The organism is Mycobacterium sp. RTGN6 (assembly GCF_033804605.1).
GTDB lineage: Bacteria > Actinomycetota > Actinomycetes > Mycobacteriales > Mycobacteriaceae > Mycobacterium.
On record NZ_JAPZKZ010000007.1, the window covers coordinates 54,353 to 110,312 of the forward strand.

58 protein-coding genes (2 of these 58 cut by a window edge) are annotated in these 55,960 nt (G+C 67.2%); 22 read left to right on the top strand and 36 right to left on the bottom strand.

The window, feature by feature from the left end; all coding sequences use genetic code 11:
- Positions 1-802, bottom strand: the 5' portion of a protein-coding gene (locus tag SLQ33_RS18065; protein ID WP_413467666.1) for an acyl-CoA dehydrogenase family protein. It extends 350 nt beyond the left edge of the window; only the first 802 of its 1,152 coding nucleotides appear in the window; it begins with the start codon at positions 800-802; its stop codon lies off the left edge, out of view.
- 158 nt (positions 803-960) lie between these two features.
- Between SLQ33_RS18065 and SLQ33_RS18070 the strand changes: the two genes are divergently transcribed.
- Both SLQ33_RS18070 and SLQ33_RS18075 read left to right on the top strand, forming a co-directional pair.
- Positions 961-3,282 carry a molybdopterin guanine dinucleotide-containing S/N-oxide reductase gene (locus SLQ33_RS18070; protein ID WP_319455239.1) on the top strand — a complete coding sequence of 774 codons (2,322 nt, stop codon included), beginning with the start codon at positions 961-963 and terminating at the stop codon, positions 3,280-3,282.
- 25 nt (positions 3,283-3,307) lie between these two features.
- Complete coding sequence (locus SLQ33_RS18075) at positions 3,308-4,897, top strand: hypothetical protein (protein WP_319455240.1); 1,590 nt, start codon at positions 3,308-3,310, stop codon at positions 4,895-4,897.
- Between the two features lies 1 nt (position 4,898).
- Here SLQ33_RS18075 and SLQ33_RS18080 read toward each other — a convergent pair whose 3' ends face one another.
- Positions 4,899-5,780: an alpha/beta fold hydrolase gene (locus SLQ33_RS18080; protein WP_319455241.1), complete on the bottom strand. Its 882-nt coding sequence runs from the start codon at positions 5,778-5,780 to the stop codon at positions 4,899-4,901.
- Between the two features lie 325 nt (positions 5,781-6,105).
- On the opposite strand from SLQ33_RS18080, the gene SLQ33_RS18085 reads away from it, so the two are divergent.
- Entirely contained in the window at positions 6,106-8,484 is a 2,379-nt protein-coding gene (locus SLQ33_RS18085) for a putative bifunctional diguanylate cyclase/phosphodiesterase (RefSeq protein WP_319455242.1), read from the top strand.
- Here SLQ33_RS18085 and hflX read toward each other — a convergent pair.
- The 5 genes from hflX to SLQ33_RS18110 are packed head-to-tail and all read right to left on the bottom strand — an operon-like array spanning position 8,426 to position 13,297.
- Complete coding sequence (gene hflX / locus SLQ33_RS18090; RefSeq protein ID WP_319455243.1) at positions 8,426-9,823, bottom strand: GTPase HflX; 1,398 nt, start codon at positions 9,821-9,823, stop codon at positions 8,426-8,428. The genes SLQ33_RS18085 and hflX overlap by 59 nt on opposite strands.
- Positions 9,824-9,874: 51 nt before the next feature.
- Entirely contained in the window at positions 9,875-10,741 is an 867-nt protein-coding gene (gene dapF / locus SLQ33_RS18095) for a diaminopimelate epimerase (RefSeq protein WP_319455244.1), read from the bottom strand.
- A gap of 4 nt (positions 10,742-10,745) precedes the next feature.
- A complete protein-coding gene (miaA, locus tag SLQ33_RS18100; RefSeq protein ID WP_319455544.1) occupies positions 10,746-11,660 on the bottom strand; it encodes a tRNA (adenosine(37)-N6)-dimethylallyltransferase MiaA in 915 nt (304 codons plus the stop codon).
- 5 nt (positions 11,661-11,665) lie between these two features.
- Complete coding sequence (locus SLQ33_RS18105; RefSeq protein ID WP_319455245.1) at positions 11,666-12,409, bottom strand: hypothetical protein; 744 nt, start codon at positions 12,407-12,409, stop codon at positions 11,666-11,668.
- A 9-nt stretch (positions 12,410-12,418) separates the two neighbouring features.
- A complete protein-coding gene (locus SLQ33_RS18110) occupies positions 12,419-13,297 on the bottom strand; it encodes a DMT family transporter (protein WP_319455246.1) in 879 nt (292 codons plus the stop codon).
- Between the two features lie 179 nt (positions 13,298-13,476).
- Here SLQ33_RS18110 and SLQ33_RS18115 point away from each other — a divergent pair, with 179 nt between their 5' ends.
- A complete protein-coding gene (locus tag SLQ33_RS18115; RefSeq protein ID WP_319455247.1) occupies positions 13,477-14,805 on the top strand; it encodes a DUF349 domain-containing protein in 1,329 nt (442 codons plus the stop codon).
- On the opposite strand, the gene SLQ33_RS18120 is transcribed toward SLQ33_RS18115, so the two are convergent.
- The gene (locus tag SLQ33_RS18120; RefSeq protein WP_319455248.1) at positions 14,802-15,410 is read right to left on the bottom strand and encodes a hypothetical protein; all 609 of its coding nucleotides are present in this window, start codon (positions 15,408-15,410) and stop codon (positions 14,802-14,804) included. The two genes, SLQ33_RS18115 and SLQ33_RS18120, sit on opposite strands and share 4 nt — an antisense overlap.
- The gene (gene miaB / locus SLQ33_RS18125) at positions 15,398-16,945 is read right to left on the bottom strand and encodes a tRNA (N6-isopentenyl adenosine(37)-C2)-methylthiotransferase MiaB (RefSeq protein ID WP_319455545.1); all 1,548 of its coding nucleotides are present in this window, start codon (positions 16,943-16,945) and stop codon (positions 15,398-15,400) included. Before miaB ends, SLQ33_RS18120 begins: the two co-directional genes overlap by 13 nt.
- Positions 16,946-17,105: 160 nt before the next feature.
- On the opposite strand from miaB, the gene SLQ33_RS18130 reads away from it, so the two are divergent.
- The 5 genes from SLQ33_RS18130 (at position 17,106) to SLQ33_RS18150 (ending at position 21,341) form a co-directional block, all read left to right on the top strand.
- Positions 17,106-17,834 carry an amino acid ABC transporter ATP-binding protein gene (locus SLQ33_RS18130; RefSeq protein ID WP_319455546.1) on the top strand — a complete coding sequence of 243 codons (729 nt, stop codon included), beginning with the start codon at positions 17,106-17,108 and terminating at the stop codon, positions 17,832-17,834.
- A 43-nt stretch (positions 17,835-17,877) separates the two neighbouring features.
- Complete coding sequence (locus SLQ33_RS18135; RefSeq protein ID WP_319455547.1) at positions 17,878-18,699, top strand: glutamate ABC transporter substrate-binding protein; 822 nt, start codon at positions 17,878-17,880, stop codon at positions 18,697-18,699.
- Positions 18,700-18,728: 29 nt separating this feature from the next.
- Entirely contained in the window at positions 18,729-19,403 is a 675-nt protein-coding gene (locus tag SLQ33_RS18140; RefSeq protein ID WP_319455249.1) for an amino acid ABC transporter permease, read from the top strand.
- Positions 19,400-20,281, top strand: a complete 882-nt coding sequence (locus SLQ33_RS18145) for an amino acid ABC transporter permease (protein ID WP_319455250.1) — start codon at positions 19,400-19,402, stop codon at positions 20,279-20,281. The genes SLQ33_RS18140 and SLQ33_RS18145 overlap by 4 nt, the downstream gene beginning before the upstream one ends.
- A gap of 217 nt (positions 20,282-20,498) precedes the next feature.
- Positions 20,499-21,341: a hypothetical protein gene (locus tag SLQ33_RS18150; protein ID WP_319455251.1), complete on the top strand. Its 843-nt coding sequence runs from the start codon at positions 20,499-20,501 to the stop codon at positions 21,339-21,341.
- Between the two features lie 15 nt (positions 21,342-21,356).
- Here SLQ33_RS18150 and recX read toward each other — a convergent pair whose 3' ends face one another.
- The 4 genes from recX to SLQ33_RS18170 form a co-directional block, all read right to left on the bottom strand.
- A complete protein-coding gene (recX, locus tag SLQ33_RS18155; RefSeq protein ID WP_319455252.1) occupies positions 21,357-21,902 on the bottom strand; it encodes a recombination regulator RecX in 546 nt (181 codons plus the stop codon).
- Positions 21,868-24,012 (bottom strand): intein-containing recombinase RecA, encoded by a 2,145-nt coding sequence (gene recA, locus SLQ33_RS18160; protein ID WP_319455253.1) that lies wholly within the window; start codon positions 24,010-24,012, stop codon positions 21,868-21,870. The genes recX and recA overlap by 35 nt, the downstream gene beginning before the upstream one ends.
- A gap of 179 nt (positions 24,013-24,191) precedes the next feature.
- Positions 24,192-24,386 (bottom strand): DUF3046 domain-containing protein, encoded by a 195-nt coding sequence (locus SLQ33_RS18165; protein WP_319455254.1) that lies wholly within the window; start codon positions 24,384-24,386, stop codon positions 24,192-24,194.
- Between the two features lie 9 nt (positions 24,387-24,395).
- Positions 24,396-25,568 carry a glycosyltransferase gene (locus SLQ33_RS18170; RefSeq protein WP_319455255.1) on the bottom strand — a complete coding sequence of 391 codons (1,173 nt, stop codon included), beginning with the start codon at positions 25,566-25,568 and terminating at the stop codon, positions 24,396-24,398.
- A 62-nt stretch (positions 25,569-25,630) separates the two neighbouring features.
- Between SLQ33_RS18170 and SLQ33_RS18175 the strand changes: the two genes are divergently transcribed.
- Both SLQ33_RS18175 and SLQ33_RS18180 read left to right on the top strand, forming a co-directional pair.
- Positions 25,631-26,068, top strand: coding sequence for a limonene-1,2-epoxide hydrolase family protein (locus SLQ33_RS18175; RefSeq protein ID WP_319455256.1), 438 nt, complete (start codon positions 25,631-25,633; stop codon positions 26,066-26,068).
- A complete protein-coding gene (locus SLQ33_RS18180; protein ID WP_319455257.1) occupies positions 26,068-26,478 on the top strand; it encodes a DUF5313 domain-containing protein in 411 nt (136 codons plus the stop codon). Before SLQ33_RS18175 ends, SLQ33_RS18180 begins: the two co-directional genes overlap by 1 nt.
- A 4-nt stretch (positions 26,479-26,482) precedes the next feature.
- Here SLQ33_RS18180 and pspM read toward each other — a convergent pair whose 3' ends face one another.
- The 4 genes from pspM to pgsA all read right to left on the bottom strand — a co-directional run bounded on the left by pspM (position 26,483) and on the right by pgsA (position 29,272).
- Complete coding sequence (pspM, locus tag SLQ33_RS18185) at positions 26,483-27,295, bottom strand: phage shock envelope stress response protein PspM (RefSeq protein WP_413467658.1); 813 nt, start codon at positions 27,293-27,295, stop codon at positions 26,483-26,485.
- An 18-nt stretch (positions 27,296-27,313) separates the two neighbouring features.
- Positions 27,314-28,123 carry a phage shock protein PspA gene (gene pspA / locus SLQ33_RS18190; protein ID WP_319455259.1) on the bottom strand — a complete coding sequence of 270 codons (810 nt, stop codon included), beginning with the start codon at positions 28,121-28,123 and terminating at the stop codon, positions 27,314-27,316.
- Positions 28,124-28,256: 133 nt separating this feature from the next.
- Positions 28,257-28,589 carry a transcriptional regulator ClgR gene (gene clgR, locus SLQ33_RS18195; protein WP_319455260.1) on the bottom strand — a complete coding sequence of 111 codons (333 nt, stop codon included), beginning with the start codon at positions 28,587-28,589 and terminating at the stop codon, positions 28,257-28,259.
- 86 nt (positions 28,590-28,675) lie between these two features.
- A complete protein-coding gene (pgsA, locus tag SLQ33_RS18200; RefSeq protein WP_319455261.1) occupies positions 28,676-29,272 on the bottom strand; it encodes a CDP-diacylglycerol--glycerol-3-phosphate 3-phosphatidyltransferase in 597 nt (198 codons plus the stop codon).
- Between the two features lie 42 nt (positions 29,273-29,314).
- Between pgsA and SLQ33_RS18205 the strand changes: the two genes are divergently transcribed.
- A complete protein-coding gene (locus SLQ33_RS18205; protein ID WP_319455262.1) occupies positions 29,315-29,830 on the top strand; it encodes an amino-acid N-acetyltransferase in 516 nt (171 codons plus the stop codon).
- A 132-nt stretch (positions 29,831-29,962) separates the two neighbouring features.
- Here the strand turns inward: SLQ33_RS18205 and SLQ33_RS18210 are convergent, their stop codons facing one another.
- Complete coding sequence (locus tag SLQ33_RS18210; RefSeq protein ID WP_319455263.1) at positions 29,963-32,470, bottom strand: DNA translocase FtsK; 2,508 nt, start codon at positions 32,468-32,470, stop codon at positions 29,963-29,965.
- A 147-nt stretch (positions 32,471-32,617) separates the two neighbouring features.
- Here SLQ33_RS18210 and SLQ33_RS18215 point away from each other — a divergent pair, with 147 nt between their 5' ends.
- From SLQ33_RS18215 to SLQ33_RS18225, 3 genes are read left to right on the top strand one after another with little or no spacing between them, the layout of a single operon-like run.
- Positions 32,618-32,932 (top strand): putative quinol monooxygenase, encoded by a 315-nt coding sequence (locus tag SLQ33_RS18215; protein WP_319455264.1) that lies wholly within the window; start codon positions 32,618-32,620, stop codon positions 32,930-32,932.
- Position 32,933: 1 nt separating this feature from the next.
- On the top strand, positions 32,934-33,752 hold the full coding sequence (locus tag SLQ33_RS18220; RefSeq protein ID WP_319455265.1) for a mycofactocin-coupled SDR family oxidoreductase: 819 nt from the start codon (positions 32,934-32,936) through the stop codon (positions 33,750-33,752).
- 1 nt (position 33,753) lies between these two features.
- A complete protein-coding gene (locus SLQ33_RS18225) occupies positions 33,754-34,626 on the top strand; it encodes an SAM-dependent methyltransferase (protein ID WP_319455266.1) in 873 nt (290 codons plus the stop codon).
- 1 nt (position 34,627) lies between these two features.
- Here SLQ33_RS18225 and SLQ33_RS18230 read toward each other — a convergent pair whose 3' ends face one another.
- The 3 genes from SLQ33_RS18230 to SLQ33_RS18240 are packed head-to-tail and all read right to left on the bottom strand — an operon-like array spanning position 34,628 to position 38,043.
- On the bottom strand, positions 34,628-36,307 hold the full coding sequence (locus tag SLQ33_RS18230; RefSeq protein WP_319455267.1) for a ribonuclease J: 1,680 nt from the start codon (positions 36,305-36,307) through the stop codon (positions 34,628-34,630).
- Positions 36,304-37,206, bottom strand: a complete 903-nt coding sequence (gene dapA / locus SLQ33_RS18235) for a 4-hydroxy-tetrahydrodipicolinate synthase (protein ID WP_319455268.1) — start codon at positions 37,204-37,206, stop codon at positions 36,304-36,306. Before dapA ends, SLQ33_RS18230 begins: the two co-directional genes overlap by 4 nt.
- Positions 37,207-37,263: 57 nt before the next feature.
- On the bottom strand, positions 37,264-38,043 hold the full coding sequence (locus SLQ33_RS18240) for a FadR/GntR family transcriptional regulator (RefSeq protein ID WP_319455269.1): 780 nt from the start codon (positions 38,041-38,043) through the stop codon (positions 37,264-37,266).
- Positions 38,044-38,128: 85 nt separating this feature from the next.
- On the opposite strand from SLQ33_RS18240, the gene SLQ33_RS18245 reads away from it, so the two are divergent.
- Genes SLQ33_RS18245 through SLQ33_RS18255 form a run of 3 tightly spaced genes read left to right on the top strand, consistent with a single transcriptional unit; the run spans position 38,129 to position 41,066 of the window.
- Positions 38,129-39,034, top strand: coding sequence for a proline iminopeptidase-family hydrolase (locus tag SLQ33_RS18245; RefSeq protein WP_319455270.1), 906 nt, complete (start codon positions 38,129-38,131; stop codon positions 39,032-39,034).
- 37 nt (positions 39,035-39,071) lie between these two features.
- A complete protein-coding gene (locus SLQ33_RS18250) occupies positions 39,072-40,463 on the top strand; it encodes an APC family permease (protein ID WP_319455271.1) in 1,392 nt (463 codons plus the stop codon).
- A 15-nt stretch (positions 40,464-40,478) separates the two neighbouring features.
- Positions 40,479-41,066, top strand: a complete 588-nt coding sequence (locus tag SLQ33_RS18255) for a nucleoside deaminase (protein WP_319455272.1) — start codon at positions 40,479-40,481, stop codon at positions 41,064-41,066.
- An 8-nt stretch (positions 41,067-41,074) separates the two neighbouring features.
- Here the strand turns inward: SLQ33_RS18255 and SLQ33_RS18260 are convergent, their stop codons facing one another.
- Genes SLQ33_RS18260 through SLQ33_RS18270 form a run of 3 tightly spaced genes read right to left on the bottom strand, consistent with a single transcriptional unit; the run spans position 41,075 to position 43,562 of the window.
- Positions 41,075-42,286: a winged helix-turn-helix domain-containing protein gene (locus SLQ33_RS18260; RefSeq protein ID WP_319455273.1), complete on the bottom strand. Its 1,212-nt coding sequence runs from the start codon at positions 42,284-42,286 to the stop codon at positions 41,075-41,077.
- On the bottom strand, positions 42,283-42,765 hold the full coding sequence (locus SLQ33_RS18265; protein ID WP_319455274.1) for a dihydrofolate reductase: 483 nt from the start codon (positions 42,763-42,765) through the stop codon (positions 42,283-42,285). Before SLQ33_RS18265 ends, SLQ33_RS18260 begins: the two co-directional genes overlap by 4 nt.
- Positions 42,762-43,562: a thymidylate synthase gene (locus tag SLQ33_RS18270; protein WP_319455275.1), complete on the bottom strand. Its 801-nt coding sequence runs from the start codon at positions 43,560-43,562 to the stop codon at positions 42,762-42,764. Before SLQ33_RS18270 ends, SLQ33_RS18265 begins: the two co-directional genes overlap by 4 nt.
- 64 nt (positions 43,563-43,626) lie before the next feature.
- Between SLQ33_RS18270 and SLQ33_RS18275 the strand changes: the two genes are divergently transcribed.
- Positions 43,627-44,364, top strand: coding sequence for a dienelactone hydrolase family protein (locus SLQ33_RS18275; protein ID WP_319455276.1), 738 nt, complete (start codon positions 43,627-43,629; stop codon positions 44,362-44,364).
- Here the strand turns inward: SLQ33_RS18275 and SLQ33_RS18280 are convergent.
- The 4 genes from SLQ33_RS18280 to dapB are packed head-to-tail and all read right to left on the bottom strand — an operon-like array spanning position 44,358 to position 46,479.
- Positions 44,358-44,816 (bottom strand): hypothetical protein, encoded by a 459-nt coding sequence (locus SLQ33_RS18280; protein ID WP_319455277.1) that lies wholly within the window; start codon positions 44,814-44,816, stop codon positions 44,358-44,360. The two genes, SLQ33_RS18275 and SLQ33_RS18280, sit on opposite strands and share 7 nt — an antisense overlap.
- A 12-nt stretch (positions 44,817-44,828) precedes the next feature.
- Positions 44,829-45,284, bottom strand: a complete 456-nt coding sequence (locus SLQ33_RS18285) for a flavodoxin (protein ID WP_319455278.1) — start codon at positions 45,282-45,284, stop codon at positions 44,829-44,831.
- On the bottom strand, positions 45,281-45,748 hold the full coding sequence (locus tag SLQ33_RS18290; RefSeq protein WP_319455279.1) for a hypothetical protein: 468 nt from the start codon (positions 45,746-45,748) through the stop codon (positions 45,281-45,283). The genes SLQ33_RS18285 and SLQ33_RS18290 overlap by 4 nt, the downstream gene beginning before the upstream one ends.
- On the bottom strand, positions 45,745-46,479 hold the full coding sequence (gene dapB, locus SLQ33_RS18295) for a 4-hydroxy-tetrahydrodipicolinate reductase (protein WP_319455280.1): 735 nt from the start codon (positions 46,477-46,479) through the stop codon (positions 45,745-45,747). Before dapB ends, SLQ33_RS18290 begins: the two co-directional genes overlap by 4 nt.
- Before the next feature lie 66 nt (positions 46,480-46,545).
- On the opposite strand from dapB, the gene SLQ33_RS18300 reads away from it, so the two are divergent.
- Together SLQ33_RS18300 and SLQ33_RS18305 are read left to right on the top strand one after the other, a co-directional pair.
- Complete coding sequence (locus SLQ33_RS18300; protein WP_319455281.1) at positions 46,546-46,866, top strand: hypothetical protein; 321 nt, start codon at positions 46,546-46,548, stop codon at positions 46,864-46,866.
- A 9-nt stretch (positions 46,867-46,875) separates the two neighbouring features.
- Complete coding sequence (locus SLQ33_RS18305) at positions 46,876-47,784, top strand: NAD(P)-dependent oxidoreductase (RefSeq protein WP_319455282.1); 909 nt, start codon at positions 46,876-46,878, stop codon at positions 47,782-47,784.
- 8 nt (positions 47,785-47,792) lie between these two features.
- On the opposite strand, the gene SLQ33_RS18310 is transcribed toward SLQ33_RS18305, so the two are convergent.
- The 4 genes from SLQ33_RS18310 to SLQ33_RS18325 all read right to left on the bottom strand — a co-directional run bounded on the left by SLQ33_RS18310 (position 47,793) and on the right by SLQ33_RS18325 (position 50,374).
- Positions 47,793-48,101, bottom strand: coding sequence for a hypothetical protein (locus SLQ33_RS18310; RefSeq protein WP_319455283.1), 309 nt, complete (start codon positions 48,099-48,101; stop codon positions 47,793-47,795).
- A gap of 128 nt (positions 48,102-48,229) precedes the next feature.
- Positions 48,230-48,922: a UPF0158 family protein gene (locus tag SLQ33_RS18315; RefSeq protein WP_319455284.1), complete on the bottom strand. Its 693-nt coding sequence runs from the start codon at positions 48,920-48,922 to the stop codon at positions 48,230-48,232.
- Between the two features lie 85 nt (positions 48,923-49,007).
- Positions 49,008-49,862: a hypothetical protein gene (locus SLQ33_RS18320; protein ID WP_319455285.1), complete on the bottom strand. Its 855-nt coding sequence runs from the start codon at positions 49,860-49,862 to the stop codon at positions 49,008-49,010.
- Positions 49,859-50,374: an Lrp/AsnC family transcriptional regulator gene (locus tag SLQ33_RS18325; RefSeq protein WP_319455286.1), complete on the bottom strand. Its 516-nt coding sequence runs from the start codon at positions 50,372-50,374 to the stop codon at positions 49,859-49,861. The genes SLQ33_RS18320 and SLQ33_RS18325 overlap by 4 nt, the downstream gene beginning before the upstream one ends.
- Before the next feature lie 94 nt (positions 50,375-50,468).
- On the opposite strand from SLQ33_RS18325, the gene ald reads away from it, so the two are divergent.
- A complete protein-coding gene (gene ald, locus SLQ33_RS18330; protein WP_319455287.1) occupies positions 50,469-51,584 on the top strand; it encodes an alanine dehydrogenase in 1,116 nt (371 codons plus the stop codon).
- Positions 51,585-51,590: 6 nt separating this feature from the next.
- Here ald and SLQ33_RS18335 read toward each other — a convergent pair whose 3' ends face one another.
- The 4 genes in view from SLQ33_RS18335 to SLQ33_RS18350 are tightly spaced (each overlapping or abutting the next) and all read right to left on the bottom strand, a layout consistent with a single transcriptional unit that may run on beyond the window.
- Positions 51,591-51,980, bottom strand: a complete 390-nt coding sequence (locus SLQ33_RS18335) for a YchJ family protein (RefSeq protein ID WP_319455288.1) — start codon at positions 51,978-51,980, stop codon at positions 51,591-51,593.
- Entirely contained in the window at positions 51,977-52,888 is a 912-nt protein-coding gene (gene bla / locus SLQ33_RS18340; RefSeq protein WP_319455289.1) for a class A beta-lactamase, read from the bottom strand. The genes SLQ33_RS18335 and bla overlap by 4 nt, the downstream gene beginning before the upstream one ends.
- A complete protein-coding gene (locus SLQ33_RS18345) occupies positions 52,885-54,186 on the bottom strand; it encodes a pitrilysin family protein (protein ID WP_319455290.1) in 1,302 nt (433 codons plus the stop codon). Before SLQ33_RS18345 ends, bla begins: the two co-directional genes overlap by 4 nt.
- Positions 54,164-55,960, bottom strand: partial view of a polyribonucleotide nucleotidyltransferase gene (locus SLQ33_RS18350; RefSeq protein ID WP_319455291.1) — the 3' portion only. 498 nt of this gene lie beyond the right edge of the window; 1,797 of the gene's 2,295 nt are visible here — the last part of the coding sequence; its start codon lies off the right edge, out of view — the gene reads right to left on this strand; its stop codon occupies positions 54,164-54,166. Before SLQ33_RS18350 ends, SLQ33_RS18345 begins: the two co-directional genes overlap by 23 nt.

Here is a 55,960-nt window from a genome sequence, read left to right on the forward strand (position 1 = left end):
ACTGCAGCGTCTGCTCCAGCACGGCTTCCATCCCCGCGGCGGCCATGACGGCGATGCTGATGCGTTCCTGCGGCAGGTTCTGCATCAGGTAGACGAAGCCCTGACCCTCCTCGCCGAGCACGTTCTCGGCGGGCACCAACACGTCGGTGAACGACAGCTCCGCGGTGTCCTGCGCCTCGAGACCGATCTTGTCCAGGTGGCGTCCGCGCTCGAAGCCCTCCATGCCGCGCTCGACGACCAACAGCGAGAAGCCGAGTGCGCCCTTGTCCGGGTCGGTACACGCAACGACGATCACGAGGTCGCTGTGAATGCCGTTGGTGATGAACGTCTTCGAGCCGTTGAGCACCCAGCTGCCGTCCTCCTGCTTGACGGCGCGGGTTTTGATGCCCTGCAGGTCGCTTCCGGTGCCGGGCTCCGTCATGGCGATCGCCGTGATCAGTTCCCCGGAGCAGAAGCCCGGGAGCCAGCGCTGCTTCTGCTCCTCGGTCGCCAGCCGCAGCAGGTACGGCGCGATGATGTCGTTCTGCAACGGGAACCCAAGCCCGCTGAAGCGGCGCGCGGTGGTCTCCTCGGTGATGACGACGTTGTAACGGAAGTCGTCGTTGCCTCCACCGCCGTACTCCTCGGGCACCGCCATGCCGAGGAAGCCCTGCTTGCCCGCCTCGAGCCAGACGCCGCGATCGACGATCTTGTCCTTCTCCCACTGCTCGTGGAACGGCGCGACGTGGCGCTCGAGAAAGGCGCGATACGAGTCGCGGAAAAGTTCGTGTTCGGGTTCGAACAAGGTGCGCTCGTACTTGATGACCTGGCTGGAAGAGCCCACGGATGACCTCCGGATCGGCGATACGGGATGTGCCTCCGACCCTATACCACCCAACCGGATGGTTGATACCCGCGGTACCGGTACCGCGGCGAACGCTGGGGACCACGGGTTGCGGGCCGCCTCCCTAGACTTGGGGCATGCCGCCGACTCCGACGAGCCTCACCCATTGGGGCGCGTTCACCGCCGACGTCCAGGACGGCGACATCGCCTCGGTACGACCGTTCGACGGCGACGCCGACCCGTCACCGCTACTCGGCAACCTGGTGGGCTCCATTCGCCACGAGTCCCGCGTCGCGACGCCGGCCATCCGCCGCGGCTGGCTCGATGACGGCGCAGGCCCGAGCACTCGACGGGGTTCCGACGAGTTCGTCGCCGTGTCATGGGACGAACTGACCGAGCGGCTGGCCGACGAACTCCGCCGCGTCGTCGACACCCATGGCAACGAGGCCATCTACGGCGGCTCCTATGGCTGGGCCAGCGCGGGCCGCTTCCACCACGCTCAGAGCCAGGTGCACCGATTTCTCAAACTGCTTGGCGGCTACACATTTTCGCGTCACTCGTACAGCCTCGGCGCCACCGGCGCCATCATGCCGCGCGTCGTCGGGACCCACGACGACCTCTTCAGGCGATCGACCAACTGGCAGGTGATCGTCGACAACACCGACCTGATGGTCTGCTTCGGTGGAGTGGCGCTGAAGAACTCAGCGGTCAATGCCGGTGGCACCACCGAACATCCGTCCCGTGGCTCCATGGATCGACTGCGCGAACGCGGCGGGAAGGTCGTGTCGTTCAGCCCGCTGCGCGACGACGTCGACGGCGAGTGCGAGTGGTTCGCGCCGGTGCCCGGCACCGACGTCGCCATCATGCTGGCCTTGGCGTACGTGCTCGCCACCGAGGGGCTGGCCGACCGCGACTTCCTGGACCGCTACTGCGTCGGATATTCGCGATTCGAGCGCTATCTACTGGGAACCGATGACGGGGTGGCGAAGTCGCCGGAGTGGGCCGCGAAGCTCAGCGACCTGCGTGCCGACGACCTCACCACACTGGCACGGCGGATGGCGGCGGGCCGAACGATGGTGACGGTCAGTTGGTCGCTGCAACGGATCCGCCATGGCGAACAAGCGCCGTGGATGGGTGTGACGCTGGCCGCCATGCTCGGCCAAATCGGGCTGCCCGGAGGGGGTTTCGGGCACGGCTATGGCTCACAAAACGAAGTCGGCATGCCACCGCTGCGGTACGGACTCCCGACCTTCCCACAAGGCGCGAACGCGGTGCAGACCTTCATCCCGGTCGCCGCGATCAGCGACATGCTGCTGCACCCCGGCGAACGTTACGCATTCAACGGCAGCACACTGACCTACCCCGACATCAAATGCGTGTACTGGGCCGGCGGCAATCCGTTCCACCACCATCAGAATCTTCCGAGGTTGCGACGGGCGCTCGCCCGCGTCGACACGGTCGTGGTGCACGACCCGTATTGGACGGCGATGGCCAAGCACGCCGACATCGTGGTGCCCTCGACCACAAGCTTCGAACGGGACGACTATTCGGGCTCCCGCAACGATCCCCTGCTGATGGCGATGCCCGCGATGGCTCCGGCGTATGCGGAATCGCGCGACGACTATCAGAGCTTGAGCGCGCTTGCCGACCGACTCGGCTTCGGCGACGCGTTCACCGAAGGCCGCACGCCGCGCCAGTGGTTGGCGCACATGTACGAAAAATGGTCGGCTGGACTGGATTTCAGCGTCCCCTCGTTCGAGGACTTCTGGGCCCGGGGACAGCTGCGGCTGCCGACCGAGGCCGGACTGACGCTGTTCGCCGACTTCCGGGCCGACCCGGAGGCGCACCGACTGGCCACTCCCAGCGGCAAGATCGAAATCTTCTCCGACACGATCGACGGGTTCGGCTACGACGACTGCGGCGGACATCCCACCTGGTACGAACCCGACGAGTGGCTGGGTGGCCCACGCGCGGAAAGCTATCCGCTGCTGTTGCTCGCAAACCAGCCGGCCACCCGCTTGCACAGCCAACTCGACAGCGGCGCCACCAGTCAGGCTTCGAAAGTGCAAGGGCGCGAACCGATCCGCATCCATCCCACCGACGCCGTCGACCGCGGCGTTTCCGACGGCGACGTCGTACGCGTGTTCAACGACCGCGGCGCGTGCCTGGCCGGGGTCGTCGTCGACGAGGGCCTGCGCCCGGGAGTGGTACAGCTGTCGACCGGCGCCTGGTATGACCCGCAGGACGCGGGCGATCCGGATGCGATGTGCGTGCACGGCAACCCCAACGTGCTTACGTCGGACACCGGCACGTCGTCGTTGGCCCGCGGGTGCACCGGCGCGCACGTGCTCGTCGAACTCGAGAAGTACACCGGCGCACTGCCTCCGGTGCGAGCCTTCGAACCGCCTGCGTTGATCGCCAATTCTTCGAACACTTCCCACACGGTCGGCGGCGGGTAATACTTCTGCGATGGGTCTTTGGTCGATGTACGTCAGACAAAAGACGAAGAAATGGGATCAGAAGTCGCCGGAGGAACAAGCCGCCATCGTGGCGAAGATGAACGCGCGGCAGCAGGCGAACGCGGGGCGTGTTGAAGCGGCCACCCAGAACATCGACGCGGAATGGGAACGCTCGCGCGCCGAGCACCAGGCGCGGCTCGACAGCCAGGTACTCGGGGGGCCGGCCGGCGCTCACTTCTGGGGCACGGTGCCCGACGTTCCCAGGCCGAGTGAGGTGCTCCGCGCTCCCCCCAGCATCGCCGACGAATTCAAGAAGTCCTTCCGCGACCTCAAGGAGACGGCCGCTACCCTCGCCGACCCGAAGGGACTGTTGGGGATCGGCAGCGAGTTCGGCCCCGATCTCGACCCCGACCAGCGCCGACTGATCGTCGATGGCGAGCGCGCGGCCCGTGATGCCGCCCGACGCCCGTACCTGGCCCACGATCGAACGCCGCCAGTGCTGACAAGGATCGCGACCCGCGGCAAGGCCCAGTTCGACGACCTCGCCGCCTATCTGGCACACACCGGGCTGGCCGCTCGACCCGATCTCGTCTTCGGCGTGTACCGCGTGCCGGATCGGCTCGACCCGAAGATGCCTGGCCCCGAATCGGGCCGGGTCGTCGAGTGGGACGTCGTCCACGCACCAACTCCGGCGCTGCCGCCCGCGGCACCGCCCCAGCGGGTCCGCTTCGACGGCGAGGCGCGCTGGGTCAGCCGCCGCAAGGGCGATCCAGCGGTGCTCGACGAGGATTTGGCACTCGCCTGGATGGCGGCGTCGGGAATCCGGCCGGGCCAGTGTCTCGGCATCGCCCGCGAGGTCGTCATGCAAGGCACCGACAGCTGGCTCGGGGGCAACGAGCTAGACAACGAGTCCTCCGACGTCTACGCCAGGGTGCTGGGCGTCAGCGTGCTGCACACCGCGGGCACCGCGCCCCAACCGACGACCGCGTTCGAGGTTCCATTCGAAGGCGTTGCAGGCACGCACGTCGAGGTGCTCAACTGGGCGGCGGTCGCCCAAGCGGTTCATCCCCGGCCGCAGCGCCTGCCGGAGGCACCGTCGCCATTTCCCTATCTGCCGTCGACGCCGCAGGAGGTGCTGACGGCGTACCTCGAGATCGTCGGCGTGCGGCCCGCGGACTGTTTCGGCGCGGCGGTGACCATCGATCGCTTCTCCGAGTGCCGCGAGATCCGCAACATCCGGGAGGAACAGCTCTCGATGGCGAACCTGAAGCTGACGGACGCGACGAAGCTGCCCTGCGCAGACGGCACGTACCGACGGCGTCTGCACGGCGGCACCCGGGTCGTGATCAGCTACCTGGACAGTCCGGCCTACGCCGAGGGACGCCAGCGCTGGCTGGCCTACCAGCGGGACGTCCTGTTCGCGCGGATGCACCAGAAGACCGGGGCGCGGCGCCCGATCGCCGATGGCTACGACGATCTTGGGCGCGTGGGCGGCGTGCTGCGTCAGGTCGAGCGGATCGACAACGCGGTCGACCGGATCGCGAACCTGCGCTCGAACGACCCCGCCTACATACGCTTCCGCGACCAGGCGCGCTACTGCATGCCGTTCGCCTGAGTCAGCCGAGCGCAGACCGCAGCTCGTCCGCGAGTTGTCGAGGCGCGTCGATGGTGAGCATGTGGTTCGCGCCGACCATCAGATGCGTATGAACGTTCGGTATCAGCTTCTGCGCCCTCGCAATCGCGGCGCGAGGCCCACCACGATAGATGACTTCGCGATCCCCGATCACGACCGTCGTCGGTGCGCTTATCCGCCGCAACACGTCGTCGGAGAGCACCGTCGGCGCCACCAGCCCCGGGGGAATGGATCTGGATCCGGATAGCAGCGCCGTAATGATCAGATCTGCGGTCGGATCCGATTCCACGTTCGGTGTACTCGACAACCACTGCACGAACCGCCGAGCCCGTTCGGGTGAACTCAGCAAAAGAGACGTGAACACTCCGCGGTAGAACTCGACGACGATTGGTGCGAACGTCGCCGCCGGACACAGCAAGACGAGGCGATTCACGAGCTCGGGTGATTGCACTGCGAGATTGGCGGCAAGCCAACCGCCATACGAGAGGCCCACGACCCTTGCATTCTCGACACCGAGCGCTGCGAACACCTGCTTCAACCAGGTGACCAGGTTGGCCTTTCCGAAGATCCGCCTACTGGCAATGCTCTTGTTGCCTTCGATGATCGTGTCGACGCAGTAGCAACGGTAGGTCGCGCTGAGCTCTTCGATGACCGGCCGCCACATCACCGCCGTGGCGGCCGCGCCGTGGAGCAGCACCAGCGGCGGCGCGGATGCGGGCCCACTCACGATCACGTGCGTCGTGCCGAATTCGGTTCTGACATCGCGCTCTTCGCAGGGAACCGGCCAGTCAGCGACCACCGCGTCGTACTTCGCGATGAATCGCGCCCGCAACTCTGGAGTACGGAACGGATCCAGGTTCGCCACGCCGCCGATGCTAGCGGCATGCGTGCGACGAGAGCCACCACATGGTTGCCAAACTCACCGACGTCTGCACGCGCCTGAGCACGTATCGTGCCCGGACGTCGTGTGAACAGCGGGCAGTTTTGCGCATTTCCCACGCTCAACCCCGATGTGCTGTACTGATACGGGCGCGACTGTCATCTGAGGACGCAAGTTCGTGAGTCAATCTGGGGGCGGGGCTATGATTTGCCACAAGATCAGGATCAGGTCTAGGTGGAAGCCCCGATCCCGGCGCCCGATGCCACCCGACCCGAACGAGCATCGGGCGGCTCGGGGATGGTGCCGGCCAGTGCAGTTCGTCCTACTGGCGGTCATCGCAACGTATCTGTGCACAGCTTTCCCGCAAGTTCGTGGAAACCGCGACTACTCGTGGTGGATCGACGGGATCTGGCAGAACCTCGCCTACTGGTCCGCCGCCGCCCTGTGCCTGCTGCGAATTCGTCCGTCGAGTCCCGACCGCAGGGTCTGGCTACTCATAGCGGGAGCCGTGGCGTTATGTGCGGCAGCAAACACCTATTGGAGCTGGTTCATCCAGCCGATGGTCTCAGAACCCTTTCCGACCCTTACCGATGCGATGTGGCTGGCGTACTACCCGTGCGTCTTCCTGGCAGTGCTCGTGCTGGTGCGGTCCCGCGTCGACCATGTCCCACTGAGTATTGGGTTGGACGGACTCGTGGTGGCATTGGGCAGTGCGTCGATCGTGGGTGCGCTGGTACTGCCCGCATCGTTGTCCGAGCTGGGTGACGGCGTCATCGCGATAGCGATCACTGTGGCGTACCCGATTCTGGACGTCGCACTGCTAGCATTCATCCTCGCCGCGTGCGCCGTATTTCGGTGGCGCCCGCCGCCTGGATTGTGGTGGCTCTTTTTCGGGTCGGCAATGTTCGCGTTCGCTGACTCGGCCTATCTGACTCAGGCCGCTGAGGACACCTATCAGTTCGGTGGATTCGTCGACGGAACCTCAGTGCTCGCGATCACCGTGGTGGCCTTGGCGCCAGGACGACATCGCAGGCCGTCGATCACCCCAGCGCCTCGCGGCGTGTCCCTGGTCGTTCCGCTGTCCGCCACCTGCTCGGGTCTCGTCATCCTGATCCTCGACGACAAGATCGAGATGTCCGTGGCCGTAACGTATCTCGCGATCGCAACGGTGTTGGCGGCGATGTGCACTGCCTTGGTCGCGTACTGGGAATCGGGTCCGGCCGGTGAGCACGCCCACCTGGCGCGGACCGATGACCTGACCGGGCTTCCCAATCGACGTGGCTTCTATGCCCGCGCGGGCTCACTGCTCGCCGACGTACGCGACGCCAGCACGTCTCCGTCGCCGACCCTGCTGCTGTTGGACCTCGACCACTTCAAGGATGTCAACGACTCCTTGGGCCACGCCGCGGGTGACGAGCTGTTGCAGATCGTCGCCGCCCGACTGAATGACAGCCTCCGCGACGAAGACCTACTCGTCCGGCTCGGAGGCGACGAGTTCGCGGTGTTGCTGCCCGATGCCGGCACGGCAGGCGCTACCAAGACGGCACGTATGTTGCTTTCCGTCGTGGAGAAACCGATTCCACTGGAGGGGCTGCGCGTTCAGGTGAACGGCACCATCGGGATCGCCAACAGCCCCAGACACGGACGAGATGTCGGCACGTTGCTCCGCCATGCCGACATTGCGATGTACCGCGCCAAGCGACAGCAGGTCGGCTTCCTCGTGTACACGTCCGAAGTCACTGGCGACGGAACGCCCGAAACCACGCGGGCGGGCATGCGGCTACTCGATCAACTGCGCACGGCAGTCGAAAACCGCGAACTCTCCGTGCACTACCAACCCAAGGTCGAGCTGCGGTCGGGCGCAGTCGTCGGCGTCGAGGCGCTAGTCCGCTGGGATCACGTCGAGCATGGGCTGATGCTGCCGGAGCAGTTCCTGCCGGTCGTGCAACAGAACGGGCTCATGCAAGCGATGACGACGGTCGTCCTCGACCAAGCGCTCGATGACGCCGTGCTCTTGCGCGAACACGGCTTCCCGCTGACCGTCGCCGTGAACCTGTTCCCGCCGAGCCTTGGGGATCTCGATCTACCGGTGCAGATCGCGGACGCACTGTCGCGCCGCGGCCTGGACGCGGGCACGCTGGTCGCCGAAATCACCGAAGACTTCGTGCTGGGGAACCAGACCCGCGCGCTCAAGGTGCTCCACGAACTGCACGCGTTGGGCGTCGGCATCGCCATCGACGACTTCGGGACGGGTTACTCGGCGCTGTCCTACCTGCGCGAGCTACCCATCGACGAAGTCAAGGTCGATCGTTCCTTCGTCGCAACGATCACCACGGATTCCCGCGCCGCCGCAATAGTTCGTACGATCATCGACCTTGCTGGCACCCTGGGTTTGACCGCCGTGGCAGAAGGGGTCGAAAACGTGGAAACTGCCATGGCACTGAGCGCCTACGGCTGCGACGTGGCACAAGGCTTCTTCTGCGGTCGGCCGATGACGGCCGACGAACTACTCAGCTATCTTGCTGCACCAACGGACGCGCTAGCGTGGCTCGCGGAATGCAGTCATGGTCTCGGTGAGCTGGACGTGCGCTATTCGGCCGCCTCCGGGCACCGAGAGGCGATCGTGGGACCTAGAATGTCGCGAACTCGCGAAGGCTGGCCGCCAACGCAATTGGCACCCGGGCCTTGACCCGGGTGCCCTGCTCGGTGTGTTCAGTGGCATCGACGTGACCGTCGGCGTGCACGCGCGCGACCACGTCGCCGCGGTCGTAGGGAATGGTCACGTCGACCGTGATGTCGGTGGGGACGACGAGCTCACCCATCCGCTGGCGTAGCCGCTCCAGCCCGTCGCCGGTGTGTGCCGAGACGAACACGGCATCGGGTAGCGCGCGGCGCAGTTGCGCCAGCATCAACCCGCCGGCCGCGTCGGTCTTGTTGACCACCAACAACTCCGGCGGCGGAGCGATGTCGTACTCGGCCACCACGTCGTTGACGACTCGGCGGACGGCGTTGATCTGGGCCAACGGGTTGACGTCGGAGCCGTCGACGACGTGGACCAGCAGGACGGCGTCGACGACCTCCTCCAGCGTCGACCGGAACGCCTCGACCAGCTGCGTGGGCAGGTGGCGGACGAAGCCGACGGTGTCCGTCAACACGAACGGCCGCCCGTCGTCGAATTGCCCACGGCGCGTGGTGGGTTCGAGTGTGGCGAACAACGCGTTCTCGACGAGCACGCCCGCGCCGGTGAGCGCATTGAGCAGGCTGGACTTCCCCGCGTTGGTGTAGCCGACGATCGCCACCGACGGCACCTCGCTGCGGCGCCGCCCGCTGCGCTGCGTGTCGCGGATCTTCTTCATGTCCTTGATCTCGCGGCGCAGTTTGGCCATCCGCTCGCGGATGCGGCGCCGGTCGGTCTCGATCTTGGTCTCGCCGGGACCGCGCGTGCCCACGCCGCCACCGCTGCCGCCCGCGCCGCCACCCTGGCGGGACATCGACTCGCCCCAGCCGCGGAGCCTGGGCAGCATGTACTCCATCTGCGCGAAGGCCACCTGGGCCTTGCCCTCGGCGGACGTGGCGTGCTGGGCGAAGATGTCGAGGATGAGCGCCGTGCGGTCGATGACCTTGACCTTGACGACCTTCTCCAGCGAGTTCAGCTGGGCGGGGCTCAGTTCGCCATCGCAGATGACGGTGTCGGCGCCAGTGGCGACCACGATCTCGCGCAGCTCCTGCGCCTTTCCGGAGCCGATGTAGGTGGACGGATCGGGCTTGTCGCGGCGCTGGATCAGTCCTTCGAGCACCTCGGAGCCCGCCGTCTCGGCCAACGCGGCGAGCTCGGCCAGGCTGGCGTCGGCGTCGGCGGCGCTGCCGTCGGTCCACACGCCGACGAGCACGACGCGCTCGAGGCGCAGCTGCCGGTATTCGACCTCGGAGACGTCCGTGAGTTCGGTCGAGAGGCCAGCCACGCGGCGCAGGGCGACGCGGTCTTCGAGGGCGAGTTCGCCCGTGCTTGGGATGTTGGGTTCAGTCATGTATGTGGAGATGTTGCCCCTTCGGGGTGTCTTCGTGCATTCGATTTATCGCTACTGGGCCTGCCACCAGGCGTCGGAGAGCGCGCCGCTAGCCACCAGCACCGATGGTCCGCGCAGGTAGCTGGTGGCGTCGGTGATCGTCACGGCGACCTCACCGCCGGGGATGCGCACCCGCAGCGCCCCGGTCGAGGCTCCCTGGTGTGCCAGCGCGGCGAGCGCGGCGGCGACGGTTCCGGTTCCGCACGAACGGGTTTCGCCGACCCCGCGTTCGTGGACGCGCATGGACACCGCGCCGTCGACCGGTGCGGTGAGCACCTCGACGTTGACGCCGTCGGGGAACTGTTCGCCGTCGAACTGGACCGGCGCGGCCACGTCGAGGCCGGCGAGTTCATCGGCGGTCAAGGTGGCATCGACACAGGCGAGATGAGGGTTGCCCACGTCGATGGCCAGGCCGGTGAACGTGCGCCCACCCACCGTGGCCGAGCCGGGGCCGAACTGGTTGGCCTTACCCATGTCGACGGTCACGTCCGCGGACAGCGCGTCGGCGGCGTGCAGGACGACGGGACGTGGCCCGGCGAACGAGCCCACCACAAACTCGTCGCGCTGCTCGAGCCCGCTGGCGCGCAGGTAGTGCGCAAACACGCGCACCCCGTTGCCGCACATCTGGGCGATGGAGCCGTCGGCGTTGCGATAGTCCATGTACCAGTCGCCGGGCTGCACGCCCTCGGGGATGCGGTCGAACACTCCGGCCGACAGCGCCGCCTGGGCCGTCGTCACGCGAAGCACCCCGTCGGCGCCCAGCCCGCGGCGCCGGTCGCACAGCGCGGACACCGCTTCGGGCGTGAGCACCACGCGGGCATCGAGGTCCGGCAGCACGACGAAGTCGTTCTGCGTTCCGTGCCCCTTGGCGAACTTCACCTGATCAGGATACGTGTCGCCACCTACGCAGCACGTCGTCGACGTTTCCCGGGGCCGCGCCGTCGAGCCAACCGATGCGATGGTCGCGGCGGAACCACGACCGTTGTCGACGCACGTAGCGCCGGGTTCCGACGAAGGTGCTCGCTCGAGCCTCGGCGACGGCCTCGGCCCCGCCACCGGCCTCGAGCGCGGTGAGCACCTGGGCGTAGCCGAGCGCGCGGGACGCGGTCGTTCCGTTCCGCAGTCCACGGCCTTGCAGCGCGACGACCTCGTGGATGAGTCCGTCGGCGAACATCGTCGCGGTGCGCAGCGCCAAGCGTTCATCGAGAAGTGTTGTCTCCCAGTCGACTCCGATGATCAAGGTATTCCACCGCGGTGGACCGATCGTCGGCGCGCTCGCGGCGAACGGCTGGCCGGTCAGTTCCACCACTTCGAGCGCCCGCACGATGCGACGGCCGTCGGTCGGCAGGATCGACTCGGCGGCGGCGGCGTCCACGCGGGCGAGCTCGGCGTGCAGCGCCGCCACCCCGATTTCGGCGAGCCTGAGCTCCCACCGGGCCCGCACCTGCGGGTCGGTGGCCGGAATGGCCCAGTCGTCGAGCAGCGATTGCAGGTAGAGCATCGAGCCACCGACCACGACGGGCACGGCTCCGCGCCCGGCGACGGCCTCTACGTCGGCGGCGGCGGCCTGCTGGTACTGGCCGACGGTGGCGGTCTGCGTCACGTCGAGCACGTCGAGCTGGTGATGCGGGATGCCGCGCCGTTCCGCTGGCGCCAGCTTCGCAGTGCCGATGTCCATGCCGCGGTAGCGCTGCATCGCGTCGGCATTCACGATCTCGCCGCCGATCCGTTCGGCGACGTCGAGGGCCAGGGCGCTCTTCCCGGTGCCAGTCGGCCCGACGATGGCGATGGGCCGCACGGACGTCACTCGGTCGATTCCCGGGTCGCTGCGCTTTCCCCCGCAAGCGGGGGGACCCCCAGCACCGGCGTCCAGACGCCGACGAAGTACGCAACGCCGTACGGCGCGCCCCGGTACAGCTCGCGCGCGGCGGCCGGCCCGGGCTCTGTCAGCCCAGCCAGGACCTGGTAGGCGACGCGACCCAGGATTCCGACCGGCAGGTCGATGAGCGCGGCGACGTCACCCGCGGCGAGCGCGTCGTCGAGCGCCTCCTGGACGGGCACCGAGTCGGGGTCGTGGCCACCGGGCGCCGGCGGAGTCAGGGTGTTCGCACCGTCGGCGACGATGAGGACCCCGATGGATTCGGCCGCCCCGTCGAGCTCGACGCGCAGCGCCCTGCCGAGGGCCAGTGCCGCGTCGGCGCCGTGGTCTTTCGAGTACACCCGCACGTCGGCTCGCGCCGCCAGGTTCGCCCTACCGCGCACCCAACCGGTGATCAAGGCGCACAACGGAAGTCGCGCGGGGACACCATCGCTTCCGGGCCGGAGGCCGACCCTGATGTCGGCGCCGAAGCCGGCGAACGTCCCGACGGCGTCGGATCCAACCACCTCATCCGTCTCCCCGACGCCGACGGCGACCCAGGCGTCCGGGAGTGCGGTCGCCGCGTTGAGCACCGCGGTGTTCAATTCGGCCAGCTCCGCGGCCGCCCCGGCGACCAGTGGCGTCACCATGACGGGCGCTGACGGGATCAACGCGACGGCGCTCAGCACGTCAACACGCTAACCAGCGTCCTGACTAGTAGCCACCGCAGCGGCCTCCCCGCGCGCGAGGGCAGCCGTCGCGACGATCATCACCGCGAACGCCGCGACCAGCGTCACGTAGCCGGCGTCGCCCGGCCGCAGTGTCTCGCCGAGCACCACCACGCCCAGCACGGAGCCGACGACGGGCTCCACCACCGTCATGGTGGGCAGCGACGCGGTCAGCGAGCCTGCGCGGAACGACGACTGCTGCCACGCCGTCCCCATCACCGCGACGAATGCCCACGCGTAGAGCTCGGGCGTCTTGATCAGTTCGACGAGTCCGTCATCGAGTCGGTCCACGACGCCCTTGGTGAGCACCGCGAAGAGCCCCCACATGCTGCCCGACACCACGGCGAGCAGCACCGCACTGGCGGGCCGCCCCGAGAAGAGCCGCGCGCCGACGATGCAGGCGATCAGCACCGGTCCGAGCACGGCGACGACCAGCGCCCACGTGCTCATGGACGCACGAGAATGCCCCTCGGTGGGGTTTCCGACCGTGACGATGACCACGACGGCCAGTGCCAACAGCGCCGCCCACGCCCACTGGAAGCGCGACACCCGCCGATGAGTGAGGCGGGCGTTGATCGGGAGGGCGAACAGCAGCGACGTCACCAGCACCGCCTGGACCAGCAGCACCGAGCCGAACCCGAGTGCGGCGGCCTGCAGACCGAATCCCGCCGCCGACACCAGACTGCCCAGCCACCACCCCCGGTCGCGCAGCAGCCGGGTGAACAGCGCGAGATGGCCCACCGATTCGTCGGTGACGTCGTGTGCGGAACGCTGGTGCATGACGTCCCCGATGGCGATGAAGAACGCGGCGCCGAGCGCCAGCAGGGCGGCGATGTCCGCCTTTTCCATCGTCCACCTCCCTGCTCGCTCGAGAATCCGCAAGCCGACCCTAAGCGACGGGTCGTGCAAAGGCGTGGGCACGCTGGACAGCGCTCTGTTTCAATAGCGGGCGAGAAACCAGAGCTATCGGCGCCGCGTCGCGCGGCAGGAGCGCGGGTCACCGCGCGGAGGGCACGAGGATGACGGATATGACGACCAGCGAGCCAGGCGGCTCCCCCAAGCCCACCCCCCGACCGGGACCGCCCCGACCAGGACCGCCGCGCCCCGTGCCCCGGCCCAGCACGTCTGCGCCGGTGGCGCCACCGCCCGCCGACCCCCACAGGTTCGGCCGGATGGACCCCGACGGCACGGTCTGGCTGATCAGCGCCGCAGGTGAACGCGTCATCGGATCCTGGCAAGCGGGCGACCCCGAGGCCGCGTTCGCGCACTTCGGCCGCCGCTACGAGGACCTGCACACCGAGATCGCCCTGATGGAGGGTCGACTGGCCTCCGGTACCGGAGACGCGCGCAAGATCAAGTCAGCGGCGGCCGCCCTTGCCGAGAGCCTGCCGACGGCGGCCGTGCTCGGCGACGTCGACGCGCTGGCCATCCGGCTGAGCGAGATCGCAGAACACGCCGACTCCGCCGCGCAGGCCGACCGCGAACGCCGCGACGAACAACGGGCGACGCAGACCGCGCGCAAGGAGGCGTTGGCCGCCGAGGCCGAGGAGATCGCCGCCAACGCCACGCAGTGGAAGTCCGCCGGCGACCGGCTGCGCGCCATCCTCGACGAGTGGCGGACGATCACCGGGCTGGACCGCAAGGTCGACGACGCGCTGTGGAAACGGTATTCGGCTGCCCGCGAGACGTTCAACCGCAGGCGCGGATCGCACTTCGCGGAGCTCGACCGCGAGCGGGTGGGCGTGAAACAGGCCAAGGAGGCGCTGTGCGAACGCGCCGAGGGGCTCGCCGACTCCACGGACTGGGGTCCGACGGCGGGTGCGTTCCGCGACCTGCTGACGGAGTGGAAGGCCGCGGGTCGCGCCGCGAAGGATCTCGACGACGCGTTATGGGCGCGGTTCAAGGCGGCGCAGGACAAGTTCTTCGCCGCCCGAAACGCAGCCAACTCCGAGCGCGACGCCGAGTTCGGCGCCAACGCCACCGCCAAGGAGGCGTTGTTGGTCCAAGCCGAGGCCATCGACGTCACCGACGTGGAGGCGGCCCGGTCGGCGTTCCGTGCCATCGGCGACAAGTGGGACGCCCTTGGCAAGGTGCCGCGGGAACGCGCCCCCGAATTCGAGCGGCGCATGCGGGCCGTCGAGAAGAAGGTGCGCGACGCCGCGTCCAGCGGATGGTCCGACCCAGAGGCCCAAGCCAGGGCCGACCAGTTCCGCGAACGCGCCGAGCAGTATGAACATCAGGCCGAGAAGGCCGAGGCCGCTGGCCGGACCAAGGACGCCGAACAGGCCAGGGCGAACGCCACGCAGTGGCGGGAATGGGCCGAAGCGGCCGTCGAGGCGCTTGGTAAGAAGCGCTAGGAACCGTCGGCGGCGGAATCGCCGTCGCCGAGGTCGTCGAGCAGCCCCTTGCGCTGCTTCTCGGCGGCGACCCGGCGGCGTTGCTCCTCCGCGGCCAACTGGACGGCGGTGCGCGACCAGACGACGCGTGCCCAGTGGAACGTCAGCAGGATCACCGCGACCCACGCGATGATTAGCCCGTACCCCGGCCCTGGATGCGGTTGCGCCACGGTCTGCCGCGACCAGACCGCGAGCATGCCGAGCGGGCACGCCACCGCCGAGCCGGCGAGGGCGATCCACGCCAACCCCCAGCGCCGGGTGAGCAGGGCCAGCATCGAGAAGCCGACGCTGAACACCAGCACGAGCCAGGTGAACACCCGCGACGGCAGTGCGATGGCCTCCCGAAGCGCTGCGTCACTGCCGACCAGGACGTCGAGTCCCCTTGCGTTGCCCGTGTGGGGAAGGATGAACGTCAGCAGGAGCACGAAGACAAGGGTGGCTACCACCAAAGCCCTTGCACCCGGGTCGATTTCGCGAGCCATCCGACGTTCGACGGCTTCGATGTCACCCTTGAACTCGTCGAAGTCCGCGTCACCCCGGCCCGTCGAACCGGTCACCCGCAGCATCCCTTCGCCGTGGGGGCGGCCGGCGTCAGTCCGATTCCCGGCATGCCCAGCCCGACCGTCTTCACGCGAGTACCGGCCTCGTGGGCGTCACCCGCACGGGTACGACGGTGCTCCAGCATGTCGGAGTCGGCGATCAGGTGATGCGGCGCGGCCCCGGTGACGGTGGTGGTGACGACGTCCCCGGGCCGCACGTCGGCGTCCCCGGGGGTGAAGTGAACCAGTCGACCGTCGCGTGCGCGGCCCGACATGCGGGCGGTGCTGGCGTCCTTGCGACCCTCGCCGGTGGCGACGAGGAGCTCGACGCAGGTGCCCACCTGGGCGGCGTTCTCCTCGAGCGCGATGCGCTCCTGGAGGTCGATCAGCCGCTGATAGCGTTCCTGCACAACGGCCTTCGGCAGTTGGTCGGGCAATGTGGCGGCCGGAGTACCGGGGCGCTTGGAGTACTGGAACGTGAACGCGTTGGCGAAGCGCGCCCGCTCGACCACGTCGAGGGTGGCCTGGAAGTCCGCTTCGGTCTCGCCGGGGAAACCGACGATGAGGTCGGTGGTGATGGCCGCGTGCGGGATGGCCGCGCGTACGCGGTCGATGATGCCGAGGTACCGCTCGGCACGGTAGGACCTGCGCATTTCCTTGAGGATCCGGTCAGATCCCGACTGCAACGGCATGTGCAGTGTGGGGCAGACGTTCGGCGTCGTGGCCATCGCCTCGATCACGTCGTCGGTGAACTCCGCCGGATGCGGCGAGGTGAATCGCACGCGCTCCAACCCGGCGATGCCGCCGCAGGCACGCAGCAACGCCGCGAACGCCCCGCGATCGCGCGGAACGTCAGACCACATCATCGGGTCCTCGCGCAAGCGCTCGTCCGCAGCGAACGAGACGCCGTAGGCGTTGACGTTCTGGCCCAACAGCGTGACCTCGAGCACGCCTTGATCCACGAGCGACTGCACCTCGGCGAGCACGTCACCGGGTCGGCGGTCCACCTCCTTGCCGCGCAACGCGGGCACGATACAGAACGTGCAGGTGTTGTTGCAGCCCACCGAGATGGAAACCCAAGCCGCGTAGGCGGATTCGCGGGACGCGGGCAGAGCCGACGGGAACTCCTGCAGCGCCTCGGCGATCTCGACCTGCGCCACCTGGTTGTGCCGCGCCCGCTCCAGAAGCGTCGGCAACGAGCCGATGTTGTGCGTGCCGAACACGACGTCGACCCAGGGCGCCTTGCGCAGCACCGCGTCGCGGTCCTTCTGCGCCAGACAGCCGCCGACGGCGATCTGCATGTTCGGGTCGGACTGCCTGCGCGGTGCCAGGTGGCTGAGATTGCCGTAAAGCTTGTTGTCGGCGTTCTCGCGCACGGCGCAGGTGTTGAAGACGACGACGTCGGCGTCAGTGCCGTCGGGCGCGCGCTCGTATCCTGCGGCTTCCAGCAGACCGGCCAGGCGCTCGGAGTCGTGCACGTTCATCTGGCAGCCATACGTACGGACCTGGAAGGTGCGCACCGAGGGCTCACTGGCCGAGGCCAGAGCGTCGGATTCCACCATCGAAGTCACGGCCCAATGGTACGGGGGTGATCTGTCACCTCTAAATCCGCCGGATTGCCGAGAGCCCGGCGGACTGGGCATTACCTGGGTAAGGTCTGAGCGCATGGCGATCGACGAGTCCGCGTCCGCAACCAGCGAACAGGCGTCGAGCAATCAACCGATGATCTCAATGAAGGCCGTCGACAAGCACTTCGGCGAGCTGCACGTGCTCAAGGACATCAACCTCGATGTCGAACGCGGACAGGTCGTTGTGGTGTTGGGACCGTCTGGTTCGGGTAAGTCGACCTTGTGCCGCACCATCAATCGGCTCGAACCGATCGACTCTGGCACCATCGCGATCGACGGCAAGGTGCTACCCGAGGAGGGCCGTCAGCTCGCGGAGCTGCGCGCGGACGTCGGGATGGTGTTCCAGTCCTTCAACCTGTTCGCACACAAGACGATTGTCGAGAACGTCATGCTCGCCCCCATGAAGGTGCGCAAGCGTTCCAAGGAGCAGGCGCGCACGAAGGCGATGGAACTGCTCGAACGCGTCGGCATCGCCAACCAGAAGGACAAGTACCCCGCCCAGCTGTCGGGCGGTCAACAGCAACGCGTGGCCATCGCGCGGTCGCTGGCAATGGATCCGAAGGTCATGCTGTTCGACGAACCCACCAGCGCCCTTGACCCCGAGATGATCAACGAGGTGCTCTCGGTCATGATCTCGCTGGCCGAGGATGGCATGACGATGCTCGTGGTCACGCACGAAATGGGCTTCGCCCGGCGCGCATCGCAGCGCATCATCTTCATGGCCGACGGCGCGGTCGTCGAGGACGCACCGCCCGAAGAGTTCTTTTCCAACCCGAAATCCGATCGTGCCAAGGACTTCCTTGGCAAGATCCTGAACCACTAACGCCTCGGCGAAAGGAATTACCGTGAGCCTCGTCCGCAAGCCCATGCGCATCCGATTGGCGGCAGCCGTCGCGTTGGCCGTCGCATTGCCGTTGTCCGTCACCGCGTGCGGGGGTGGTGACAGTGGCACCGCCGCGTCCGGCGACAAGGAGACCGTCAGCGTCGGCATCAAGTTCGACCAGCCCGGCCTTGGGTTGAAGAACCCCGACGGCACGTACAGCGGATTCGACGTCGACGTCGCCACCTACGTGGCGAAGGAGCTCGGATACGAGCCCGACAAGATCGAGTGGAAGGAGGCGGTGTCGGCGCAGCGCGAGAACATGATCGACAACGACCAGGTCGACTACGTCGTCGCCACGTACTCCATCACCGATGCACGCAAGGAACGCGTCGACTTCGCGGGCCCGTACCTGATCACCGGTCAGAGCCTGCTGGTAACGGCAGCCAACACCGACATCACCGGCAAGGACTCGCTGGCCAACAACAAGAAGCTGTGTTCGGTGAAGGGGTCGACCCCGGCCCAGAAGATCAAGGACGAGTTCCCGAGCGTGCAGCTTCAGGAGTACCCGAACTACTCCGCATGCATCGAGGCGCTCAAGAACGGCGCGGTCGACGCGGTGACCACCGACGAGGTGATCCTGGCCGGTTTCGCGGCGCAGAGTCCCGGCACGTTCAAGGTCGTCGGCGACACGTTCTCCACGGAGAAGTACGGCATCGGCTTGAAGAAGGGCGACTCCGAACTAAAGACCAAGATCAACGACGCCCTCACGAAGATGGAGTCCGACGGCGCCTGGGCCGCGGCGTTCGAGAAGAATCTCGGCCCTGCAGGCATCAAGACGCCCGAGCCGCCTGCCATCGAGAAGTAACGGGCTGACGGGAAGCCAGCGGAGCGAACGTGGAGGTCTTCAAGTTCAGCGCGTTCTTAGAGGCGTTCTGGACCACCATCCAGTTGACCGTGTATTCGGCGATCGGCGCGTTGGTCATCGGGACGGCACTGGCGGCGATGCGGTTGTCGCCAGTGCCCGTGCTGACGTGGCTCGGCACCGCCTACGTGAACACCGTGCGCAACACGCCGCTGACGCTGATCATCCTGTTCACCTCGCTCGGCCTCTACACCAGCATGGGTATCACGCTGGCCAACGAGGATTCCCCGACGTTCTTCGCAGACAACAACTTCCGACTGGCCGTCCTCGGCTTGTCGGTCTACACGGCGTCGTTCGTGTGTGAGACCCTCCGCTCGGGCATCAACACCATCCCGCTGGGACAGGCCGAGGCGGCCCGCTCGCTCGGGCTCACGTTCGGCCAGAACCTGACGACCATCCTGCTGCCGCAGGCGTTCCGCGCCACGGTCATCCCGATGGGATCGGTACTCATCGCGCTGACCAAGAACACGACGATCGCCTCGGTGATCGGCGTGTCGGAAGCGTCGCTGTTGATGTCGGAGTGGGTGGAGAAGTCGTCGGCGCTGCTGTTGGTCGGTGGCCTCTTCGCCGCAGGGTTCGTCGCGCTGACGCTGCCGTTGGGGCTGTTGTTCGGGTGGTTGGGCAAGCGATGGGCGGTCGCGAGATGAGCAGCGCCTCAGTCCTGTTCGACAGCCCGGGTCCACGGGCCAGGGTTCGCAACCACATCGCTACGGCCGTCACGGTGCTCGTCGTTGGGCTGGCGGCCTGGGCGGTGCTGTCGAAGCTGGCCGACGCCGATCAGCTGACCGGGGCCAAATGGAATCCGTTCACGACGCCGGACCTGTGGGAGAACTACCTCCTGCCCGGCATATGGAACACGCTCAAGGCCGCTGCCATCTCGATCGTGCTGGCGCTGGTCCTCGGGTTCCTGCTCGGGGTCGGCCGCATGTCGACACATCCCGCCATCCAGCGGCCGTGCGCGGTGTTCATCGAGTTGTTCCGCGCCATCCCCGTGCTGATCCTGATGATCTTCGCGTACTTCGTCTATTCGAAGTACGACATTTTCCCGTCGGAAATGGCCACCCTCGCAGGCGTCGTGACGGGGCTGACCTTGTACAACGGCGCGGTCATCGCCGAGATCGTGCGAGCCGGCGTGCACGCATTGCCGCGCGGACAGTCCGAAGCTGCGTCGGCGCTCGGGCTGCGTTGGGGTCAGACGATGCGGTCGATCCTGCTCCCACAGGCGATCACGTCGATGCTGCCCGTCTTGGTCTCGCAGCTCGTTGTCGTGCTCAAGGACACTGCGCTGGGCGTCGCGATCACGTATCCGGAGCTCGTCAACCAGGCCACGGGCATCGGCGCGTCCTTCAGCAACTACATCCCCGCTCTCATCGTCGTCGCGGTCATGATGATCAGCGTCAACTACGCGCTGTCGGCGTTCGCGGTGTGGCTGGAACGCAGGCTTCGACAGTCCAAGCGCGGACCCGCTCCGCTCGAGGCCGAGACCATCGAGCAGGAAGGCGTCCCCGGCGCGACGGTCGTCTAGCCGTTACCTCCTAGCGGCCAGCTCCCAATCCAGTTGGGCTCCACTGCCTTCGAGGACGTCGCCGGAGGGCTTCTAGCGCACCGCCCCGCAGCACCGATCGCCACGGCACCGCGCACTCGTGATCGGTGTTGAACCCCGCGGACCCGGGATTCGTGTCCTTCATGGTGGTTCGAGCACGTCTCGGACCCGCGGTGTCCCATTCATCGGGGAGGTGGTCATGGACACTCGTCTTCACCTGCACGTCACGGCTGGATTCGCGGTGCTGAGCATCGGCGCGGCGGTCGCCGTTCCGGCACTTTCACCCGCGGTCGCGCGCCCCGTCGAATCCGACGCGGTGGCGCTCGTTGCCCAGGCGCAACCGTTGTCGCTCACACCCGCGGCGATCGCGCTCTCGCCGCCAGGCCTCATCGGTCAACAGGTCGCGTTCCACGTCGTGTTCGTGACGGACTTCCTGGTGACCGGCGCACAGCTGTTCGCTCGCGAACTTCCCATCCCGCTGACGCTGGCAGCGGACCTCGCTGGCAGAACACCACTGCCCACAGCCGTCGCCCGCGCACTGCAGAACCTGGCGGCCGTCGAGGTCGATGCGGGCAATGAGTTGCTCAGGTTCGGCGCCGAATACGTCAGATTCCAAGCGCAATTCGTCACGAACCTCATCCCGAGTCAGGTTGCCGTCGCCCCAACCGCTACGCCGGCCCCACGCACTTTCGTCGGATCGGCCCCGCGCACCGTCGTCGAATCGGCGCTGCCTGCCCCGACGCCGACCACCATCGCACTGACCCACCGCTCCAAACCTCGTGACGAAGCGTCCCCACCGGTGCCCAGCAAGCCCGAACCCCCAGTCGACACCGACGAACCCAAACGCGGATCGGCTGGCTCGACGACCGAGGTGGACCGCAAGGACGGTTCCCGCGACTCACACGTGCCGCGCCGCGACCGGCTCGACCGACGTTCGGCCGAGGGACCGTCGACGAAGGGGTCAGATGCTCAGGCGACTCGCCACGATGGGCCCGATCGTCATGATCGCAAGCCCGACGGGCCTCGCCGGCATCGCGACTGACCAGGTGCACGCGCCCTAGACCCGGCGGCGCTCCCGTTCGTTGGCCAGCGCCACCTTGACCACGTCGAACGCCATCGACTGGTCGTAGCCGCGGCGAGCCAATATGGCGACGAGCCTGCGGGTCAGCTTGAGCTCGTCGGCGTCGTCGGTGAGCCGTTCCCGTCGCAGCTTGTCGGCGACCAGCTGCTCGGCCCGCTCGCGTTCGGCGTCGGAGTCGACGTCGGCCAGCGCGGCGGTGATCACCTCGTCGTCGACGCCCTTGGTGCGCAACTCGGAGACCAAGGCGCGCTTGCCCTTTCCGGCGTTGACGTGACGCGAACGCACCCACTGCTCGGCGAAGTCACGGTCGTCGACGAGCCCGACGTCGGCCAGCCGATCCAGCACGCCTGCGCTGACCTCGTCGGGGTAGCCGCGCTTGGCCAGCTGTCCGGCTAGCTCGGCCCGCGTCCGCGCCCGCACGGTGAGCAGGCGCAGGCACAATGCCCGCGCCTGCTCCTCGCGGGAAGCCGAATCCGCTTGCGGCGACTCAGAAGTCGACGGGAGCGGGCAGGGGTTCGACATTGCTGGGCTCGCTGGTCAGCACGGCGCCGATGCCGAGCTTTTCCTTGATCTTCTTCTCGATCTCGGCCGCCGTATCGGGGTTGTCGATCAGGAAGGTTCTGGCATTCTCCTTGCCCTGGCCCAGCTGCTCACCCTCGTAGGTGAACCAGGAGCCGGACTTACGGACGAAGCCATGCTCGACGCCCATGTCGATGAGCGAGCCCTCCTTGGAGATGCCCCTGCCGTAGAGGATGTCGAACTCGGCCTGCTTGAACGGCGGCGCCATCTTGTTCTTGACGACCTTGCAGCGGGTACGGTTGCCCACCGCATCGGTGCCGTCCTTGAGCGTCTCGATGCGTCGCACGTCGAGGCGAATGGAGGCGTAGAACTTCAAAGCCTTTCCGCCCGTTGTCGTTTCGGGCGAATTGTGCACCATGACACCGTCTACGAAGTAATTGTGGTTGCCCTCCACCTCGATGTCGAAACGATTCATCGAGCGCGTATGCGGCTTGACGTGGACGTCGAGGACGCGGGCTGGCACCAAACGCTGAGCGGGCTCGATGAACTGTGGCATCACCGATCCTTGTCCACGGAATCGCCCCAGCAGCTTGTACTCCATCGACGGAGCAATGTAAGGCGCAACCAACTCCTGGAATTTCGCCGAGGCCGCGGTGGAGAACACCAGCACCGCCTTACCTGCCGAACCCGATTGGCGCAGACGCACATCCAGATCGTGAGTATCGCGCAGGTAATCACGAAGACGGGTTCGTGAGCCCTCGCTCATTGCCTCGACGCAGATCTCGATACGACCACTGCCTCCGGCGGTGCGCTCCTGCAGACCCTTGGAGCGGACGGTGAACGAGCCGTCGTCCATGTACCAGACGGCCAACGCCAGCGGGGTGAGTGCCTTGAGGTACTCCTCGGAGAGGAACTTCTTGCCATCGCCGAGATACACCGCGCGTTGCAGCTCGGCCAGTTCAGGCAACGGAGTGAAGTCGACGAAGTGTGCGCCCTTGGTGTTTTCGCGTTCCGAGTGCTTGATGTTCCCCAGCAGTTCGGTCTTCCAGCGCAGATACTCGACCTGCTTGGCACCATGCCCCAGCCGGAACCGGACGCCGTTGCGGTCCCGCCGATTAGGTGACAGGTTTCCGTCACCCATGAGCGACCCGAGTACGACCTGGAACTGCTGGTCACTGAGAAGGTGCGGTTCGGCGGCGAGAACACGGTCGCCCGCGGTCAGGTCACCTGCCTCCGACCACCCAGCCGGCGTACGAATGAGGTGATTTGGCGTGGCGGCAAACTGGGACCTTCCGTTGCCACCCGACTTTTCGACGGTGAATTGCAGGAACTGCTCGGCTGGTCCGTTGTTGAACCAGTTCACGATCTTTCGCGGCACGATCTGGTCACTGACCGGGTCGTAGGACAGCACTTCGATGTCCATCTTGTTGTTGACGATCTTGCCGATCTTCTCGGTGGTGCCGTCGGCCAGCTGGACCCGAGTGTCATAGGCAAAACATCCGAACATCACTCCGATTTTTTCGCGGAGCTGGTTGATGAAGATCGCGGTGGTGTTCGAGTTGCTCAGCGCGCCAGTGATCTTGCGGAGCGCCTGGCTCATCAGCCGGGCCTGCAGGCCGACGTGGCTGTCGCCCATCTCGCCGTCGATCTCCGCACGTGGCACCAGGGCGGCGACCGAGTCGATGACCAGGATGTCCAGCGCGCCGGACCGGATCAGCATGTCGGCGATCTCCAGCGCTTGCTCACCGGTGTCTGGCTGAGAGACCAGCAGCGAGTCGGTGTCCACACCAAGCTTCTTGGCGTAGTCGGGGTCCAGCGCGTGCTCGGCGTCGATGAACGCGGCGATGCCGCCTGCGGCCTGCGCATTGGCCACCGCGTGTAGGGCGACGGTGGTCTTGCCGGAAGACTCCGGGCCGTAGATCTCGACGACGCGGCCACGGGGCAGCCCGCCGATGCCCAGCGCCACGTCGAGGGCGATCGAGCCGGTTGGGATGACCGAGATCGGCGCACGCACCTCGTCACCGAGTCGCATCACCGAACCCTTGCCGTGACTCTTCTCGATCTGGGCCAGGGCCAGTTCGAGGGCCTTTTCGCGATCGGGGGCTTGTGCCATGGTGTGGATCTCCGTCTCTCTTGCGATGGTCTAGCTGTTCGGTTGATCGGTGTTCGATCAGTTGGCCCAGAGGCTAGGACGGCCCACCGACAAAAATCACCGCGGTCGAACGATCACCACAATAACGAACAGGTGTTCGAAGGCAAGGCGACGCGCCGAGCGTGTTCAGTACCCGGAAATCACCACTGATCGCGCGGGACGTCGAAGTCGGCGCACAGCGCGCGCCACACGTCGCGGGGTTCGACGCCGTCCGAGATGGCCTGGGCGGCGGTGCGTCCGCCGAGGCCGCTCAGCACGTGGTCGACGAGCATCGAACCACCACGCACCGGACCGAAGCGTCCCTCGACGAGTACGTGGAATTCCGTCAGCCGCACGGCACCAACTTACGCGGACGCGGCCAGCGCTTCATGGCACACCCGTACCGGATCGGCCACGCCATCGACGTCGGCGCTCGCCCGTCGGGCCGCGTCCCGGTAGCTCGACGAAGAGAGCACCTCACCCACTGCGGCAGTCAGGGCGTCGGCAGTCAGCGGCCTCACCAACACCGCACTACCTTGACGCACAACACGATTGGCGATCTCCCACTGGTCTCCCCCGCCCGGCACCACCACCATCGGCACCCCGGCCTGCAGCACCTTGGCGACCATGCCGTGCCCACCGCCGCAGATCGCCAGGTCGGCGCGCGACAACAGTTCGTCCTGGCGTCCCAACCCCACCGCCGCCCACGATGGGACGTTCAGCTCCGGTCCGCCCAACCGCGACACCACCACCCGCGCCCCCTCCGGCAGCGTCGTACCGGGCTCCAGCACGTCCAGCGCCAGCTCGGCCAGCCCCTGCGTCCCCGTCGTCGCGGTGGACGGAGCCACGACCACCACCGGCCCGTCGCCTCGCGGCAGCTCCAGCAGCGTCGAGGTGGGTTCGAAGTGCAGCGACCCCACGACCACGGCCTCCGGCGGCCAGTCGGGCCGAGGCACCTCCAACGCCGGCAGCGTCGCGATCAGCCGTCTCGTCGGACCGGGATCTGCTGCAGGCAAACCGATGTCCATGCGAGCCGCGGCACGCTGTCGATCGCCATCACGGACGGACCGCGCAGTCATGGCGCGCATCACCGTGTCGCGCAGTCGACCCAACACACCGGTCCCCGGCGCCAACCCGCTGCCCAGCGGCGGCAGCCCCTTCGACGGCAGATACAGCGGATGCGGGGTCAACTCGACCCACGGCACCCCGAGGAGTTCGGCGGCAAGCCCGCCACACACCGTGATCACGTCGGAGACCACCAGATCCGGCGCGAGCGCCTCCAGCACTGGCGCGTTGAGCACTGCCATCCGCGCGGCCCGCTGGTGGAGCTTGGCGCCCGCGTCGGCGTCGTCATCGGTGTCGGCGGGGTCGAGTCCCGCCAGTTCGACCGCCTCCAGGCCCGCGTCTCGCGCGGCATCGAGCCATTCGACTCCCGTGAGCAGCGTGGCCGTGTCGCCCGCCGCCTTGAACTTCAGACACAGCGCGATCGCCGGAAACGCATGCCCAGGATCCGGGCCTGCGACCACCGCGACGCGCATCGGCCCACCCTGCCACAGCGCCCGCAGCTAGCGACCAGCGCTAGCGCGACTACGCTGGCATCATGACCGAGCAGACATCGACCGAGGCGAGCACCGACAACGCCCTCGTAGTCGAGAAGTTCCTCAACGCGCTGCAGGACCAGGACTTCGACACGTTCGAGAGCCTCCTTGACGCCAACATCGTCTACGAGAACGTGGGGTTGCCGACGGTGCGCGGCGGTGCCCGCGTCGCGAAGATGATGCGCGGCATGCAAGGTCGCATGGGTTTCGAGGTGAAGTTTCACCGCAACGTCGCAGAAGGCGCGACGGTTCTCAACGAACGCACCGACGCCATCGTCCTCGGGCCGCTGCGCCTGCAGTTCTGGGTGTGCGGCGTGTTCGAAGTCCAGGACGGCCGAATCACGCTGTGGCGGGACTACTTCGACATGTTCGACATGGTGAAGGCCACGGTGCGCGGGGTTCTGGGCGTCGCCGTGCCCGCGCTGCGCCCCACGATGTGATGGCCACCGAGCGCACCCGGCCGAACGCGTGGGAGTACGTCACGTACTGCTACGGACGGCGGCTGCCCGACTCGATGAAGCAGTGGGTGGCCGACGACCTGGCCGGGCGGGGCGCCACACTGCGCATGATGGTTCGGGTGTTCATCCCGGCAGTGCTGATCCTGACGCCGTTCTGGATCGTCCCAATGTCGTTGTACCTGCACCTGTCCACGACGCTGCCGATCCTGATTCCGTTCGTGTTCTTCTCGCACGCGCTGAACAAGGTGTGGCGCCGCCACATGCTGCGAAAGCACGGGCTGGACCCCGGCCTGGTCGACTACATCGCCCGCCAGCGCGACGCGCCCAAGCACGACGCCTACATCGCGAAGTACGGACCCCGCTCGGACCCGCCGAGCAGCCAGGACCTCTGAGTCGTCAGGCGCGACGCAGGTGGCCGAGTTCGTCGAACGCCTGCGCCCATCCGGTGAGCCGATCGGTGGCACCCGCGAGTTCGTGCCGGTAGCGCTGCGCCGTCATCGGTGAGCTCGACATCGATCCGGAGTTCGCCGCCGACACCAGTTGGGCTGCGGCGGTGACCATTTCGTCGTACTGACGGGCCCCACTGTCCAGCTGAGCGACGAACGCTCGGATGGTGGGGGTCAGGTGAGCCCGTGATTGCGGGGACGAATGGGCCGCCCGCTCCATCGAGGCCACTTCCTTGGCGGTTGCCGCCATGGTGACCGCCGTCTGGTTGGCCGCCAGCGTCACCTCGCGGAGTTCGTCGGCGGGCAGCATCTGGCCCCGCTGCAGGATGCCGAGCAGCGAGAACAGCCCCCGCTCCGACGAGGCCAGCGCGGCCATCGGCGGGCGGGCGGCAGACCCCCACGGCGGCAGCCGGTGAACGGTGCGCTCCGGAGGCAATGGCGTTCCCCGCAGCCAGCGGTAGCGCAGGAAGGCCAGCGTCGCCGGGAACGCGGCACCCGCGGCGATGACGCCCGTGATGATCAGCCCCCAGACCGGAGTGCTCCACGATGCGAGCAACCCGGTGACCGCGATCCAGAATGCAGTGGCGAAGGTGAAGAACCAGCCCGCCCGCAGCGCCCAGCGCCGCTTGCGCAGCATCTTGGCGCGCGGATCGGCAGCTGCGCCCAGCTTCTGTGCCAGCCCGTCGGCCAACTCGGCGGCCGTGTCGACCCCGTGTTGCACGACGTAGCGCAAACCCGCTTGGCGGCTGGTCCTCACGTCCACTGGCATGTACCTCGAAACTTACTGTGAGAGTGGGTTTTCCGGCGTGGAAGCAGGCGGGTTGACAGCCGGCGCGGCGGGCGTGGCGGCCCCTCCCGTCGGAAGTGCGTCACCGCGCATCGACGCGCGGATCTGCTCGAGCCGGGAATGCCCGGCCATCTGCACGCTGGCCTGCTGCACTTCCATCATCCGGCCCTGCACCGAGTTCTGCGCCAGCTCGGCCGCGCCCATCGCGTTGGCGTAGCGACGTTCGATCTTCTGGCGCACCTCGTCCAGGCTGGGGGTGGTGCCCGGTGCCGCCATCTCGCTCATCGACTGCAATGAGGCGCTGACCTGCTCCTGCATCTTGGCCTGCTCGAGCTGACTGAGCAGCTTGCTGCGCTCGGCGATCTTCTGCTGCAGCATCATGGCGTTCTGCTCGACCGCCTTCTTGGCCTGACCGGCGGCCTGCAACGCCTGATCGTGCAGCGCCTTGAGGTCCTCAACGCTCTGCTCGGCGGTGACGAGTTGCGCCGCGAACGCCTCGGCGGCGTTGTTGTACTCGGTGGCCTTGGCCGCGTCACCCGCGGCGGTGACCTGGTCGGCCAGCGTGAGCGCCTGGCGCACGTTGACCTGAAGCTTCTCGATGTCGGCGAGCTGACGGTTCAGCCGCATCTCCAGCTGGCGCTGGTTGCCGATCACCTGTGCGGCCTGCTGGGTCAGCGCCTGATGCTGACGCTGCGCGTCCTCGATGGCTTGCTGGATTTGCACCTTCGGGTCGGCGTACTCGTCGACCTTGGAGCTGAACAGCGCCATCAGGTACTTCCACGCCTTGACGAACGGGTTGGCCATGGGTTCGTTCCGCCTTCGTGTCGAGCTGTCTGCCCAGGATGGGCTCGGTGCTTGCCGCTACTGCCAACTTATCGGTTCCGAGGGGGTGACCACACCCCCGCAGGAGAATTCCGGTACGCGTGGACGCGACGACTCAAGCGACCGCCATCGACACGACCTGGGGAATGACGACCTTGGTGCTGACGTCGATGTTGGCCGCGCCGATGGTCGCCGCGTCGGCGGGGACGCGTTCCTGATGCTCCATCGCCTCACCGGCGTCGGTCAGCACACGCGACAGCGGGACGTCGAGTGCCCCGCAGATGGCGCTGAGCAACTCGCTGGACGCCTCCTTGCGGCCTCGTTCGACCTCGGAGAGGTAGCCGAGGCTCACGCGGGCCTCGTCGGACACTTCACGCAGGGTCCTGCCCTGCTCGATCCTGGCTCCACGCAGCACGTCGCCGATCACCTCGCGCAGCAATGCCGTCATCGCGCTCTCCTTAAAAATCGACGCTCTCGGGTCACTAAATCCAGAACGCTCACGAAGCGCGAATTGGTTCCCGAGCGCGTCGACCGTCAGTGGCCTGCGGCGCGGGCGCGCGACTCGCGGACCGCCGTGACCACGTAGTCGACCCCCGTGACCACGGTCAACACGATGGCCGCCCACATGATCACCCACGCGCCGGTGAGCCAGCCGCCGGACAGCGGCATGATGAACAGCCCGATCGCGACGGCCTGGACCAGCGTCTTGAGCTTGCCGCCGCGGCTGGCCGGGATGACTCCGCGGCGGAGCACCGCAAATCGCAACACGGTGACGCCGATCTCACGGACGAGGATGACCCCGGTCACCCACCACGGCAGATCCCCGAGGATCGAGAGCCCGACGAGTGCCGCCCCGATCAGCGCCTTGTCGGCGATCGGGTCGGCGAGCTTGCCGAACTCGGTGACCAGGTCATAGCTCCTGGCGATCCGACCGTCGATGTGATCGGTGATGACAGCGGCCGCGAAGATGACGAAAGCCACTATCCGCCAGAAGGTCTCATGCCCGTCGCCGACGAAGAGGGCGACCAGGAACACCGGCACCAGCACCATGCGAAGCCCGGTGAGCAGGTTGGCGACGTTGGCCACCCCGACGTGGGGAACCACGGGATCGACGTCAGAGTGGCCCGGCACGGCATCAGAATATCGGTTGCGCCAACCGATAACCTCTTCGCTGTGAGCAACGCGCCCAAACCGGACGGGCTGACGGTCCGGCGTGCGCGCACCTCCGACGTCCCCGCTGTGAAGGCGCTGATCGACATTTACGCGGGCCGAATCCTGCTGGAGAAGAACCTCGTCACGCTCTATGAGGCGGTACAGGAGTTCTGGGTTGCCGAAATCGATGGCGAAATCGTCGGTTGTGGCGCGCTCCACGTGCTGTGGTCCGACCTCGGGGAGGTGCGCACCGTTGCGGTGCACCCGAAGGTCCGTGGCGGGGGCGTCGGCCACGCGGTGGTCGAGCGGCTGCTCGACGTCGCGCGGGACCTTCATCTGTCCCGGATCTTCGTGCTCACGTTCGAGGTCGACTTCTTCGGCCGACACGGCTTCCAGGAAATCGAGGGCACTCCGGTGACCGCCGAGGTCTACGAGGAGATGTGCCGCTCGTACGACATCGGCGTCGCGGAGTTCCTCGACCTGTCCTACGTCAAGCCCAACATCCTCGGCAACTCGCGGATGATCCTGGTCCTGTAGGGGATTTCGTTGCCTGTGGCACCGCGATTTCTGCGTCACGGTCGTTCCGCGGTCGGCGGCGCAGCCATGGTGCAGAAGTCGGCGAGGCTAGGCGATTGCTAGTCGATCGCTCAGCGCCCGCCGACCACGGCACTACTCCTCGGGGTCGCCGCCGTTGGCGTCGGCGCCGCCGCGGATCAACATCAGCGTGCCGGCAAGTTCGTCGGGCTTGATCAACACGTCGCGCGCCTTGGAACCCTCACTCGGCCCGACGATTCCGCGCGTCTCCATCAGATCCATCAGCCGGCCGGCCTTGGCGAAGCCGACGCGCAGCTTGCGCTGCAGCATCGACGTCGAACCGAACTGCGAGGACACGACGAGCTCGACGGCCTGCAGGAAGACGTCCATGTCGTCACCGATGTCGGGGTCGACGTCGGTGCGCTCGCCGGTCGGCTTGGCGGTGGTGACGCCGTCGGTGTACTCCGGCTCCGCCTGGTCCTTGCACGCCTGAACGACCGCGTGGATCTCGTCGTCGGAGATGTAGGCGCCCTGAAGGCGAACCGTCTTGTTGGCGCCCATCGGGAGGAAGAGTGCGTCGCCCATGCCGATCAGCTTCTCGGCCCCTGGCTGATCCAGGATGACGCGGCTGTCGGTCAGCGACGACGTCGCGAACGACAGCCGAGACGGCACGTTGGTCTTGATCAGCCCCGTGACGACGTCGACCGACGGCCGTTGGGTGGCGAGCACGAGGTGGATGCCCGCGGCGCGCGCCTTCTGCGTGATCCGCACGATGGCATCCTCGACGTCGCGCGGCGCCGTCATCATCAGGTCGGCGAGCTCGTCGACGATGGCAACGATGTAGGGGTACGGCTTGTACACCCGCTCGCTGCCCAGCGGCGTCGTGATGTCGCCGGATCGCACCTTGGCGTTGAAGTCGTCGATGTGACGCACACGCGAGGCCTGCATGTCCTGGTAGCGCTGCTCCATCTCCTCGACCAGCCACGCCAACGCCGCGGCGGCCTTCTTCGGCTGGGTGACGATCGGCGTGATGAGGTGCGGGATGCCCTCGTAGGGGGTCAGTTCCACCATCTTCGGGTCGATCAGGATCATCCTGACCTCTTCGGGGGTGGCCCGCGTGAGCAGCGACACCAGCATCGAGTTGACGAAGCTCGACTTGCCCGAACCCGTCGAGCCCGCGACCAGCAGGTGCGGCATCTTGGTCAGGTTGGCCGAGATCATCTGGCCCTCGATGTCCTTGCCAAGCCCGATGAGCAGCGGATGGTGGTCGGCGCGCACCTTCGGCGCGGTGAGCACGTCGGCGAGCCGGACCATCTCGCGGTCGGTGTTGGGCACCTCGATGCCGACGGCGGACTTGCCGGGGATCGGCGCCAGCATGCGGACGCTCTCGGTGGCCACCGCGTACGCGATGTTCTTCTGCAGCGCGGTGATCTTCTCGACCTTGACGCCGGGTCCGAGTTCGACCTCGTAGCGGGTGACCGTCGGACCGCGGGTGCAGCCGGTGACCGTCGCGTCGACCTTGAATTGCTGCAACACCGACCCGATGACTTCGACCATCTGGTCGTTGGCGGCGCTGCGGCGCTTGGGCGGGTCACCCGCGACCAGCAGGTCGATCGACGGCAGCGTGTACTCGCCCTCGACGACGCGGTCCAGCGCCAGGGTGTCCTGCTTCTTGGCTGGCTTCTTGCGCCGCGTCGCCCGGATCGCTGGCTCCGGGACCGTCGGCGCCTCGTCGAGCGGGTAGTTGTCGTACGGAGTGCCGGTCGGTGCCGTCGGCTGGCTGGCGGCGGGCCAGGCCTGGCCGTCGTCGCCGAGGTAGCCGGCGGGGTCGTCGTAGTAGCCGTCGGAGAAGTCGTCCGCGGCGTCGGCGACGGCCTCGTCATACTCGTCGTCGTCGTAGTACGCGTCCCCACTGCGCCCACTGCCGATGGCCAGCCAACTGCTCAGCGCCGCAGGCACTTCGCGGATGGTCGTGCCGGTCATCAGCAGAACGCCGAACAGCACCCCGATGATCAGCAGCGGGGTGGCGATCCAGGGGGTGAGGCCGTCGGCGAGCGGGCCGCCCATGGCGAAGCCGACGAATCCGGCGGCGTGCTGGCGCGCGATGGACTCCTGCGGCGATCCGGACGACAGGTGCCAGAGCCCGAGCGCGGGAAGTGCGATCATCGCCGCGCCAAGGACCAGGCGCGGACGGGCCTCGGGATGGGGTTCGGTGCGCATCAGGATGACGGCGATGGTCGCGAGCAGGATCGGCATTAGGACGACCGCCGCGCCGATGACCGTGCGCAGGGCGGTGTCGATCCAGGCGCCGACGGGGCCTGCGGCGCCGAACCACGTGCTGGCGGCGATGACGACAGCCACGCCCAGCAACGCCAACGCGATGCCGTCGCGGCGGTGGCCCGGTTCGAGATCGCGTGCGCGACCCATCGAGCGGGCGGTGGTTCCGGCGCCCTTCGCGACCATCAGCCAGCCAGCGCGGGCGGTCCGACCGATGGCGGATCCGGCAGTGCTGATCGGCGAGGACGTGCGTCGGGGCGCGGGTTTCCTGCGCGGCGCGGGACGGGCCGGACGAGTCGTACCGCGCGAACCAGCCTTTGACCTGGTCGAACGGGCGCCCGAGCGGGCAGCGGTCTTACTAGCCATGACCGCCACCCTAGTCGCAAGAGCCCCATATTCACCATCTGCCACACTGGTCACAGGTCGATTCCAATGTTTGTAGCCAGGCTTCCCATCAGTAAGGTGGACAACTGTCTGGCCTCAACCCCGTGCAACTCATCGAGGAGTTCCCCCATGCCCGTCGTCGTCGTCGCAACCATGGTCGCCAAGCCCGAATCCGTCGACACGGTGCGGGACGCCTGCACGAAGGCCATCGAGGCGGTGCACGACGAGCCCGGCTGCGAGCTATACGCCCTGCACGAGTCCAACGGCACGTTCGTGTTCGTCGAGCAGTGGGCCGACGCCGACGCGCTGAAGACCCACAGCACCGCGCCCGCCATCGGCGCCCTTTTCGGCGCCGTCGGCGAGCACCTGGACGGCGCCCCGGACATCAAGATGCTGACGCCCGTCGTCGCCGGTGACCCGGCCAAGGGTCAGCTGCGCGCCTGATATGGGGTCACTGGCCGGGAAAGTCGCGTTCATCACCGGTGCGGCCCGCGGTCAGGGCCGCGCGCACGCGGTCAAGCTCGCGTCGGAGGGCGCCGACATCATCGCGGTGGACCTGTGCGACCAGATCGCGTCGGTCCCCTACCCGATGGCCACCGTCGACGACCTGAACGCCACGGTGAAGCTCGTCGAGGACACCGGTGCGCGAATCGTGGCGGCGCAGGCCGACGTCCGCGATCGCGCGGCGCTCAAGACCGCGTTGAAGGACGGCGTCGAGGAGCTCGGCGGACGGCTCGACATCGTGATCGCCAACGCCGGCATCGCGCCGATGGCAGGCGAAGACGCGTGGCAGGACGTGCTGGACGTGAACCTGACGGGCGTCTATCACACCGTGGACGTGGCGATGCGGCCAATGGTCAAGGCGGGCAACGGCGGAGCGATCGTGCTCACCAGTTCGGTGGCCGGCCTGGTCGGGCTGGCGTCGCCCATGGCGGGTTCGGTGGCATACGCGGCGGCCAAGCACGGCATCGTCGGTTTGATGCGGGTGTACGCGAATCACCTTGCCTCGTTCAGCATTCGGGTGAACTCGATCCACCCCGCCGGCGTCGACACCCCGATGATCGACAACGACTTCACCCGCAGTTGGCTCGAGGGCATGGCGCAGAAACAGCAGGGTGGGCCCAGCATGACCAACGCGTTGCCGGTGCAGACGCTCGACGTAGAGGACATCGCCAACGCCGTGCTCTGGCTGGTATCCGACGCCGCGCGGTACGTCACCGGCATCACGCTTCCGCTCGACGCGGGCTACATCAACAAACGCTGAGATGGCCCGCAATCCAGCTGCCCAAACCGCCTTCGGCCCAATGGTGCAGGTGGCAATCGAGCAGTACGAACGGCCCGAACACCGGCTCGTCGACGACGATCTGGCCTTGGCCATCCTGCCGGCGGGCCAACGCGCGCTCGTGCGCGCGATGCGGTGGCCGTTCCTGCGCCGCATGACGATTTGGGCTGGCGAGCGGGCGGTGCCCGGTTCGTGGACCATCATTACCTGCCGCAAGCGCTACCTCGACGACAAACTCGACGATGCCCTTGGTGCCATCGACGCCGTCGTGATTCTCGGTTCGGGGATGGACACCAAGGGAATTCGCCTCGCCCGCCGATCCGACATCCCGATCTTCGAGGTCGACCTCCCGGTCAACGTCGAGCGCAAGAAGGCCGCCGTCCAGCGCGCAATCGGACCGTCACCCACGTCGTTTCATCTGGTGCCCGTGGACTTCGAACGCGACGACTTGTTCGGCGCACTGACCGCCCACGGCTACCGCACCGATGCCCGCACGTTCTTCATCTGGGAAGGCGTGACGCAATACCTCACCGAAGACGCCGTTCGGTCCACGCTCGGCGCGCTGCGGGCCACGCCCGTTGGAAGCCGGATGGTCTTCACGTACGTCCGGAAGGACTTCATCGACGGGCGGAACATGTACGAATCGGCGCTGCTGTACAAGCGTTTCGTACGACGCCAGCAGCTGTGGCACTTCGGCCTCGACCCCGAGGACGTCGCAACATTCGTCGACGACTTCGGCTGGCGGCTAATCGAACAAGCAGGGCCGGAGTACTTCCTAAGCAACTACATACGGCCGACCGGCCGCGATCTCACGGCGTCGGACCTGGAGTGGTCGGCGTACGCCGAGAAGGTGTAGCTCAGTCGATCTCGAGCACCGTCGGCACGATCATCGGCTGCCGCCGGTAGACCTCGCCCACCCACTTGCCGACCGCCCGCCGGGCGGCCTGGGCGATGCGTGTGACGTCGGTGACCTTTTCCGCGGCAAGGGTTTCCAGCGTTTCGGTCACCTTCAACGCGGCCGGCTCGAGCGCCTTGGGATCCTCGGAGAATCCACGCGAATACAGATGAGGTGCCGCCACCAACTTGCCGGTGCCCCGTCGCACCACGACGGTGATCGCGATGAAACCCGATGAGAGCACGAGCCGTTCCCCGACCACGGACTCACCGACGTCGCCGGTGATCAGACCGTCGACGAACATCTTGCCCACCGGCACGGCCCCGGCGATCGACGTGACCCCGTTGACGAGGTCGACGCTGACGCCGTTCTCGGCCAGCATCACGTTCTCCTCCGGCACCCCGCTGAGGACCGCCAACTTCGAGTTCGCCCGCAGGTGCCGCCACGTGCCGTGCACCGGCATCACGTTGCGTGGTCGTACCCCGTTGTAGAGGAACATCAACTCACCGGCGTAGGCATGACCCGTAACGTGAACGCGCGCTTGAGCGTTCGTGACGACGCGGGCGCCGATCTTGGACAGTGAGTCGATGACGCCGTACACCGCCTCCTCGTTGCCGGGGATGAGCGAGGAAGACAGGATGATCAGATCGCCTGCGGTCAGGGTGATGCTGCGATGCTCACCTCGCGACATCCGCGACAACGCCGCCATTGGCTCGCCCTGCGTACCGGTGGTGATCAGCACCACGCGGTCGGCGGGCAGCAGCTCCGCCGCGCCGATGTCGATGACGTCTGAGTCCTCGACCCTCAGGAAACCCAACTCCCGCGCGATGCCCATGTTGCGCACCATCGACCGGCCCACGAAGGACACGCTGCGCCCAAGGGCCACCGCCGCGTCGACGATCTGCTGTACGCGGTCGACGTTGGACGCGAAGCACGCCACGATCACCCGACCGTCGGCACCGCGAATCAGCCGGTGCAGGGTGGGGCCGATCTCGCTCTCCGACGGACTGACTCCGGGATGCTCCGAATTCGTCGAATCGCAAAGGAACAGGTCGACTCCCGCGTCGCCGAGGCGCGACATGCCGGGCAGGTCCGTGGGCCGCCCGTCAAGCGGCATCTGGTCGAGTTTGATGTCGCCGGTCGCCAAAACCGTGCCTGCGCCGGTGTGCAGCGCGATCGCCAGGCAGCCCGGGATCGAGTGGTTCACCGCGAAGTACTGGCACTCGAAGACTCCGTGCGTGGTGCGCTGCCCCTCGGCCACCTCGACGAACACCGGCTTGATGCGATGCTCGCGGCACTTCTCGGCGACCAACGCCAGCGTGAACTTCGAACCGACGATCGGAATGTCGCGCCGCAACTTCAACAGATGCGGGATGGCCCCGATGTGATCTTCGTGCGCGTGCGTGATGACGACGGCCTCGATCTCGTCGAGGCGATTCTCGACGTGCCGGATGTCCGGCAGGATCAGGTCGACGCCCGGCTCGTCGTGGTTGGGGAACAACACCCCGCAGTCGATGATCAACAACCGGCCGAGGTGCTCGAAAACAGTCATGTTGCGGCCGATTTCGCCGATACCGCCCAGCGCCGTCACCCGCAACCCACCCGGAGCCAGTGGCCCTGGCGGGATCAGCGGGGTCGTCACTTCAGCACACCGGCGGCGCGCATGTCGGCGGCCAACGCCTCGATCTGCTCCGTAGTCGCAGGCATCTGGGGCAGCCTCGGATCGCCAGTCTCGATGCCCTGCAACCGAAGTCCGGCCTTGGACATCGTCACGCCCCCCAGTCTGCTCTGCGCGTCGTTGAGCACCCCGATCGCGACGTGGATCTTGCGCGCCGTCGCCACGTCGCCGGAGTTGAACGCCGACAACATGTCTCGGAGCTGGCTGGCGGCCAGATGGCCCCAGACGCTGATGAAGCCCGTCGCACCCATCGTCAGCCAGGGCAGGTTGAGCGCGTCGTCACCGCAGTAGTACGCCAGCCCGGTCTCGGCCATGATCATCGCCCCGCCGTGCAGATCGGACTTGGCGTCCTTCACGGCGACGATGTTCGGGTGCGACGCCAATGAGCGGATCGTGTCCCACTCGATCGGGATCACCGACCGCGGCGGTATGTCGTACAGCACGACCGGCAGGTCGGTGGCATCGGCGATGGCCGTGAAGTGCGCCACCAGCCCCGCTTGCGACGGGCGCGAGTAGTACGGCGTGACGACGAGCAGCCCGTGCGCACCTTCGGCCGCGCAGGCCTTGGCCGTGTGCACGCTGTGCGCGGTGTCATAGGTGCCCGCGCCTGCGATGATCCGAGCGCGGTCGCCGACGGCCTCCAGCACCGCCCCGAGCAGGGCGAGCTTCTCGTCGTCGGTGGTCGTCGGGGACTCGCCGGTGGTGCCGGACACCACCAGTCCGTCGCATCCCGAGTCGACCAGATGCGTCGCGAGCTTCTTGGCGGCGGCCACATCGAGCGAGCCGTCCGGGCCGAACGGCGTCACCATGGCAGTCAGCACGGTGCCCAAGCGTGCATCGGCGTCGAATCCGCTGGTGCTCACGGGGCTCAGATTACCCGCACGCTCCCAACGAAATATGCGCGGCGGGCCCAGCCCGCCCTATTCGTCGAGCGCGCCGGCACGACGCATCGCTGTGGATATGTTCTCGAAGTCGATCGCGACGTGTGCGCGGGCCAGCGCGTCGGCGTCATCACCGTGTCCTGCCGCGATCGCGGCGATGAGGTCGACGTGCTCGTGCAGCGCTCGAAGCTCCATCGCTCGCATCGTCGACGGCTCACCCCACAGGTGTGCCGGCGCGCCGATGCTGATCGAGGACTCGAGGTCGAGCAGTACCTGCTTGAGCACGGCGTTGTGGGCCGCATCCATGATCGCCAGGTGCAGCCGACTGTCGGCCTGCTGGGCGGCGAGGCCGCTGGGGGCGGTCCGGAAGGCCTCCAGCATCGCCCGCAGCGCGACGACGTCGCCGTCGGTGCGGGACTCGGCAGCGGCGCGGCACACGGCCCCGTGCAACCGGCAGATGGCGTCGCATCGGTCGCGGAGCTCGCCCAACCGAATCGACAGTGTGCGCCTCACCGCGTCGGTCGAGGATTCGGGCCACTGGTCGACGACGTAGGAGCCGCCGCCGCGGCCCCGGCGGGTTTCGAGCAGTCCCCTGTCTACCAATCTGGCGAGCGACGCGCGCAACGTCATCCGACCCACACCGAGGGCGGCAGCGAGTTCTCGCTCGACGGGAAGCCGGGCGCCCGGTAGGTATTCGCCGATGGCGATGGCCGTGACGAGCCGGTCGGTGATCTCGTCGACCACCGACGGCATCGCGACCTGCCGGGTGAGCAGGCCGCGCCCGGTCGGCGATGCGGGCACCGCGCTGGTGTCGGACACGTGTGGACCACCCTCTCTCGCTACCGGAATGTTAATTCGTATATTTGGTCTTGCAACGAGACCTTTACGGGTCCATGCTGACGAGATGGCCGCCGTCACCACGCACACCGTGCCGTTCCGCGACTACGAGACCTGGGTTCAGGTCACGACGCCGGACAACCCGCGTACCGGCGCTCGACCGTTGATCGTGCTGCACGGCGGACCCGGCATGGCCCACGACTACGTGCGGAACATCGCCGGGCTCGCCGACGAGACCGGACGGACGGTCGTCCACTACGACCAGCTCGGGTGCGGTCGCAGCACGCACCTCCCCGACGCACCCGTCGACTTCTGGGGACCGCCGCTGTTCGTCGACGAATTCCACGCCGTCCGTTCCGAACTCGGCATCGACGACTACCACCTGCTCGGTCAGTCGTGGGGCGGCATGTTGGGCGCTGAGATCGCCGTGCGCCGACCGCCGGGGCTGACCTCGCTTTCGATCTGCAACTCGCCGGCCTCCATGGCCCTCTGGATGGCCGCCGCCGCCGAGCTTCGGGCCCAGCTGCCCGAGCAGACCCAAGCCGCGTTGGACCGACACGAGGCCGCCGGCACCGTCACCGATCCGGAGTACCTCGCGGCGACGCAGGAGTTCTACGTCCGCCACGTCTGCCGCGTGACCCCCACCCCGCAGGACTTCCTCGACACCGAGGCCCAGATGGAAGCCGAGCCGACGGTCTACCACACCATGAACGGGCCCAACGAGTTTCACGTCCTCGGCACGCTGCGGGGCTGGAGCATCGTCGACCGGTTGGACCAGATCGCCGCGCCGACGCTGGTGATCGCAGGCGAGTTCGACGAAGCGACACCCGCGACATGGGCACCGTATGTCGAGCGGATCCCGGACGTGCGCAGTCATGTCTTCAGTGATGCCAGCCACTGCACCCATCTCGAGAAGCCCGAGGAGTTCAGGAGCGTCATCGCCGACTTCCTGGCCCCATACGACCCGGCCTGAGCCCAGGCCTGACCGACCCCCCGACGACAGGACCCCCATGCTTGAATCCGACATCCAAGCCAACCAGCGCCAACTCGAATCATTCGGGTACGCACAGGAACTCAACCGGTCGGTGTCGACCTTCGACCTGCTGGTGTACGGGCTGGTGTTCATGGTCCCGATCGCGCCGTGGGCGATCTTCGGCACGGTCTACAACAGCGCATCGGGCATGGTGCCGCTCGTCTACGTCGTCGGCCTGGTCGCCATGGTGTTCACGGCGCTCGCCTACGCGCAGATGGCGAAGTCGTTCCCCCTGGCCGGGTCGGTGTTCTCCTACGTCGGACGAGGCATCCATCCCGGCGTCGGGTTCTTCGCAGGCTGGGCCATCCTGCTGGACTACCTGCTAGTGCCCACGCTGCTGTACGTGTTCGCGGCCGAGTCGATGATCGGGTTGTTCCCTGGCACGCCCCGCTGGCTGTGGGCCATCGTGTTCGTGGTGGTCAACACCATCATCAACCTGTTGGGCATCGGCTCACTGAAGATCGCCAACCGCATCTTCCTGGCGATCGAACTGGTCTTCGTGGTGATCTTCGTCGTCATCGCCGTCCGCGCCATCAACGGCCAGTCACTGCCCAACGTCGGCTGGAGCATCACCCCGATCTGGGACCCGAACACCGTCAGCGCTCCCCTACTCGCCGCCGCGCTGTCGATCGCCGTGCTGAGTTTCCTTGGCTTCGACGGGATCTCGACGCTCGCCGAGGAGTCGACCGGCCGCAAGAACCCCGCGGGGCGGGCCATGATCATCGCCCTGTTCGTCGTCGCCGCCCTGTTCGTCACCCAGACGTGGCTCGCCAGCCTCCTGGCCGGCGGCCGCGAGGCGTTCAGCGACGACGAGGTCGGCAACGCGTTCTTCACCCTGGTCGAGGCGGCGTCCAACACCGGCTGGATGAACGCATTCTTCGCGGTCAACGTGATGGCGGTCGGCTTCGCCAACGCGATGGCGGCCCAGGCCGCGACCAGCCGGCTGCTCTACTCGATGAGCCGCGACAAGCAACTGCCCAGCTTCCTGTCCAAGATCAGCAGCCGCAAGGTGCCGATGGCGGCGCTGCTCTTCGTCAGCGCGATCAGCCTGGTGCTGGTGCTGTTCTTCGTCGGCCAGATCGCGCTGATCTCGTCGCTGGTGAACTTCGGTGCACTGTTCGGCTTCTGCCTGCTGCACCTCTCGGTGATCTGGTACTACGTGGTGCGCCAGAAGTCGAAGAACTATCTGCTGCATCTGGTGGTGCCGACGCTGGGCTTCGTGATCATCGCCTACGTGCTGTTCAACGCCGACGCGCTCGCCAAGATCGGCGGCCTGGTGTGGCTGGTGCTCGGTGCCGCCGTGTTCGGGGTGAACATCGTGCGCGGCAAGGGCGTTCCGGAGCTTTCCGAGGAGTCCGTCGACGCGTAGCCGTTAGGGTTGGCCATGCCCGCCTCGACGATCGCTTCGCGCCTGCTCGACGTCATCGACCTCGACATCCTGCCGCTCACCGAGCGCGGTGTGGCCGCAGGCAACAAGGTGTTCGGCGCGGCCCTGCTGCGCAAGTCCGATCTGTCGCTGGTCTTGGCGGGCACCAACGACGAAACCGACAATCCGCTGCTGCACGGCGAGATCAACACCCTGAACCGGTTCTACGAACTGACCGACCGGCCGCCGACAAGCGATCTCGTCTTCCTCACCACCCACGAGCCGTGCACCCTGTGCATGTCGGCGATCACGTGGGCCGGATTCGACAACTACTACTACTTCTACAGCCACGAGGATTCCCGCGACGCCTTCGCGATCCCGCACGACCTGAAGATCCTCAAGGAACTCTTCGGGTTGGAACCGGGCGGCTATCGCCGCACCAACGCGTTCTGGACCGCCTACTCGATATCCGACCTCGTCGAGTCGGAGTCAGAGCCGCTTCGCACCAAACTCCGCGCCCACGCCGACCAAATCCGCACGCGCTACGCCGGGCTTTCGCAGCAGTATCAGGAATCGAAGGGCGACAACGACATCCCGTTGAGTTGACGGAGCACTCAGCCGAGCGCCCGGCGAAGCGGCCCGACCAGGTCGCCCCGCTTGCCGACCCGCACGTCCGAGAGCCCCAGCCACGACGCCATCGACCGCAACTCCCCCGCCAGCGCCTCGGCCACCCGGACCGCGTCCTGCCCCGGCTCGGTGAACGCCCCCACCGCGTTCAGCGCGTCGGCGGCTCGGTCGGCCTTGAGGTCGACGCGGCCCACTAGCTTGCCGTCCAACAGGAACGGCCACACGTAGTAGCCGAACTGCCGCTTCGGCTGTGGCGTGTAGATCTCGATGCGGTAGTGGAAGTCGAACAGCCGCTCGACGCGGGGCCGGAAGAAGATCAGCGGGTCGAACGGGCACAGCAGCGCGGTCCCGCGATCGCGACGCGGCACCTGCTGGCCCGCCCTCAGGTAGGCCGGGGCGTTCCACCCATCGACCTCGACGGGTTCGAGCTCACCGGTGGATACCAATGCGGCGATCGCGGGCTTGGCCTGTTTGGCGCCGAGCCGGAAGTAGTCACGGATGTCGGTCTCGGTGGCCACCCCCAACGCCGAGGCCGCGCGCAAAACCAGTTCCCGGATGGCCTCGTCATCGTCGATCTGACGGGCCACCACCTCGGGCGGCAGCGCCCGTTCGGTGAGCTCGTAATGTCGCGCGAACCCGACCCGGGTGCCGGTGGTCAGCACGCCGGCGGCGAACAGCGCCTCGGCCACCCACTTGGTGTCGCTGCGGTCCCACCAGGGTCCCTTCCTGCCGCGGGGCTTGTCCGCTTCGAGGTGCGCCTCGATCTGCCCGCACGTCGATGGACCGAGCTCGGCGACGGCGGCGACGACGTTCTCGGCCAGCCTTGCGTTCTTCTTGACGATCTCGGTGCCCCACCGGCCGTGGGTGTACTCGCGCATCCGCCAGCGCAGCAGCGGCCAGTCGTCGACGGCCATCAGCGCCGCCTCGTGCGCCCAGTACTCGACGAGCAACCGGGGCGAGCGCGCGCTGTGACTCCACGCCGCGCGGTCGACGACGTCGCGGTCATACGGGCCCAGCCTGCTGAACACCGGTGCGTAGTGCGCGCGCACGGCGACCGACACCGAGTCGATCTGCAACACCTGAATCCGTGAGACGAGCCGACGCAGATGAGCCCGCGTCACCGGACCGACGGGCTTGGGCTCCGCGAACCCCTGAGCGGCGACCGCCGTCCGGCGCGCCGCATCCGCCGTGAGCTTCATGCCCGAACGTAGCTGCAGAACCGGTATTGCAACCCGGATGCGCTGGTCAGCCACTCCCCCTCGGTGCCGACCCACTGGTCGTCGAGCGCAGGCGCGACGGCATCGTCGTGCTCGGGCGGCAAGTCGACGTCGACCTCGGTGACCTCACACCGGGTCGCGATCGGCAGGGCGAGCGCGTAGATCTGCGCACCGCCAATGATCCAGGTCTCGTCATCGGTGAGCGCCTGGTCGAGACCGGCCACCACCGTCGCTTCGTCAGCCACGTACCCAGCTTGCCGCGTCACTACGACATTTCTGCGTCCCGGCAGCGGCCGCACCTTGGCGGGCAGCGACTCCCACGTCAGCCGCCCCATGACGACGGTATGGCCCATCGTGAGCTCCTTGAAGCGGGCCTGGTCCTCGGGAAGGCGCCACGGGATGCCGTTGTCGCGGCCGATGACGCCGGAGCTCGACTGAGCCCAGATGAGCCCAACCGTCATACCGCGACGGGGGCCTTGATCCCCGGATGTGGGTCGTAGTTGACGATGGCGACGTCGTCGTAGGTGTAGTCGAAGATCGAATCCCGCGGCGCCAGCACGAGTTCGGGGTACGGACGAGGGTCGCGGCTCAGCTGAAGCGTGACCTGCTCGACGTGGTTGTCGTAGATGTGACAGTCCCCGCCCGTCCAGACGAACTCGCCGACGCCGAGCCCGGCCTGTGCGGCCATCATGTGCGTCAGCAATGCATAGCTCGCGATGTTGAAGGGCACGCCGAGGAAGAGGTCGGCGCTGCGCTGGTAGAGCTGACAGGACAGCTTGCCGTCGGCGACGTAGAACTGGAAGAAGGCGTGACAGGGCGGCAGGGCCATCTGCGGGATCTCGCCGACGTTCCAGGCCGACACGATGTTGCGGCGGGAGTCCGGGTCGCGTTTGAGCAGCTCCAGCGACGCACTGATCTGATCGACGTGCTCACCCGACGGCGTGGGCCAGGACCGCCATTGCACGCCGTAAACCGGGCCGAGATCGCCTGTTTCGCTTGCCCATTCATCCCAGATGGTGACGCCGTGCTCGTGTAGCCAGGCGACGTTGGAGTCGCCGCGCAGGAACCACAGCAGTTCGTAGACGACGGACTTGAGGTGCACCTTCTTGGTGGTGATCAGGGGAAAGCCGGCCGCCAGGTCGTAACGCAGCTGGTGGCCGAACAGGCTGCGGGTGCCGGTTCCGGTGCGGTCGGACTTCGGCGTGCCCTGCTCGAGCACCAGCCGCAACAAGTCCTCATAGGGAGTTGCGATGGGCACGGGCTCAGCTTACGTCGACCGGCCGACAGTGCAGCCTTCACACACCGGGAGTAGAACGGAGCCCATGCCAACGATCACCGACGCCATCATCACCGCCGACGGAACCTGTCCCGTGACGCTGTCCACCCCCGAGGGCGACGGCCCGTGGCCCGGGGTGGTCATGTACCCCGACGCGGGCGGTATCCGACAGACATTCCGCGAGCAGGCCGAGCAACTGGCCAGCTACGGCTACGCCGTACTGGTTCCCGACGTCTATTACCGCGACGGGGACTGGACGCCGTTCGACATGCAGACCGTGTTCGCCGACGAGGACGAGCGCAAGCGCCTGTTCGGGATGATTTCGAAGGTCACCCCGGATCTGATGGCGGCCGACGCCGCCGCGTTCTTCGACTATCTCGAGGCACGCCCCGAGGTGACGGGCGTTACCTTCGGCACCACCGGATACTGCATGGGCGGGCGGACGTCGCTAGTCGTGGCCGGGCGGGTGCCCGAGCGGGTAGCCACGGCGATGTCCTTCCACGGTGGTGGGCTGGCATCCGACGACCCAGGCAGCCCGCACCTGTTGGCCGACCAGATGCAGGCCACGGTGTACGTGGGCGCCGCGGAGAACGACCAGTCCTTCACCGCCGAGCAGGGCGAGACGCTGGACAAGGCCTTGACTGCCGCCGACGTCGAACACGCCATCGAGTTCTATTCCGCTGCACACGGTTTCGCCGTACCCGACAACCCAACGTACGACCCGTCCGCGGCGAAACGCCATTGGGAAGCCATGGAGCGGGTGTTCGGCGCCACCTTCTACTGATCGTCGTGGTCGCGCATGAGTGACCTGATGCCACGGACGACACCGCGGGCGGCGTACATCCCGGCGATGATCGACAGCAGGATCAGCACCACGAACATGGGCCAGAATTGGGCCTTGGCGCGGTCGGCGACTTCCCACCACACGATCGTGAACAGGATGGCGCAGAGGAACACGACGATGTCGCGCCAGTTTCCTCGGTAGGACTGAGCCATCTCGACCAGCGACCGGTTCTTGTCGACCCCGGCGACGATGTCGTCGATGCGAATGTCGATGACGCGCTGCAGTTGAGCGCGCCGCTCCACCTGATCGGGTGGGAGCAGCTCCAACAGTTCCATGTCTTGTTTGATCAAGCCGCGGACGTCGGGACCGCGCAGATTGCCGGCGAGCAGGCCGACCAGTGCCCCACCGGCGATCGGCGCCCCAGCCAAGGCGAAACTCGCGAGACCGGACATGAGACTCCTCCGTCACTCCATGAGCGTGGCGGCCACCGTGGCGCCAAGCTCGTAAGCCCGTTCGCGGACACCCGCGTCGACGGGCCCCGTCACCTCGAGTACGTCTGCGACCCGTTTCAGGGCGAGCCCGGTGGCCAGCTTGCCGACCGCCGACGCCGCACCGACCGTGTCGTCGTTGCCGTGCACCCATAGTCCGTATGGCCGACCGGCGACGTGATCGAGGCTGGGGTAATAGACCGTATCGAAGAAGTGCTTGAGCGCACCCGACATATAGCCGAAGTTCGCAGTCGTCCCGAACAGATAGCCGTCCGCATCGAGCATGTCCGTGACGGTGCCCGCCAGTGCGGGCCGCACCACGACGTCGACGCCAGAAATGTCGGGATCTCCCGCGCCGGCCAGGACCGCCTCGAGCAGCTCGCGCGTCGCCGGCGACGGGGTGTGATGAACGACCAGCAGCGTCTTGCTCACCTACCCCGCTCCTCCATCTGCACCGCCGTCTTCATCGTCTCCCGAGCCCGGCTGCGGTCACCGGCGTAATCGTAGGCCCGCGCCAGCCGGTACCAGCGCCGCCAGTCGTCGGGGTCGTCCTCGAGTTCGGCCTTCACGGTCTGAAAGAGAGCGTCGGCGGCGTCGCGCTGAATGCGGCCGGACGGCAGTCGCGGCAAGGCGCTGACGTCGAGCTCCATGCCCTGTTCCCGAACGGCGCGGGCGAGTCGCTGGTGAGCGAAACCGGCACGTAGCGTGGCGATCATCGCCCACAGTCCGATGACGGGAAAGCCGAACACGGCAACGCCCAGTCCGATCGCGGCGGGCTCGCCCGACGTAACCAGCACGACGGCGGCGCGACCGAGCAGAACGAAGTAGACGACGAGTGCGATGCACATGAAGCCGATCAGCAGCTGGATGCGCAGCGCACGCGAGCCTTCGCTCACAGGTCGAGCAGCGGTTCGATCCCCACGGTGAGCCCCGGCCGCTCGTGCACGTGCCGGACCGCGAGCAGGACACCGGGGACGAACGACGTGCGGTCGAGGCTGTCGTGGCGGATCGTGAGTGTCTCCCCCTGCGTGCCGAAGAGGATCTCCTGGTGCGCGACGAGGCCGGCCAACCGCACCGAATGCACCCGAATGCCGTCGACGTCGGCGCCGCGCGCTCCCTCGAGTCCGGTGCTGGTGGCATCGGGGTTGGGCGGCAACCCCTTTCGTGCCTCGGCGATGAGCCGGGCGGTGCGTGCCGCGGTGCCCGACGGCGCATCGGCCTTGTATGGGTGGTGCAACTCGATGACCTCGACCGATTCGAAGAAGCGGGCCGCCTGCTTGGCGAATTGCATCGACAGCACGGCTCCGATGGCGAAGTTCGGTGCGATCAATACGGCTGCGCCGGGCTTGCCCGTCAGCCAGGCCTCGACCTGGGCGACGCGTTCGTCGGTGAACCCCGTGGTGCCGACGACGGCGTGAATCCCGTTGTCGATGAGGAACTTCAGGTTGTCCATCACGACGCTGGGATGGGTGAAGTCGACGACGACCTGGGTCCGGCTGTCGGTGAACGCACTCAACGGGTCGCCGGCGTCGACGCCGGCGGTGAACTCCAGGTCGTCGGCGGCCTCCACCGCGTCGACGATCGTCGCCCCGACCTTGCCCTTTGCGCCAAGCACTCCCACTCGCATGGCAGTGAGCGTAGTCGGCGCACTCCGCAACCGAACTTGTCGGTGATCCGAACTAACGTTCGAACCATGACTTTCGATCACATTCAAGACCAGCTCTTCGATGCCATCGCCGACGTCGAAGACGCGCTTGACTCGCTAGGCGGCGCTGAGGTGGAGTACATGACGACCGACGAGCTATCGCATGTGCTCGACGTGCTCGGCCTGACCGCAACCGGCATCCGCAGGTTCGCGAAGTCGATCATCGATCGCCAACCCGTGTCGCCGGAGGTGGAGCAGATGTTGCGGGAGTTCGAGGCGAACTTCCGAAGTCGGCGGCACCACCCAGCCCGTCGCGAGTGTGCGGGCGAAGCCTCGATCTCCGCCCCGCGGGCGAACCCCTCGCCTTAGCATCAGCCAATGCGCGGCTTCAAGATTCTGATTACTGGTCCGACCGGCCAGGTGGCCGCACCGCTTGCGAAGGCGTTGGCCGCCGACAACGAGGTGTGGGGCATCGCTCGCTTCAGCGACGCCGCGGCGCGGGAAGACTTGGAGAAGTCCGGAATTCGTTGTCAGAAGGTCAACCTCGCCGCGGGCGAATTCGCGGGAATCCCGTCCGACTTCGACTACGTGCTGAACTTGGCGGTGGCCAAGAGCGGAAGGTGGGACAAGGATCTCGCGGCCAACGCGGAGTCCGTCGGCCTGCTCATGGCGCATTGCAGCGACGCCAAGGCGTTCTTGCAGTGCTCGTCGGCCGCCGTGTACGACCCGCCCGACGACGAGCCTCGAACCGAGGACTCCGCGCTCGGCGACAACCACAAGTCGCTGTTCCCCACGTACTCCATCTCGAAGATCGCAGGCGAGGTCGTTGCGCGTTCGATGGCGCGCGCGCTCGGCGTGCCCACCATCATCGCGCGGCTCAACGTCCCGTACGGCGACAACGGCGGCTGGCCGTTCTATCAGATGGAGATGCTGCTGGCGGGCGTTCCGATCCCGGTTCCACCAGGAGGCCCCGCGCGCTACAACCCCATCCACGAAGACGACGTCATCGCCACGCTGCCAGGGCTACTCGAGGCGGCTTCGGTGCCCGCAATCACGGTCAACTGGTGCGGTGAGCAGACCGTGAGCATTCAGGAGTGGTGCACGTACATCGGATCGCTCGTCGGCCGCGAGCCGGTGTTCGAGGAGAGCGCGCAGGCCCTGCGTGGCGGTCCGACCAGTACGGCCCGGATGCGCGAACTCGTCGGCGGCACCACGGTCGACTGGCGCGACGGGATTCGCCGAATGGTCACCACGTTCCATCCGGAACTGGCGCACCTCACTACCTAGCAAGGTGGTCAGCAGCTGACGTCGACGTACACCGTCTTCGAGGTAACCGTAGTGACGATGTCGTCCATCGCACCGGGCGCACCGGAATCCATTCGGGCGAACGTCTGGCCGGGGCGTACCGAACTGACGACGCACTGATCCAGGGATGCAGTGCCGATCTTGTTCACGATCACCTGGAAACCGTCGGCTTGCAGGTTGCCGACGATCTCGGCTGCGGTGGCCGGACCGGCCGGTGCCGCACTTGCGGCGCCGGCCAAACCGACGGCCGCGGCGGCGATTGCCCCGGCGGCGATGACTGGCAACATGAAGGACTTCATTGTCGTTCCTTTCAGGAATGAATGCTGGAGACACGTTCTTGACTGCGGTGTGCTCATGCCCTTCATTCGTTACAGCTGCCCGCCCGGATGGGGTTGCGAACAGATCACGCGCACGCACTTGATTTCGGCTACGAGCGTGCCGTGCCTGCCGGTCGGTAACCCTCGGCTGCCAGCCATGCGCGAGCCCGACCACGCTGTCGCTCATCTCGAAGCCTGACGTAGCGCTCGAGCTCCTCCGGCCAGCGGGAAAGCACGTCCTTGAACCTGCGAAAGGCGCCCTTGCCTGCTATCGCGATCTCGAGGCGATCGGCGATCTCGGGGTCGGTCACGGTGGCTATGAACCGCTCCATGTCGCGATAGGCGTCGTGTGAACCCTGATGATGTATGTAGAGCCAGGAGTCCTCGACATCGTCGACGTCGTCCTCATCGATATCGTCGTGCGGAGGCCAGATCTGGCCTGACTTGAGTTCGATCCGAGCTTCGCCGTAGAGCGGATCACCTTCCAAGAAAGACGCCAATTCCTCCACATCGACAGGGAGCGGGCGCAGCAACGGTGTGGCACTCAACCCCAAAGCTGCCTCGAGTTGGTCGGCCAACTCGTCGTCTCCCACCCACGACCGCGCCCGCAGCGCAGCCGCGCACTGTGTCGCCAGGTCCACCGCTCCATCGACGCCCTGAGCGACGGCGTCCCGAAGGCCATCGCCCGCCATCTGCAGCACATCAACGGTCAGCCGCCCACGCACTACCTCAACGACCGACCCGTCGCCCCTGTAGACGGCGCCGCGCAGCTGACCGACGGCCTCGCGATCCCAGCGGCGCATACGGAGACGGTAGTAACTTCAGAGGTGACCCCCGTACGCAGGTGCTCAAAGATCAGCCCGACCACGTCTCGGGTGTCCACCACGCTCATTCAGACTGACGAGCCGTGATGGCCGACAGCTCCGATTCAGCCTTCGCGAGCGCCGATTCTGCGACCTCCACCCGATCGGCAGCACTTTGGGCAGCCTGCTCGGCAGCGACGTGTTCGGCGTCGGCGGCGTTCAGTTCCCGTTCGGCCGCGTGCAGGGATTCCAGCAGTTTCTCGTAGCGCCGGCGGGCGGACTTTAGCTTCGCCTTCCGATCGGCGACCGCCTCGACGGCCTCGGCCTCGGCCGCCTGAGCGGCTTCGGCTTCGGTGGCCGCGGTGGCCTGCCGCTTTCGCGCCGCTCTGACTTCAGCCGCGGTCGGCCCGGAATCGCGCACCGGTTCGGGCTCGCGCGCCTTCTGACCGGGCTCGGCGGCGACGACCGTCGATGCGTCGAACTCGCCGAAACCCGACCACTGCTCGGCCTTCTCGAGCCGGCCCAATCGTCCAGCGACCTCGCGATCGGCGATCGCCGCTTGTAGCGTGCCGATCACGTCGTCGCGCAACGCTCCAGTGGGTTCCGAGATCCCGGCCGCGGCGAACGCAGTGCGCACCAGCTCGTCGACCAATTTGCGCTGCGCCGTGGACAACTCGCGGATGCGGGGCCCGTCCATGGCCGAGTGCGCGGCCCGCAGCGCCTCGGTCAATTTGGCCAACCGCGACGGCGTCGTCGCGTCGGCGCGTACCAGCACGTTGACCACCCACGCCGCCGTCGTCGGCCGTCGCGCCGCGGCGATCAGCTTGGCCGCGTCCGGGTCTCCCCGCTTCTTGGCCGCCGTTGAGAGCTCCTTGCGCAACGCCGTGAACTCCTCGGGCCGCACCGAGTACAGCCGATCGAGGTCGTCGTCGGCGCTCACAGCGGGGACGCCCCTCGGAGGTGCTCGAAGATCAACGAGGTCTGGGTGCCCGCCACGTCGGAGTCGGCGTTGAGGTTCTCGACGACGAACGACCGCAGATCGTCGGTGTCGCGGGCCGCGACGTGCAGGATGAAGTCGTCGGCGCCGGCCAGGAAGTACACGTCCATGACCTGGGGGCGCCGTCTGATGTGCCGGATGAAGCTCTCGATCTTGCCGCGCGCATTCGCCTGCAGGCTCACCGAGATCATCGCCTGAAGCGACAATCCGATGGCCGATGGATCGATGTCGGCGTAGAAACCGCGGATGACGCCCACTTCCTGAAGCCTCCGCACCCGGCCGTGACACGTCGACGCCGCGATGCCGACCAGGTCGGCCAACGCACTGTTGGACATGCGCGCGTCGGCGTGCAGGGCGGTCAGGATGCGCCGGTCCGTGTCGTCGAGATCGACTGCTCGAACATTCTTCGGCGACACACCCCTGGAAATCCTTGAATCCGATGATTGGACCGCCATGACACGATGATACCGAATATTTATCGAACCAATTGCGGATCAGTCGCAGTTTCTTCACACTTTGAGGAGTCGCATCGCGAGTCTAGGAGCTGAAATGCGCGTCGGAATCCCCGCCGAGATCAAGAACAACGAATACCGCGTCGCCATCACCCCGGCAGGCGTGGCCGAGCTGACCCGTCGCGGTCACGAGGTGCTGGTCCAAGCCGGCGCAGGTGAGGGTTCGGCAATCTCCGACCGCGACTTCAAGGCCGCGGGCGCGCAGTTGATCGAGACCGCCGACAAGGTGTGGGCCGAGGCCGACCTACTGCTCAAGGTCAAGGAACCCATCGAGGCCGAGTACGGCCGCATGCGCAAGGGTCAGACCCTTTTCACCTACCTCCATCTCGCGGCATCCAAGCCGTGCACCGACGCGCTCATGGCGTCGGGCACCACGTCGATCGCGTACGAGACCGTTCAGACCGCCGACGGCGCACTCCCCCTCCTCGCCCCGATGAGCGAGGTCGCCGGGCGCCTTGCCGCCCAGGTCGGCGCCTACCACCTGATGCGGACCCAAGGCGGTCGCGGCGTGCTGATGGGCGGTGTCCCCGGCGTCGCGCCGGCCAAGGTCGTCGTCATCGGCGGCGGCATGGCCGGCGACAACGCCGCCGCCGTCGCCTGGGGCATGGGCGCGCACGTCACCGTGTTCGACCTCAACGTCAACATCCTGCGCAAGATCGACGCCGAGTACGGCGGCGCCATCGAGACCCGCTACTCGTCGACGCTCGACCTCGAGGACGCCGTCAAGCAGGCCGACCTGGTGATCGGCGCCGTGCTGGTGCCCGGAGCCAAAGCACCCAAGCTGGTCACCAATTCGACCGTCGCGCAGATGAAGTCGGGTGCGGTGCTGGTCGACATCGCGATCGATCAGGGCGGCTGCTTCGAGGACTCCCGGCCCACGACGCATGACGATCCGACGTTCAACGTCCACGACACCGTCTTCTACTGTGTCGCCAACATGCCGGGCGCCGTGCCGCGGACGTCGACCTACGCGCTGACCAACGCGACCATGCCCTACGTGCTCAAGCTTGCCGACAAGGGCTGGAAAGCCGCCTGTGCCGCGGATGCCGCTCTGGCGAAGGGCCTTTCGACGCATGAGGGCGCGCTGCTCTCCGCGCAGGTGGCCTCCGACCTGGCGCTGCCATTCACCGATCCCGCGACGGTGCTGGCCTAGCCAGACTCAGTCGAAGACCTCCCCGTCCACGTAAAACCATCGACGGGCTCTAATGGCGAACCGGGACTGCTCGTGCAGCGTCCCGGTTCGTCGGCCTTCCCGGTAGCGCGCACGGAACTCGACCTCGCCGTGCTCGTCCCCGGGTTGCCCCGCCACGGTGTGCAGGATCTCGAGTCCTATCCACGTCGGCCCGTCGCCCGACACAGGCTGCTCGGGGCGCGTGCGCGGATGCCATGTCGCCCATACGTATTCGAAGTTGCCCACCGCGTAGGCGCTGTAGCGCGCCCGCATCAGTTCCTCGGCGGTCCCGGCCTGGCGTTCGCCGCGGTGCAGCGGCAGGCAGCAGCGACCGAACGGTTCGCCGGTGCCGCACGGACACGGGTCGGTCGGAATCACCGGGGCGGCTGCTCGGGCGTCAGATACGGCAACACGAGGGTCGTCAGCTCGGCGATGAGTGGCCGCAGGTTCTGCGCCTTCGGGTCGTCGGATCGCGACCGGGTCATGAACGCCAGCATCATCCGCTGCTCTGCCGGGCCGTATACGATCCCGACGTCGTTGGTGCTGCCGTAGTCACCGCTGCCCGTCTTGTCGGCACTCGTCCAGCGCGGCAGCAGGCCCTCCCGCATGCTCGACGTCTGGGTGCCCCGCATCCAGTCCTCCAGCTGCTGACGCTCCGCCTCACCAAGCGCGTCGCCCGTAAGTAGCTTCCGGTAGCCAGTGCCGAGAGCGCGCGGCGTACTGGTGTCCCGCGGATCGCCGGGGACCGCCGAGTTGAGCTCGATCTCCCAGCGGTCCAACCGGGTTCGGTCGTCACCGATGCTGCGGGCGAAGTCGGTGACCGCCGACGGCCCGCCGATCGCGCGCAGCAGATAGTTGGCGGCGGCGTTGTCGCTGCGTTGCAGCGCCGCCGCACAGAGTTCGCCGATCGTCATGGGCTGCCCGACCCTGGTCTCGGTGAGCGGGGAGTTCGGCAGGATGTCGGCGGCTTCGATGGTCACCGGGTCCGTCAACTTGAGCTCTCCCGACGTCGACATCTGCAGCACTCGCGCGGCCGCATACGCCTTGAAGGTCGAGCACATCGCGAACGGGTCGTCGGCACGGCGCGCGACGAACAAATCGGAGTCGAGGCTCTGCGCGAACACCCCGGCAAACGCGTTGTGCCGCTTCTCGAGTGCGTCGAAGCGCTCGGCCAGCGGCGGCAGTGGTTCGGCCGGGTCGGTGACCGTCGGTTGGCGCGTGCACGCGGCCGCCGCGGCGACGGTCAACCCGCCGACGAAGAGCTGCCGCCGCGTGAACGACATCAACCAGCCAGGGCCCGAAGGGGTTTGGGCAGCGACCGCTTGGACCGGTGCGGGCCGAGTACGGCGGCGCCGAACGGTCGGCTCAGCAGCTGTCGCGCTACCGCGTTGACCTCCTCGACGGTGACCGCTTCGATGTGCTCGAGGCTGCGGGAGACGCTTCGGTGCTCGCCGTAGTTGAGCTCGCTGCGGCCGATGCGGTGCATGCGCGAGCCCGAGTCCTCGAGGCCGAGCACCAGCCCACCACGCAAGGCGCCCTTGGCGATACGACACTCCGACTCGGTGATCCCGTCGCGGGCGACCTCGTTCAACACGTCGGTGGTCACGTTGACCACCTCGTCGAACCGCTCGGGCTGACACGCCGCGTACACCGACAACGCACCGGCGTCGGAGAACGTATCGACTGTCGAGTACACCGAGTACGCTAAGCCGCGCGTTTCCCGAATCTGTTGGAACAGACGCGAACTCAACCCGCCGCCCAGCGCGCCGTTGAGCACCGACAGCGCCCACCGATGGTCCCAGTTCCGCCCCGGCGTCCGCACCCCCATGAACACGTGGGTCTGCTCGCCGTCGCGATGAACCACCCGCAGCGTCGGCTCGCCAGGCACGCGGCCGGTGCCCTTGCGCGGACGCACCGGCTCGCGTCCGTTCACCAGCCGCGGGCCGAAGTACTCCCGCACCAGGGCCACGACGCGGTCGTGGTCGACGTTTCCGGCGACCGCGACGACCATTCGCTCGGGCGTGTAGCGCCGGAGGTGGAACGAATGCAGCTGCGCGCGCGTGATCGCCGAGATCGACTCGACGCTGCCGATGACGGGCCGCCCGACGGGATGCTCGCCGAACATCGCCGACAGGAAGACGTCACCCAGGGTGTCCTCCGGGTCGTCGTCGCGCATCGCGATCTCCTCGAGCACGACGTCGCGTTCGACCTCCACGTCCTCGACAGCGCAGCGTCCCCGCAGCACGACGTCGGCCACCAGGTCCACGGCCAACTCGAGGTCTGTGTCGAGCACGTGCGCGTAATAGCAGGTGTGCTCGCGCGCGGTGAACGCGTTGAGCTCGCCGCCGACGGCGTCGACCGATTGCGCGATCTCCACCGCCGACCGCGTCGGCGTCGACTTGAACAACAAGTGCTCGAGGAAGTGCGCGGCGCCGGCGACGCTGCGACCTTCGTCGCGCGAACCGACGCCGACCCACACCCCCACCGAAGCCGAGCGCACCGACGGTACGTACTCGGTGACGACGCGCAGTCCACCCGGAAGGGTGGTGCGCCGGACCGACTTAGCTGCTGGCGGTCGCGGCATCGGCAGGCTGAGCGCCCGTGTCCGTATCCGAAGCGGGTCCGTCGCCGTTCGTGGTTTCGGCGGCCTCGTCCTCAGCGACGAGGATCAACGAGATCTTGCCGCGGTTGTCGATGTCGGCGATCTCCACGCGGAGCTTGTCACCGACCTTCGCCACGTCCTCGACCTTGTTGATGCGCTTGCCGCGGCCGAGCTTGGAGATGTGCACCAGCCCGTCACGACCTGGCAACAGCGAGACGAACGCGCCGAAATCCGTTGTCTTGACCACGGTTCCGAGGAAGCGCTCCCCGATCTTCGGCAATTGCGGATTGGCGATGGCGTTGATCTTGTCGATCGCAGCCTGCGCCGCCTCGCCGTTGCTCGCACCGACGAACACCGTGCCGTCGTCCTCGATCGAGATCGACGCGCCGGTCTCCTCGGTGATCGAGTTGATCATCTTGCCCTTGGGCCCGATGACCTCGCCGATCTTGTCGATCGGCACCTTGATCGTGGTGATCCGTGGGGCGTACGGGCTCATCTCGTCGGGCTCGTCGATGGCCTCGGCCATGATCTCGAGGATGGTCAGCCGGGCCGTCTTGGCCTGAGCCAATGCGTCCGCGAGCACCTGCGAGGGGATGCCGTCGAGCTTGGTGTCGAGCTGCAGCGCGGTGACGAACTCCTTGGTGCCTGCGCACTTGAAGTCCATGTCTCCGAACGCATCTTCGGCACCGAGGATGTCGGTCAGGGTGACGAAACGCCGCTCGGTGCGGCCGTCGACCTCGACGTCATCGGACACCAGGCCCATGGCGATGCCCGCGACCGGCGCCTTCAGCGGCACACCGGCGCTCAGCAGCGACAGCGTCGACGCGCAGACCGAACCCATCGACGTGGAACCGTTGGAGCTCAACGCCTCCGACACCTGACGGATGGCGTACGGGAACTCCTCGATGCTTGGCAGCACGGGCATCAGCGCCCGCTCGGCGAGCGCACCGTGGCCGATCTCGCGCCGCTTCGGCGAGCCGACGCGACCGGTCTCACCGGTCGAGTACGGCGGGAAGTTGTAGTGGTGCATGTACCGCTTGGAGGTTTCCGGTCCCAGCGAGTCGATCTGCTGGGCCATCTTGACCATGTCCAGCGTGGTGACGCCGAGGATCTGGGTCTCGCCACGCTCGAACAGGGCACTGCCGTGGGCGCGCGGCACCCAGTTGGTCTCGGCCTTGAGCTCGCGGATGTCGGCGATGCCGCGGCCGTCGATGCGGAAGTGATCGGTCAGGATGCGCTGGCGGACCAGCTTCTTGGTCAGCGACCGGAACGCGGCGCCGATCTCCTTCTCCCGACCCGCGTAGGTCTCGGCCAGCCGCTCGAGCACCTCGACCTTGATCTCGTTGGTGCGATCGTCGCGGGCTTCCTTGCCCGCAATGGTCAGCGCCTTGCTCAGCTCGTCGGTGGCCACCGCGGACACCGAGTAGAGGACGTCGTCGCCGTACTCGGGGAACAGCGGGTAGTCCGCGGTCTCCTTGCCGGCCGCGTCGGCCAGCTCCTGCTGGGCCTTGCAAAGCACCGCGATGAACGGCTTGGCGGCCTCGAGGCCCTCGGCCACCACGGCCTCCGTCGGCGCACCCGCGCCGCCGGCGATCAGGTCGATGACGTTGTCGGTGGCCTCGGCCTCGACCATCATGATCGCGACGTCGGCGTCGTCACCCGAGCCGACGACGCGGCCCGCGACGACCATGTCGAACACGGCGCCTTCCAGCTGCTCGACGGTGGGGAAGGCGACCCACTGGCCGCCGATCAGGGC

What these genes read in the sequence shown, in the direction of transcription:
- SLQ33_RS18070 (WP_319455239.1), top strand. Translation starts at nt 961, where the DNA reads ATGCCGCCGACTCCGACGAGCCTCACCCATTGGGGCGCGTTCACCGCC.
- SLQ33_RS18075 (WP_319455240.1), top strand. Translation starts at nt 3,308, where the DNA reads ATGTACGTCAGACAAAAGACGAAGAAATGGGATCAGAAGTCGCCGGAG.
- hflX (WP_319455243.1), bottom strand. Translation starts at nt 9,823, where the DNA reads ATGACTGAACCCAACATCCCAAGCACGGGCGAACTCGCCCTCGAAGAC.
- SLQ33_RS18110 (WP_319455246.1), bottom strand. Translation starts at nt 13,297, where the DNA reads ATGGAAAAGGCGGACATCGCCGCCCTGCTGGCGCTCGGCGCCGCGTTC.
- SLQ33_RS18115 (WP_319455247.1), top strand. Translation starts at nt 13,477, where the DNA reads ATGACGACCAGCGAGCCAGGCGGCTCCCCCAAGCCCACCCCCCGACCG.
- SLQ33_RS18120 (WP_319455248.1), bottom strand. Translation starts at nt 15,410, where the DNA reads ATGCTGCGGGTGACCGGTTCGACGGGCCGGGGTGACGCGGACTTCGAC.
- miaB (WP_319455545.1), bottom strand. Translation starts at nt 16,945, where the DNA reads ATGGTGGAATCCGACGCTCTGGCCTCGGCCAGTGAGCCCTCGGTGCGC.
- SLQ33_RS18130 (WP_319455546.1), top strand. Translation starts at nt 17,106, where the DNA reads ATGATCTCAATGAAGGCCGTCGACAAGCACTTCGGCGAGCTGCACGTG.
- SLQ33_RS18135 (WP_319455547.1), top strand. Translation starts at nt 17,878, where the DNA reads ATGCGCATCCGATTGGCGGCAGCCGTCGCGTTGGCCGTCGCATTGCCG.
- SLQ33_RS18145 (WP_319455250.1), top strand. Translation starts at nt 19,400, where the DNA reads ATGAGCAGCGCCTCAGTCCTGTTCGACAGCCCGGGTCCACGGGCCAGG.
- SLQ33_RS18150 (WP_319455251.1), top strand. Translation starts at nt 20,499, where the DNA reads ATGGACACTCGTCTTCACCTGCACGTCACGGCTGGATTCGCGGTGCTG.
- recX (WP_319455252.1), bottom strand. Translation starts at nt 21,902, where the DNA reads ATGTCGAACCCCTGCCCGCTCCCGTCGACTTCTGAGTCGCCGCAAGCG.
- recA (WP_319455253.1), bottom strand. Translation starts at nt 24,012, where the DNA reads ATGGCACAAGCCCCCGATCGCGAAAAGGCCCTCGAACTGGCCCTGGCC.
- SLQ33_RS18170 (WP_319455255.1), bottom strand. Translation starts at nt 25,568, where the DNA reads ATGCGCGTCGCGGTGGTCGCAGGCCCGGATCCTGGGCATGCGTTTCCG.
- SLQ33_RS18175 (WP_319455256.1), top strand. Translation starts at nt 25,631, where the DNA reads ATGACCGAGCAGACATCGACCGAGGCGAGCACCGACAACGCCCTCGTA.
- SLQ33_RS18180 (WP_319455257.1), top strand. Translation starts at nt 26,068, where the DNA reads ATGGCCACCGAGCGCACCCGGCCGAACGCGTGGGAGTACGTCACGTAC.
- pspA (WP_319455259.1), bottom strand. Translation starts at nt 28,123, where the DNA reads ATGGCCAACCCGTTCGTCAAGGCGTGGAAGTACCTGATGGCGCTGTTC.
- clgR (WP_319455260.1), bottom strand. Translation starts at nt 28,589, where the DNA reads ATGACGGCATTGCTGCGCGAGGTGATCGGCGACGTGCTGCGTGGAGCC.
- SLQ33_RS18210 (WP_319455263.1), bottom strand. Translation starts at nt 32,470, where the DNA reads ATGGCTAGTAAGACCGCTGCCCGCTCGGGCGCCCGTTCGACCAGGTCA.
- SLQ33_RS18215 (WP_319455264.1), top strand. Translation starts at nt 32,618, where the DNA reads ATGCCCGTCGTCGTCGTCGCAACCATGGTCGCCAAGCCCGAATCCGTC.
- SLQ33_RS18220 (WP_319455265.1), top strand. Translation starts at nt 32,934, where the DNA reads ATGGGGTCACTGGCCGGGAAAGTCGCGTTCATCACCGGTGCGGCCCGC.
- SLQ33_RS18225 (WP_319455266.1), top strand. Translation starts at nt 33,754, where the DNA reads ATGGCCCGCAATCCAGCTGCCCAAACCGCCTTCGGCCCAATGGTGCAG.
- SLQ33_RS18245 (WP_319455270.1), top strand. Translation starts at nt 38,129, where the DNA reads ATGGCCGCCGTCACCACGCACACCGTGCCGTTCCGCGACTACGAGACC.
- SLQ33_RS18250 (WP_319455271.1), top strand. Translation starts at nt 39,072, where the DNA reads ATGCTTGAATCCGACATCCAAGCCAACCAGCGCCAACTCGAATCATTC.
- SLQ33_RS18255 (WP_319455272.1), top strand. Translation starts at nt 40,479, where the DNA reads ATGCCCGCCTCGACGATCGCTTCGCGCCTGCTCGACGTCATCGACCTC.
- SLQ33_RS18260 (WP_319455273.1), bottom strand. Translation starts at nt 42,286, where the DNA reads ATGAAGCTCACGGCGGATGCGGCGCGCCGGACGGCGGTCGCCGCTCAG.
- SLQ33_RS18265 (WP_319455274.1), bottom strand. Translation starts at nt 42,765, where the DNA reads ATGACGGTTGGGCTCATCTGGGCTCAGTCGAGCTCCGGCGTCATCGGC.
- SLQ33_RS18275 (WP_319455276.1), top strand. Translation starts at nt 43,627, where the DNA reads ATGCCAACGATCACCGACGCCATCATCACCGCCGACGGAACCTGTCCC.
- SLQ33_RS18280 (WP_319455277.1), bottom strand. Translation starts at nt 44,816, where the DNA reads ATGTCCGGTCTCGCGAGTTTCGCCTTGGCTGGGGCGCCGATCGCCGGT.
- dapB (WP_319455280.1), bottom strand. Translation starts at nt 46,479, where the DNA reads ATGCGAGTGGGAGTGCTTGGCGCAAAGGGCAAGGTCGGGGCGACGATC.
- SLQ33_RS18300 (WP_319455281.1), top strand. Translation starts at nt 46,546, where the DNA reads ATGACTTTCGATCACATTCAAGACCAGCTCTTCGATGCCATCGCCGAC.
- SLQ33_RS18305 (WP_319455282.1), top strand. Translation starts at nt 46,876, where the DNA reads ATGCGCGGCTTCAAGATTCTGATTACTGGTCCGACCGGCCAGGTGGCC.
- SLQ33_RS18310 (WP_319455283.1), bottom strand. Translation starts at nt 48,101, where the DNA reads ATGAAGTCCTTCATGTTGCCAGTCATCGCCGCCGGGGCAATCGCCGCC.
- SLQ33_RS18315 (WP_319455284.1), bottom strand. Translation starts at nt 48,922, where the DNA reads ATGCGCCGCTGGGATCGCGAGGCCGTCGGTCAGCTGCGCGGCGCCGTC.
- SLQ33_RS18325 (WP_319455286.1), bottom strand. Translation starts at nt 50,374, where the DNA reads ATGGCGGTCCAATCATCGGATTCAAGGATTTCCAGGGGTGTGTCGCCG.
- ald (WP_319455287.1), top strand. Translation starts at nt 50,469, where the DNA reads ATGCGCGTCGGAATCCCCGCCGAGATCAAGAACAACGAATACCGCGTC.
- SLQ33_RS18345 (WP_319455290.1), bottom strand. Translation starts at nt 54,186, where the DNA reads ATGCCGCGACCGCCAGCAGCTAAGTCGGTCCGGCGCACCACCCTTCCG.